The organism is Roseateles sp. NT4, from assembly GCF_051857475.1.
Classification (GTDB): Bacteria; Pseudomonadota; Gammaproteobacteria; order Burkholderiales; family Burkholderiaceae_C; genus Pelomonas.
This window is the reverse complement of sequence record NZ_JBPZGZ010000007.1, coordinates 1-55906: the sequence shown is the minus strand read 5'-3', so window position 1 is coordinate 55906 and position 55906 is coordinate 1. Positions and strand designations below refer to the sequence as shown.

Here is a 55906-nt window from a genome sequence, read left to right as displayed (position 1 = left end):
CCGCCTCGCCAATGAGGCCCGCATCCAGCACCTGGCCCACCATGATGTGCTGACCGGCCTGCTGAACCGCGCCGCCTTCATGGACCGCATGGCCTTGATGATGCGCCGCGCCGAGCGCAAGGGCGAGATGCTGGCCCTGCTCTTCATCGACCTGGACAACTTCAAGCGCGTCAACGACTCGCTGGGCCATCTCGAGGGCGACCAGGTGCTGACGACGGTGTCCGAACGCATCGTCGGCGCGCTGCGTGGCAGCGACCTGGTCGGCCGCTTCGGTGGCGACGAGTTCGTCGTGCTGTTGAGTGACCTCGAGAGCCGCGAGGACATCGTCGTCGTGCTGGAGGCCCTGCTGTCGGTCGTCGAGGTGCCCGTCAAGGCTGACGGCCGCGCGCTGTCGGTCACGCCCTCCATCGGCGTCGCGGTCTATCCCGACGACGGCCAGCAGGCCGACGAGCTCATCCAGCACGCCGACACCGCCATGTACCTGGCCAAGGCCCGTGGCCGTGCGAACTTCCAGTTCTTCAATGCGGCCCTGGCCGAGACGGCCTATGCCGACCTGGTGCTCGAGGACGAACTGGCCCAGGGCCTGACGCGCAACGAGTTCGAGCTGTTCTTCCAGCCCCAGGTCGAGGCCGCGACGGGCCAGCTGTCGGGGGCCGAGGCGCTGCTGCGCTGGCGTCATCCGAAGCGCGGCCTGCTGGCGCCGGATGCCTTCATCTTTGTCGCCGAGCGCCACCGCCTGATGCTCAACCTCGGCGAATGGGTGCTGCGCGAGGCCGCCGCCACGGCGCGGCGCTGGCGCGAGAACGGGCTGACCCAGGGCCACGGGGGCATGCGCATCGCCGTCAACCTGTCGCGCATGCAGTTCCATCTCGATGGCTTTGCCGACACCGTCAAGCAGGTGCTGCAGGAATCCGGCGCCGAAGGCCAGTGGCTGGAGCTGGAGCTGACCGAACGCATGCTGATCGACGACATCGAGCATGCGCCGGACACGCTGGCCCAGTTGCGCGCCCTCGGCCTGACCGTCTCGGTCGACGACTTCGGCACCGGCTACACCTCGCTGGCCCACCTGACCGAGCTGCCGCTGGACAAGCTCAAGATCGACCAGGGCTTCGTTGCCCGCCTGCCCGACGATGTCGGCGCCCAGGCCATCACGCGCGCCATCGTGCAGATGGCCGTCGGCCTGGGCTTGACGGTGACGGCCGAAGGCGTGCGCAGCGCCGCGCAATGGCAGCTGCTGGCCGGCTGGGGCTGCCAGCAGTTCCAGGGCGAGCTGGTCGGCGCGCCCATGCCGGTGCCCGAATTCGAAGCCTGGGTCAAAGCCCGATGAGCCTCGTCACGCGCATCCATGCCGAGATCGCGGCGGCGGGTGGCTGGTTGCCCTTCGACCGCTTCATGGCCATGGCCCTCTATGAGCCCGGCCTGGGCTATTACGCTGGTGGCCGGCGCAAGTTCGGCCAGATGCCCAGCGAAGGCTCGGACTTCGTCACCGCACCCGAGATGTCGCCGCTGTTCGGCCGCGCCCTGGCCCGCCAGCTGGCCCAGGCCATGATGGTGACCGGCTGCCGCGACGTCGTCGAGTTCGGCGCCGGTTCGGGCGCGCTGGCGGCGCAGCTGATCGCCGAGCTGGATGCGCTGGATGCCGGCCTGGCGCGCTACCGCATCGTCGACCTGTCGGCCGAGCTGCGCGAGCGCCAGCGCGAACGCCTTGCACATTGTGGCGACCGCGTCGACTGGCTGGACGCCCTGCCCGATGAGCTGGACGCCATCGTCATCGGCAACGAGGTGCTGGACGCCATGCCGGTGCAGCTCATCGCCTTCGACGGCCAGGTCTGGCGCGAGCGTGGCGTGGTCACGGTGGGCGAGAGCTTTGCCTTCGCGGACCGCGACAGCATGCTGCGGCCGCCGCTGCTGAGTTCGGAGCATGGGGGCTTCGTGCCCGGCACCGTCACCGAGATCCACCCCCAGGGTGAGGCCTTCGTCGCGACGCTGGCCCGCACACTGAAGCGCGGTGCGGCCTTCTTCATCGACTACGGCTTCCCCGAGGCCGAGTACTACCACCCGCAACGCCGCGGCGGCACGCTGATGTGCCACCAGGGCCATCTGGCCGATGCCGATCCGCTGGTGGCCGTGGGCGACAAGGACATCACGGCCCACGTCAACTTCACCGGCACGGCCCTGGCCGGCCAGGACGCCGGCCTCGTCGTGCTGGGCTACACCAGCCAGGCCAATTTCCTGCTCAACTGCGGTATCGCCGATCTGCTGGCCGGCACGAGCCTGGGCGAGCGCGCGATGGCCCACCGCCTGCTGGCCGAGCATGAGATGGGCGAGCTGTTCAAGGTGATCGGCTTTGCGCCGCTGAGTGCGCCTTTTGACGCACTGGGATTTGAACGCGGCGACCGCAGCCACAAACTCTGAAGCACATATGAACACAGCCACAGAGGCACGGAGACACAGAGGAATTGCCGCTCTGTCTCTGTGCCTCTGTGTCTCTGTGGCTGTGTTTTTTTGCGCACCCGTGCGAGCGCAGGATATGCAGATCGGCCGCAGCCTCGCGGCCACCTGTGCGAACTGCCATGGCACCAACGGCCGCCCGCGCGGCCAGGCCATGCCGCCGCTGGCCGGCATGAAGGCCGAGACGATGCTGGAGCTGCTGGCCGACTTCCGCAGCGGCCGCCAGCCCGGCACGGTGATGCCGCAGATCGCCAAAGGCTATACCGAGGAGCAGCTGCGCCTCGTGGCCACCTACTTCGCCGCGCAGGCCAAGCCGTGATCGCGCGGCGCCAACTGATCGCGGCGAGCGGCCTGGCCTTGGCCGGCTGCGCGACAACTTCCGCACCGGTTCTCGGCCGCGTCGTCGTCGTGGGCGGCGGCTTCGGTGGCGCGACGGCGGCCCGCTATCTGAAGCTCTGGGGCGGTGCGGCGGTCGAGGTGACCCTGGTCGAACGCAACGAGGGCTTCATCTCCTGCCCGATGTCCAACCTCGTCATCGCCGGCGCGCGTGAGCCTCTCAGCATCAGCCGTGGCTATGCGGGCCTGGAGGCCCAGGGCATCCGGCGGGTGCGCGGCGAGGTGGTCGACATCGACGTGGCCGGCAAGAAGCTGCGCCTGGCCGATGGCAGTGCGCTGGTCTGGGACCGCCTCGTGCTCGCGCCTGGCATCGACTTCATGCTCGATGGCATCCCCGGCCTGGCTGCCGCTTTGGACAGCGGCCGCGCCGTGCACGCCTGGAAGGCCGGCGCCCAGACGCTGGCGTTGCGCCGCCAGCTCGAGGCCCTGCCCGAGGGCGGCGTCGTGCTGATGAGCATTCCCAAGGCACCCTACCGCTGCCCGCCCGGGCCGTATGAGCGGGCCTGCCTGATCGCCTCGTATCTGCGGCGCGCCAAGCCGCGCGCCAAGCTGCTGGTGCTGGACGCCAACCCGGAGGTGCAGAGCAAGAAGGCGCTGTTCGAGCGCGCCTTTGCCCAACATCACGCCGGCGTGCTGGAGTACCGGCCGAATGCCGAGCTGAGGGAGGTGCTGGCCGACGGCACGGCGCGCTTCGAGTTCGAGGACGTCAAGGCCGATGTGCTCAACCTGATTCCGCCGCAGCGGGCCGGCGACCTGGCGCGCGACTTCGCCAATGTGAATCGCCGCTGGGTGGGTGTCGACTGGCTGAGCCTGCAGGCCCAGGCAGCGCCGGGCGTGCATGTCGTGGGCGACGCCATCCTGTCGCCCTCGGGCATGCCCAAGTCCGGCCACCTGGCCAACCAGCAGGCCAAGCTGGCGGCGGCGGCCGTGCTGCAACTGCTGAAGGGCGAGGCCGTGAACCCGGCGCCGGTGGTGATGAACACCTGCTACAGCTTCGTCACACCGACCGAGGCCATGCATGTGGCTTCCGTCCACCAGTACGACGCGGCCGAGAAGACCATGAAGGCGGTGCCGGGAGCCGGCGGCGTGTCGGCCGCCGCGAGCGCGGCCGAGGGGGCGATCGCGCTGGGTTGGGCCGAGAACATCTGGGCCGACACCCTGGCCCTGGGCTAGGGCAGCAGTCCGCCCAGATTGCCCAGCGTCGGCGCCGCGGCGCCGGGCCCGCGTGCGGCGGCCAGCGGTGCCCAGGCGGCGCGTACGGCGGGGTCGTCGTCGCGGCCCGCGGCCTGGCGGGCGTCCAGCCAGCGGTTGACCAAGTCCAGCGGCTGGCCTTCGGGCAGACCGGGCGGCCGGGCCCGATGGGCCTGGGCCAGCAAGGCCGGCGCCTCGGGCGAAGCCTGCAGCACGGCAGTCAGGGCCAGGTCCAGGCGTGAACCCCAGCTGTAGACGAGGCCGACGCCGCGCACCTGGGCCAGCAGTTCGGCGCTGCGGCCCAGGTCGCCCTGCACCCGCGCCAGCCGGCCCTCGGCCTTGGCGAGACGGCTGCCGGGCTGGGCCAGCGACGCGGGCAGGGGTTTGGCGCGAACGCGCTGTATGGCTTCGGCGGCCAGTTCGTTCTGGCCCGCGGCCAGGGCGGCATTGGCCACCGCCAGCAGGCAGCGGGCGCGCAGACCGCCACCATCGAGGGCGCCGGCTTGCGCCACCAGGGCGCGCATGGCGGCCAGGTCGGGCTGGCCGAGTCGGGCCTGGGCGAGCAGCAGGTCGGAGCGGTAGTCCAGCAGCGAGTCCGGCGTCAGGCCGTCGGCGCGGGCGCCGTCCAGCAGGGCCTGGCGGGTGCGCACCTCGTCGGCATGCCGGCCCTGCAGCTGCTGGGCATCGGCCCAGCCGCTGAGGACCTGCAGGCTGAGATCGTTGCCGGGGCCGAGCTTGCGGCGCACGTCGGCGAGCAGCGCGGCGGCGAGCGCGTCGATGCCATCGAACTGCGCGTTCTGCGTCATGCCGGCGATCTCGCTGTGGCGCAGCACCAGCAGCGGCAGGGTCAGGCGCGGGTCGGTGCTGGCCCACATCGGCCGGGTCTGGCGCACGATGTCCAGCGATTCGGCCAGGCGGCCCTGGCGCTGGCGCAGCACGCTGAGGTTCTGCAGATAGTCGGCGCGCTCGTAGTCGTCGCCGGGGTGCAGCCGCTCGGTCAGCACGCGCACGCGTTCCAGCGCGCGCTCGGCGTCGTCGAGGCGGCGCACATGCATGTAGTCGGCCGCCAGCACGAACTGCTGCTGGCGCACTTCCTCGCTGTCGGGGCCGAAGCGGCGGGCCAGCGGTGCGGCGATGGGCTCCAGCAGCGCGATGGCCTCGTCGTGGTTGCCCATGATCTGGTGCACCTGGCCCAGGCTGAGGCGTGCCTGCAGCACGGCGGCCTCGTTCTCGCCATGCCGATGGCGGGCCAGGGCCAGCCATTGCTCGCCGAGCGGCAGGGCATGGTCGAAGCGGTTCAGGGCCATATAGGTGCGCGACAGCACCTCCAGCAACTGCTGGCGCGTGGCCGGGTCGACGGCGAAGCGGTCGAGCTGGTCGCGGCTGTCGTCCAGCAGCTCCAGCACCGACGGGATGTGGTCTTCGTGCGGCCGGTTGCCCTGGGCGAGCAGCTGGGTGACGAACTGCGTGACGCTGTCGCTGCGTCGCCGCGCCGCTTCGGCTTCCCGCCATTGCCAGGTGCTGGCGGCAATGCCGGCCGTCAGGCTGGCCAGCAGGCCGACGCCGAGGCCGGCCATCAGCGTGTGGCGGCGCAGCAGCAACAGGCTGCGGTGGCGCCAGCCGCGGCCGCGCCGGGCCAGCACGGGGCGCTGCTGCTGCCAGCGCCGCAGGTCCTCGATGAAGGCGTGCACGCCGATATAGCGCTCGGCCGGCGCCTTGCTCAGGGCCTTGTTGGCGATGGCCTCCAGGTCGCCGCGGGCGCGTTGGGCGTCGCGCGGGCGGCCGGGCCCGGCTTCATCTTCAGGCGCCGCCAGCAGGGCGGAGAAGCGGCGCGGCGGGAGGTGCAGCACGGCATGTTCCATGGTCGCCCGGCTGTCGTCGCTGGCGCCAAAAGGCAGGCGGCCGGTCAGTAGCTCGACGAGCATGACGCCGAGGGCGAAGACGTCGACGGCGGTGCCGGTGGCATCGTCCTCGATGAGCTCGGGCGCGGCATAGGCCGGCGTCAGGCCACCCCGCGCGTCACCGAAGTCCTGGCCCGGCGAGGCCGCCTGGCCGAAGTCCAGCAGCTTGGGCACGCCCGCCGGCGTGACCCGCACATTGGCGGGCTTGAGGTCGCGGTGCACGACGAGGCGGGCATGGGCGTATTCCACCGCCTCGGCCACGCGCAGCAGCAGGGCCACGCGGTCCGCCACGGTCGGGCAATGGGCGCGTGCATGCGCGGCCAGCGGCAGGCCGTCGACCAGCTCGAGGACGAGATAGGCATGCGGGTGCTGGATGCCGGCGTCGAGCAGGGCGGCGATGCCGGTGTGGGTCAGCAGGCCCAGGGCCGCGCGCTCGCGCATGAAGCGGCGCGCGACGGCGGGCGTGGCGCTGTTGCCGTGCAGCAGCTTGATGGCGGCACTGGCCTGGTAGAGGCCGTCGTCGCGTTCGGCCTCCCAGACTTCGCCCAGGCCGCCGCTGCCGATGCGGCGCCACAGCACCCAGGCGCCAAGCCGGTGGCCGGCCAGCGCTTCGGTGTCGCCCGCTTCGGCCTGCATGGCGCCCGTGGGGGCTACCAGCTGCCGGTGTTGGGCATGGAGGCCCAGGGCTCGGCCGGTGCCAGCGAAGGGCCGTGCTGCAGCAGCTCGACGGAGATGCCGTCGGGCGAGCGCACGAAGGCCATGCGGCCATCGCGCGGCGGGCGGTTGATGGTCACGCCATGGTCGGCCAGCTGCTGGCAGGCGGCATAGATGTCGTCGACCGCATAGGCCAGGTGGCCGAAGTTGCGGCCGCCGGTGTAGGCCTCGGCCTTGCCATCGGCATCGGGCCAGTTGTAGGTCAGCTCGACCTGGGCGTCGTCGTCGCCGGGCGCAGCCAGGTAGATCAGGGTGAAGCGGCCGGCCTCGCTGTCGAAGCGCTTGACCTCGCGCAGGCCGAGGGCGTCGCAGTAGAAGCGCATTGACGCATCGACGTTCTCGACGCGGACCATGGTGTGCAGGTATTTCATGATGTGGGGCAGAGTGGGGCCGCGGCCATTTTCTTTTGCATCACTCCGGGTCGGCATAGCGCTCGGCAATGCCCTTGAATTCGACCTCGCAGGCGACGAAGGCGTCGACGACGTCGGGGTCGAAATGGCTGGCCCGCCCGCCCAGCAGGATGTCGCGCGCCTGCGAGTGGCTGAAGGCCGGCTTGTAGACGCGCTTGCTGATGAGGGCGTCGTAGACATCGGCCAGCGCCATCAGCCGCGCCGACAGCGGGATGGCGTCGCCGGCCAGGCCCTGGGGATAGCCGGAGCCGTCCCATTTCTCCTGGTGCGACAGCGCGATCTCCTTGGAGAAGCGCAGGAAGGGCATGTCCCGGCCCAGCGAGACCTCGGCGCGATGGATGGCCTCATGGCCCAGCGTCGTGTGCGTCTTCATGATCTCGAACTCGTCGGCGTCCAGCTTGCCGGGCTTGAGCAGGATGCGGTCCGGGATGCCGACCTTGCCGATGTCGTGCATGGGCGCCGACTTGTAGAGCAGCTCGATGTTCTGCGGCGTCAGCAGCGCCGCGAAGCGCGGGTGCTCCTGCAGCTGTTCGGCCAGGCAGCGCACATAGTGCTGGGTGCGGCGCAGGTGGTTGCCGGTCTCGTTGTCGCGCGTCTCGCCGAGCGACGCCATGGCCAGCACGGTGACGTCCTGCAGGGCCTCGATCTCGCGCGTGCGCCGCGCCACCTCGGTCGCCAGGTAGTCGCTGCGGTCGCGCAGGAAGTCGGCGGCGGACTTCAGCATCAGATGGGTGCGGATGCGCGCCATCACGATGGGCGGGCTGATGGGCTTGGTGATGTAGTCGACGGCGCCCAGTGCCAGGCCGAAGGTCTCGTCGGCGATCTCGGCCTTGGCCGTCAGGAAGATGATGGGGATGTCGCGTGTGCGTGCCTCAGCCTTCAGGCCGCGGCAGACCTCATAGCCGTCCATGCCGGGCATGGTGATGTCCAGCAGGATGAGGTCGGGCCGGTGCTCGCCCTTGGCCAGCCGCAGGGCGCGCTCGCCCGAGTTGGCGACGATGACCCGGTAGCTGTCGCTCAGCAGGCCGACCATCAGGTCCAGGTTCTCCGGCGTGTCGTCGACGACCAGGACGACCGGCGGGGCCAGGTGGGGGGTGTCGCTCATGGGGCTTTCCGCTTCAGGCTTGGATGTCGTGTTGCTGCAGGCATCGCTCGAGCACCTCCAGGGCGCCGTCGTAGTCGAACACCCGCACGGCTTCGGTGAAGGGCTTGTAGTCGGCGCCCATCGCCGCCTGCAGCAGGGCCGCGTGCCGGGCCGTGGCGCCGCGGACTTCGGGGAAGCCTTCGCTCAATTGCTGCCGGAGTGCCAGGCCCACTTCGCGCCACTCGGCCACGTCGCAGGCGGCAGCCGGCCCTGCCGCGGCGGTGGGCAGGCTGCGGCGCAGATTGGCGAGCAGGGCGTCCAGGCAGGCGGTGGTCTCCAGCACGAGGGCCGGCGTCTGCTCGGCCGAGCCCTGCTGCAGGCCCTGCTCGAGCCGCTCGGCGGCGGCCTGCAGCGCCACCGCGCCGAGGTTGCCGGCCGTGCCCTTTAGCGTGTGTGCCAGGCGCAGCGCATCTGTCGCGCGGCCCTCCTTCAGCGACGCCTCGAGCTGCTCGGCAAAGCTGCCCTGGCTGGCCAGGAACTGCTGCAGCACCGAGACATAGAGGGCGGGCTTGTAGCCGCTGCGGCGCAGGCCGGTGGCCACGTCCAGGCCCGGGGCCTGGCGCAGCGCTTCGAGGGCAGCCTGCAGGGCCGCGGCGTCTTCAGTGCCGGCTGCAGCGGCCTGCAGGCGCGGCGCGACGACGTGGGCTGGCCGCACCCAGGTCGTCACGAGTTCGTAGAGGCGGTCGGGCTCGATGGGCTTGTTGAGGAAGGCGTTCATGCCCGCGTCCAGGCAGAGCTTGCGGTCGGCCTGCATGACATTGGCCGTCATCGCGATGACGGGCAGCTCGGCCAGTTCGGGCCGGGCACGGATGGCGCGTGCCGCGGCGGGGCCGTCCATCACGGGCATGTGCATGTCCATCAGCACGACGTCGTAGGGCTGGTCGCGCAGGGCCTGCAGGGCCTGTTCGCCATCGACGCTCTCGTCGACGATCAGGCCGGCGTCGCGCAGCAGCTCGCCGACGATCTGGCGGTTGATGGCGTTGTCGTCGACGACCAGCACGCGTGTGCCGCGCAGCTTGCGCAGCGCCAGCAAGGCCGCCGAGGGGCTGTCGCTGGCGTCGTCAGGTTCGGCTGCCGGCAGGCCATCGACCAGCACGTGCATCAACCGGTCCAGCAGCGTCGACGGGTTGATGGGCTTGACGAGCACATCGTCGAACTGTCCGGGTGCGGCCAGGCGCAGCGCTTCGTCGCGGTCGAAGGCCGTGATCAGCAGCTGGCGCGGTGACGACAGCAGTGGCAGCCCATGCAGGCGGCGGCTGGTCTCGATGCCGTCCATGCCCGGCATATGCCAGTCGATCAGCAGCGCATCGAAGGGGTCGCCGGCCGCGTCGGCCAGGGCCACCGCCTCGACGGCGCCGGCGCCGTCACCGCGCGACTCGGCGCGGATGCTGAAGCCCTCCAGCGCACCGACGAGGACGGTGCGGGCGCTTTCGTTGTCGTCCACGACGAGCACGCGCCGGCCGCGCAGGTCGCGGGGGTGGGTGGTGGGCGCGACTTCACGGCCCAGGCCCAGGCGCGCGGTGAACCAGAACGTCGACCCCACACCGACGGCGCTGTGCACGCCGACCTCGCCGTCCATCAGGCCCGCCAGGCGCTTGGCGATGGCCAGGCCCAGCCCGGTGCCGCCGAACTGGCGGCTGGTGGAGGAGTCGGCCTGCTGGAAGCTCTGGAACAGCAGGGCGATCTGGGATTCGTTCAGGCCGATGCCGGTGTCGCTGACCTCGAAGCGCAGCTTGACGCCGTCGTCTGCGCTGTCGATCTTGCGCACCCGCACGACGACCTCGCCCTGGGCCGTGAACTTGACGGCATTGCTGCCGTAGTTGATGAGGATCTGGCCCAGGCGCACCGGGTCGCCCACCAGGTGGTTGGGCACGCCGCGGGCGACGTCGAAGATCAGCTCCAGGCCCTTGGTGGTCGCCTTCTCGGAGACGACGGTGGCGAAGTCGTCCAGCACCGAAGCCAGATCGAAGTCGATGTTTTCCAGTTCCAGCTTGTCGGCCTCGATCTTCGAGAAGTCGAGGATGTCGTTGATGATGCGCAGCAGGTGCTGGGAGGACTGCTTGATCTTGCGCAGATAGTCGAGGCGATGGCCCTCGCGCGCCGTGTTCAGGGCCAGATGGGTCATGCCGATGATGGCGTTCATCGGCGTGCGGATCTCGTGGCTGACCGTCGCCAGGAAGGCCGACTTGTGGGCGCTCGCCGCCTCCAGCACGGCGGTGCGCTCGCGCACGCGCTGCTCGGTCAGGGCCTCGTTGAGGCGCCGGTTCTCGAAGCGCATGCGCACCGATTCGAGTTGAGTGCGCGCGAACACATGGGCGTAGGCCATCATGAAGGCCAGCATCAGCAGCACGGCCAGGCCCATGACCTTGCCGATGGGCGCGGGGTCGAGCAGGCCGCGCACCACCAGGGGTAGCGCGCAGGGCAGCAGGTTGGCATAGGTCGCCAGCGTCAGCGGCGCCATGCTTGGGGCGACGCTGAGCATCATGCCCATCTGCAGCACCAGCAGCACCAGCAGGCGCACCGGGTCGGCGTCGAAGAACAGCAGGCCGCAGGAGCCCCAGGCCAAGCCGACGACGAAGTTGTAGCTCAGCAGCAGCCGCCACCACAGGTCCATTCGCCCGGCGGCCTGCCAGCGCAGACGCAGCGGCGCGATGGGGTAGTAGGCGAGCAGCACCCCCACCATGACGCCGACCCAGGACAGGACCAGGCTCCAATCCAACGGGCCGCGCAGGTTCAGGCCGGCGATGAACAGCGGCACGGCGAAGATGCCGGAAGCGACGCCGCTGCGCATGCCGCGTGCGACGGCACCGAAGTGGACTTCGGCCTCCTCCTCCTCAGCGATGCCGGTGTACGGCAGTCCCCGCTCCATTCAGGCCCCCCTGGCCGTCGTTCTGGGTCGGCGGCGGTGGTGGCCCGGGGCCATCTGCCGCAATCTGTTTCGAATGAATCAAGATGTTACGGCTATCAATCGCTCAGCGATCAGGCGGGCGCGGTCGGAAAACCCGAATAGGGACCCCTCAGATGCGGGCCGGCGCGGCCTCGGCGTGGGCCTTCATGGCCCGCAGGCCGGCTTCGATCATGGTGGCGATGGCGGGCGCCATCGCGTGGGGCAGCAGGTCGGCGATCCAGACGACGCGGCAGCGCGAATCGCCCTCAGGCAAGACCTGGGCCGACGCGTTGTGATGGGTCAGCCGGCCACCGGCGGCCGACCAGACGAGGCGGCGCGCCTGGGCGTCGACGCTGACGATGAGCTCGCGGGTTTCGACGCCATTGGCGAAGCGGATCTGGCGGGCCTCGTCGCCGTCCATCTCGCAATGGGTGACAAAGCCCGGGACGAGGCGGGTGTGCAGGGCGCCGACATCGCTCAGCGCGGCCCAGAGGGCGGCGGCGGGGGCGTCGATGAGGACGTCGCGGTGAATGGAGGCCATGGCCATCTCCTGAAGTGAGGGCCCATGGTCGCCGCGGATCTGGCCCGGCGCCCGCTGGATCCGGACATCTCCAACCGGCGCGCCTTCCGCGATCCGTTGCCGCCTGGGTCGCCTCATTTGTAAGCAGGCAAATTCTAGGGATCGGGGCAACGCCGCGATCTGGTGCGGCCTGGCGGCGGTTACCTCGCATTACATCGCCACACCTGCTTACGGCTGCGCCTGGGTGCTTACCGCTTCGAAACAGGGCGTGCAGACGATGGCAACGTTTCTTCATCTTCGACACACGCGCTCGCTGAAGCGCAGGAGGGATCCATTGTCTGAACCACAACGCTTCAACCCGCGCCGCTCCGTGCTGGCGGGGGCGCTGCTCGCCGCCGGCTGGGCCGGGCAGGCACACGCGGCCGCCCAGGTGTGCTTCTACGAGCACATCAACTACCAGGGCGCGAGCCTGTGCCTGCCCGCCAGCAGCGCCTGGATCGGCAATGCCTGGAACGACCGCATCTCGTCCGTCAAGGTGCCGGCCGGCGTGAAGGTGCGCCTGTACCAGCACGCCAACTACGGCGGTACGGTGCTAGCGCTGACGGCCGACGCGCCGAACCTGGTCAGCCGCGGCTTCAACGACGCCGCGTCGTCGGTGCAGATCGACCACCCGGCGCCACCGCCGCCTCCTCCCCCGCCGCCCCCACCGCCGCCGCCTCCTCCTCCCCCGCCGCCGCCGCCCCCGTCGGCAAGCATCGCAGGCGTGCAACTGGCCCAGTCCATGCTGTTCGACAGCAGTGACAGCGCGCTCGTGTTGGTCAGCGGCAAGCCGGCCGTGCTGAAGGTCAACGCGGTCACCACCAACAGTGCCGCGGCCAAGCCGACCGGCACGGTGCGGGTGGAAAACACCGTTGACGGTACGTCGCGCGACCTGCTGCTGACCACGCCGCCGTCGCCCATCCCCGGCAGCGTGCCGGCGGTGCCCAGCTTTGCCGACAGCTACACCGCCGCCATCCCTGCTGAGCTGGTGAAGCCCGGCCTGCGCCTGAGCGCGCGCCTGGGCAACGGCACCGCCACCACGGTGACGCCGCGCGTCGGTGGCGGCCTCAGCATGCGCTTCGTGCCCATCGCCGTGCGCATCGCCGACACCACGGGCCAGTTGCCGAAAGACCAGACGCCGCATATCCAGGCGCTGTTCCCGGTCAACAAGGTCACGCTGGGCTCGCACCCGGTCTACACGTCCGGCCGCGTGACCAGCGTGCCCAGCACCGACGATGGCTGGAGCGATGCCTTCGGCAAGATCCTGGGCGAGCTGGCCGACCTGCGCACGGTGGAAGGAGCGGCCGATCGCGACTACTACTTCGGCTACATCCCCAAGCGCACCTGGGGCCTGGCCGGCCTGGGCTATGTGCCGGGCAAGGCGGCCGTGGGCTTCGACATGCCGTCGGCGCCCGACTCGGTGCGCGACGTGACGGCGCACGAGCTGGGCCACAACTACTCGCTGCCGCACGCGGCTTGTGGTGGCGCCGGCTCTCCCGACCCCAACTACCCCTACCCCGACGCCAACCTGGGCAAGCCGGGCCGCTATGTGTGGTCCTACCTGGCCGACACCAACAGCTTCTACGACCCGCGCCCGACCGACCGCCACGACATCATGAGCTACTGCGGCGGCTTCGTGTTCTCGGACTACAACTACCGCAAGATGCAGGTCTTCCTGACGCCAGCCGACAAGTCGGTCATGGCGGCCAAGGTCACCAGCACGGCCGACGCCGAGCCGCGCGAGGTGCTGCTGGTCAGCGGCGAGGTGTTTGACGACGGCCGCGTGGAGCTGAACCCGGTGAAGTCCTTCGTGGGCCGCGTGTCCGTGCCGGCCACCGGCAGCCACACGCTGCGCGTGAAGGGTGCCGATGGCCGCACTGTCGAGTTCCCGTTCTCGCCGCAGGAGCTGGACCACGCCGCCAAGGTGAAGCACTTCAGCCTCGTCATCCCGAACGACGGCGCGCTGCAGGGCCTGACCGTGCTGAAGGCCGGCAAGGCGCTGAAGCAGCTGGAGGCCGCCAGCAACGCCGACGGCCGCCGCACGGTGCAATCCGCCACCGAGCCGGCCAGCGTGCGTGTGCAGAACGGCCAGGTTCTCGTGACCTGGAACGCGACTCGCCAGCACTTCGCCAGCGTCGTGTGGACCGGCGCCGACGGCCAGCGCCTGGTGCTGGGGCAGGATCTGCGCGGCGGCCAGGCCGCGGTGTCTGCCGCCGGGCTGCCGGCGGGTGGCCAGTTCGAGCTGATCCTGTCGGACGGCCTGAACGCGACGCGCCAGCAGTTCGCGCGCTGATCGCTCAGCGTCATCAGGAAAGCCCCGCGCAGCCGACGGCCGCGCGGGGCTTTTTCTCTTCAGCGCGTCAGTAGTCCAGCCACTCCATCGGGGCGACCAGGACATCGCCGCGGATGCGCTCCAGCGTGCCGGTCAGCACATCGATGTTGTTGTCGAAGCTGCCATGGCGGGCGGCGATCTGGTCGCCGCTCTTGGTGGTGCGGACCTTGGGCGTCGTGACGAGGTTCAGCAGCTCGCCCGCGGGCCAGAGCTGGAGCCAGGCGGCGACGTCGGCATTGGGCGCGCCGGTCCACTGGTCGTCGCTCCAGGCCGGGTCGGCCGCGCACAAGGCTCTCTCCATGCCGAGCAGGGGCTGCTTGCGGACATCGTCCAGGGCACGCGACACGAGGTAGAGCAGGGACTTGCCGTAGATGTCGCGCTCGGCGCTGGGCAGGCCGTCGGCGCGCTCGTTGCTGTCAGTCAGCACATGCAGGCGCAGCTTGTCGAGCGACAGTACGCCGGCCTGGGCCGCAGCGCCATAGTGCTGCACGGCAAAGGCGCTGGAGCAGGCCGCGGCGTAGAGCTCGCAGCTCGCGGCCTGCACGGGGTTGGCACCGCCGAGGCGGCCCAGCAGGTGGCCGATGAGGATGGATCCGGCCGAATGGCCGACGAGGTGCAACTCCAGCGCCTTGCCGCTCTTGGCCAGCGCGTCGCGCAGCTCGACCAGCATGCGGGCGGCGAGGTCCAGCGCATGGTCGGCCGTGGCGCCGCCCGCGGCGTTCTCGCGCATCTCGCTCCAGATGCCGCGCGCGAACTGGCGGCCGACGGCCTCGATGGCGCGGTCCTTGGCCTCGGCGGCGGCCTCGCGCAGTCGGTCCAGCCAGCCTGCGCTGAGGTCGCTGGTGTCGACGATGCGGTGTTTGAGGTCTTCCAGCATGTCCTTCAGCGTCTCGCCGGGGCCGGTCTTCCACGTGAAGAACAGCGGGTAGATGCCATTGGCGAGGAAGTAGGGCGCCATCACGCGAATGCGCTGGATGGAGTCGAGCTCGTTGTTCAGTCCGCCATGCGCGTAGATGGCGAGCTTGACGGTCTTGTCCTTGCTGGCCTTGAACCAGGCGCTGGGGCGCTCGACGACGATCTCGCGCGCCAGGCCCTCGCGGTCTTCTCGGTTGCGGGTGAAGTCGGTGGACATCAGCTGGCCGTCGTTGCCGGACACCAGGGTGTGGGTGTAGGCCTCGTCGGTGCGCAGCGGCTGGTAGGGCTTGTGCTCGAAGACATGGTTGATGGGCCAGGGGTCGTCGCGCGGGTTGTCGTCGACGCGCAGCGTGCCGGCCACGTCGGTCAGGCCGCGGCCGGCCATGGCGCGAAAACCGCCCGCGGCCGCAGGCCCCGCCTTGGCGCCGCCCTTGCCGGTCTTGCCGGCCGGCGGTTGACTGGGCTTGATGTCCGACAGGTCCTGGGGCACGCCCAGGGCCACGGCCCAGGCGTCGGTGCCGTTGGTGATCCAGTCCTCGTAGCTCAGGATGGCGAAGCCGCTGGCGCCCCAGTCCGTGCCCCAGCTGTTCTGCACGACGAAGCCGCGCTCGTTGAAGCCGACCAGCGCAAAGGCATGGGCGCCCGACTTCTCGGCCACGCGCTGGATGCGCGGCAACTGGTCGTGGCGGGTGGGTGCCGCGGTGGCGTCCAGCGTCCAGCCATCGTGCACGTCGGCCGACACATAGATGGCGCCGATCTCGTAGATGGCCGCCTGCATGTCGACGATGCTCTTCTTGTCGACGCGGTAATAGACGCCCAGGGGGCGCGTCGTGGCGTCCTCGTCCCAGCCCGCGCCGGGGCGCTCGAAGACGCCGTTGCCCTTCTTATCGATGGGGTAGGGCCAGAGGTCGAAGGCACAGACGCCGTGCTTGTGCCAGCCCTTCAGCGCGCCGCGGCAGGACGAGCCTTCGTAGTCCTGGCCGGGCCATTCGTCGTACAGCCGGGCCAGCTCGTAGAACATGCGCGGGCTGACCATCTCGGGCATGCGCGAGCGTGGCGTGTCGAGATGGCGCAGCCAGTAGAGGTAGTTGGTCACGCAGGCCAGGCCGAAGCCGGTGCAGGCCCCCTCGTTGCCCTGGTTGAGGATGCGGCCGGCCTTGACATAGGCGGGCAGCAGGCGCTTCAGGTCGGCGTCCTGCGGCCAGCGCGGCGGCAGGGATCGCAGCGGCGAGCGGTAGACCAGGTCGCGCAGGTCCAGGCGGTCGGGGCGGGCGTCGAGCTTGGGTGTGGGGACGGTGTTGGCGGCAGCCTTCTTGGTCTTGGTGGCCATGGCGGTTTCCTTGAGAGGAGGGCGATCATGGCCGCGGGTCATCTGGTCCACAAGCCCACGTGCGAGACTGGTCCCCATGTTTAAGGTCTGCATCGTCGGCCTGGGGGCCATCGGCGGCTGGATGGCCGCGCATCTGCAGCGCGTCGAGGGCCTGGAGGTCAGCGCGCTGGCCCGCGGTGAGACGCTGGCCGCCGTGCGCGCACGAGGCTTGCGCCTGGATATCGGCGAAGACTGCTGGACGGCGCCGCTGCGCGTCAGCGACGACGCGGCCGAGCTCGGTCCCCAGGACCTCGTCATCCTGGCCGTCAAGGGCCCTGCCATCGCCGCCGTCGCGGCTCAGGTCTCCCAGCTGTGCGGACCCGACACGCGGGTGCTGACGGCGTTGAACGGCCTGCCCTGGTGGTTCACGGCTGGCCTGGCCGTGCAGGGCCTGAGCTTGAAGTGCGTGGACCCCGAGGGCTATATCGCGATGCTGATCCCGCCGGAGCGCGTCATCGGCTGCGTTGTCCACGCCAGCTGCTTTGCCGAGGCGCCGGGCCATATCCGCCATGTGATGGGCAAGGGCCTGCTGATCGGCGAGGCCAAGGGCGGGGCGAGCGCGGCCGTCGACGCGTTGGCGACGCTGCTCGGCAATGCCGGCTTCGAGGCCAAGGCGGTGGAGAGCATCCAGCGCGACGCCTGGTACAAGCTGTGGGGCAATATGACGACCAACCCGGTCTCGGCCCTGACTCGCGCAACGACTGATCGCATCCTGGCCGATGACCTGGTGCGCGAGTTCACGACGGCCATCATGGGGGAGGCCGCCGAGGTCGGCGAACGCATGGGCTGCCCCATCTCGCAGACGCCCCAGGACCGCCACGCCATCACGCGCTCACTCGGGGCCTTCAAGACTTCGATGCTGCAGGACATCGAGGCCGGTCGCGCCCTCGAGGTAGATGCCCTGCTCGAAGCGCCGCGGGAGCTGGCGCAGCAGTTGGGGGTGGCGACGCCGATGCTGGATGCGTTGCTGGGGTTGACAAGGTTGATGGACAGCTGCCGGGCTAACTCTTGATGCGTGCCCAGCGCTCGTGGTCGCACCAGCGGCCACCGATCTTCAGATACTTGGGCGAATAGCCTTCCAGTTGGAAGCCGCAGCGCTTCACCAGCGCGATGGAAGCCGCGTTGCCCGGCTGGATGTTGGCTTCGACGCGGTGCAGGCCGAGGTTCCGGAACGCGTGCTTCACCACGGCGTCCAATCCCTTCGCCATCCACCCGCGCCCCTCGAAGCCGGCGAAGGCGTAATAGCCCAGATAGCCGCTGCGAAAAGCGCCCATGATGATGTTGGTCAGGTGGATGGCGCCGGCCAGCTCGCCGTCTGCCTCGACGATGAAGCCGTGGTGGGCCGAGGCGTCGAAGCGGGCTAGATAGCGCGCGAACGCGTCGGCATCGCAGGGCGGCTGCACCCAGGGCCGGTGCAGTTTGCGGCTGCCTTTTGCGGCCCTGACGAAGGCGGCCTCATCGGCCGCCGTGACGGGTCGGATCACCGGCAGCTCATCGGCCAAGAGGCGCGATGCCCAGCCAGGCCGCATGCGCCCAGAAGGCGAAGAAGGCCCACAGCGCAAATCCGGCCACGACGGTGGCCAGCGTGCCCGCGACGGTGCCCGGTGCAGCGGCCGGGGCGGGGCGACGGCGCGCGGCGCGGAAGACGAGGATGGACCAGACCAGGAAGCTGCCGAACAGCATCACGTCGGCCAGCGTGTTGTTGGCGATCAGATGGGCGAAGGCCCAGACCTTGACCGACAACGTCATCGGGTGCTGCAGCTTGGCCTTGAAGTGATTGCGCGGCACATAGGCCGCCGCCATCAGGATCATGGCGATCAGCATCAGCGCGGCCGCAGCGTGGTTCATGCCGTTGATGTGCGGCCACAGCACGACGGGTTGCAACCGCGCCTGAGAGAAGCCCCACAGGATCAGGCCGAAGCCGACGATGGAAACGCCTGTGTAGAGACCCTTCCAGCCCTTGTCGCCGAGGCGGGCCATCTGCGCCTCGCGCCATCGCGGCGCCAGCGCACGGGTCAGGTGGATGCCGAGGAAGAGGGCGAGGCCGAGAGCAAGCCAGGTCATCGAAGGTCTCCGGTTCAGGTCTGTCTGTCCACTCGCAGCGCCAGCACCACCGAGCTGTTGGTGCGCAGCACGCCGTCGATCTCGCCGATCTCGTCGAGCAGGGCGTCGAGCCGGGCCGTAGTGTCGGCGCGCAAGAGCGCCATGTAGTCGAACTCACCACTGACGGAGGCGAGCTGGCGCAGCTCCGGCAGTTCTGATAGGCGCTTGACGACTTCGCGTCCGGCCTTGGGGCTGACCGTGATGCCGACAAAGGCCTGCACGCTGCGCCCCGCTTCGTCGCCGCCCAGCCGCGCCGTGTAGCCCACGATGCGTCCGCTGGCCTCCAGCCGCGCCAGCCGCGCGACGACGGTGGTGCGCGCCACGCCCAGCTTGCGCGCCAGCGTCGCTGTGCTCTCCCGCGCATTGGCCTGCAGCAGCAGGATCAGGCGACGGTCCAGGTCGTCGGCTGAGGCGGGCGGGTTTACCCTTGAATCATCCATAACGACGAATCATCGCGACGAATCGTCGAAACAGCAATTGCTTTCGTCGGAGTGGTGCTTTCTTTCGTCATCGCCCCTGCCTAGAGTGCCGCCCAACGACAACCACCTTCGACGGAGCACCCTCATGAAGATCGCCCTGCTTGGCGCCGGACACATCGGCCAGACCATCGCCCGCCTGCTGCACGCCACCGGCGACTATCAAGTGACCGTGCTGGACAAGAACCCGGGCTATCTGAAGGTGCTGGCCGCCGAGGGTATCGCCACCGCCGAGGTCGACAGCGACAACCGCGCGGCCCTGGCCGCCCAGCTGCGCGGCAAGGACGCCGTCGTCAATGCGCTGCCCTATCACCTGGCCATCACCGCCGCCGAACTGGCGCTGGAATGCGGCTGCCACTACTTCGACCTGACCGAAGACGTGGCCGCCACCAAGGCCATCATGAAGATGGCCCAGGGCGCCAAGACTGCCTTCATGCCCCAGTGCGGCCTGGCCCCGGGTTTCATCGGCATCGTGGCCCACCACCTGGCCAGCGGCTTCGACTCGGTGCGCGACGTGCAGATGCGCGTCGGCGCCCTGCCGGCCTTCCCGACCAATGCGCTGAAGTACAACCTGACCTGGTCGGTCGACGGCCTCATCAACGAGTACTGCCACCCCTGCGAAGCCGTCCACGAGGGCGAGACCATCTCGGCCCTGCCGCTGGAAGGCCTGGAGCATTTCAGCCTGGACGGCACCGAGTACGAGGCCTTCAACACCTCCGGCGGCCTGGGCACCCTGTGCGAGACCTGGGCGGGAAAGGTGCGCAACCTCGACTACAAGACCGTGCGCTATCCCGGCCACCGCGACCTGATGCAGTTCCTGCTGGGCGACCTGGGCCTGAAGGGCGACCAGAACCTGCTGAAGGACATCATGCGCAAGAGCATGCCCGCCACCATGCAGGACGTCGTCCTGGTCTTCGTGACCGTGTCCGGCCAGAAGAACGGCGTGCTGCTGCAGGAAGTCTTCGCCCGCAAGATCTTCGCCACGCGTGACGGCGCCCAGCCGCTGTCGGCCATCCAGATCACGACCGCCGCCGGCATCTGCGCCGCCGTCGACCTGTTCCGCGAAGGCAAGCTGCCGCAGAAGGGCTTCATCCGCCAGGAAGAAGTCAAGCTGCCCGACTTCCTTGCCAACCGCTTCGGCTCCGCCTATCAACAAAGCCGTCAAGTCGAGTCCATTTCCTGATCGCGGGACAATGTTCGCCATGAAGCAACAGACCCTTTCCCTCCTCGACGCCCTGGGCGTCCACCTGCCCGGCAACGGCGACCTGACCGTGCGCTCGCCCATCGACGGCGGTGAGCTGGCCCAGATCCCGACGGCCAGCCGTGGCGACATGCAGGCCGCCATCGGCCGCGCGCATGAAGCCTTCAAGGCCTGGCGTGTCGTGCCGGCGCCCAAGCGTGGCGAACTGGTCCGCCTGTTCGGCGAAGAGCTGCGCGCCCACAAGGCTCAGCTGGCCCAGCTGGTTTCCATCGAAGCCGGCAAGGTCACCAGCGAAGGCCTGGGCGAAGTCCAGGAAATGATCGACATCTGCGAGTTCGCCGTCGGTCTGTCGCGCCAGCTGCATGGCCTGACCATCGCCAGCGAGCGCCCGGGCCATCGCATGATGGAGCAGTGGCTGCCCCTGGGGGTCGTCGGCATCATCTCGGCCTTCAACTTCCCCGTGGCCGTCTGGGCCTGGAACTCGGCCCTGGCCCTGGTCGCCGGCGACACCTGCGTGTGGAAGCCGTCCGAAAAGACGCCGCTGACGGCCCTGGCCACGCAGGCCCTGTTCGAGCGCGCGCTGAAGGCCTACCGCGCCGCCGGCAACGCCGCGCCCGACGGCCTGTCCGAGCTGATCATCGGCCGTGCCGATGTCGGCGAGGCCATGGTCGACGACGTCCGCGTCGCCCTCGTTTCCGCCACCGGGTCGACCCGCATGGGCCGCGCCGTCGGTCCGCGCGTGGCGGCCCGTTTCGGCCGCTCGCTGCTGGAGCTGGGTGGCAACAACGCCATCATCGTCACGCCCAGCGCCGACCTGGAACTGGCCGTGCGCGGCATCCTGTTCGGCGCCTACGGCACGGCCGGCCAGCGCTGCACGACGACGCGCCGCGTCATCGCCCACGAGAGCATCCATGACGCCCTGGTCGAGCGCCTGGACCGTGCCCGCGCCCAGCTGCCCATCGGTTCGCCGGTGGAGCAGGGCACGCTGATCGGTCCGCTGATCGACGCCCAGGCTTTCGACGCGATGCAGTTCGCGCTGAACGCCGCGCGCGAGCAGGGTGGCCAGGTCAGCGGTGGCGAACGTGCCCTGCTGGATCGCTTCCCCGAGGCTTATTACGCCGTGCCGGCCCTGGTGCGCATGCCCGCCCAGACCGAGGTCGTGTGCCACGAGACCTTTGCGCCCATCCTGTACACGCTGAAGTACAAGACGCTGGAAGAGGCCATCGAGCTGCAGAACGGCGTGCCGCAAGGCCTGTCGAGCGCCATCTTCACGACCGACATCCGCGAGGCCGAGCGCTTCATGAGTGCTTCGGGCAGTGACTGCGGCATTGCCAACGTCAACATCGGCACGTCCGGTGCGGAGATCGGCGGCGCCTTCGGTGGCGAGAAGGAAACCGGCGGTGGCCGCGAGAGCGGCTCGGACGCGTGGAAGGCGTACATGCGCCGCACCACCAACACCGTGAACTATTCGAGCGAGTTGCCTCTTGCTCAGGGAGTGAAGTTCGACATCTGAGTCGACTTCGTCGGGGAGGGCTGAAAACTGGGCTATAGTCCGGCCTCCCTGAAAGCCCAGGTGGCGGAATTGGTAGACGCACTAGTTTCAGGTACTAGCGGGTAACTCCGTGGAGGTTCGAGTCCTCTCCTGGGCACCAAACGAAAAAGGCCAGCACGAAAGTGCTGGCCTTTGCCGTTTGGGGACCAGGAAGCGATGTCCAGTGGACATCGCGTGAGGACTCGAAGGGTTCGCAGCTGCGCTGCGAACCGGGGTCGCGGGACGTGACCGAGTCCCCGCTGAGGCGCCCTAAATGGGCGCTTCAGCGAGTGGCGGCAGAAAACCAGCGCTCTTCAAACTCCCGCGCAGGAATTCCCTTCCCAAACCACCACCCCTGCCCCCAATCGCAGCCCATGTCGCGGAGCACGTGAGCCTGCGCCTCCGTCTCCACCCCCTCCGCCACCACCTCCATCCCCAGCTCATGCGCCATCGTCACGATGGCCCGGCACAGCGACAGCGACTTGCCGCCGCTTTCCAGCCCGGCGACAAAGCTGCGGTCGATCTTCAACGTGTCGATCTCGTGGTGCTGCAGATAGCTCAGTGAGGAATAGCCGGTCCCGAAGTCGTCCAGCGAGATTGCCATACCGGCCTCGCGCAAGGCGCGCAGCCTGTCGGCCACAGCCTCATCTCTTTCCAGCAGCAGACCTTCAGTGATCTCCACCGCCAGCGCGTCGCCGCTCAGCCCCAGCTCGCTCAGATGCGTGACCCAGTCCGGCTGCACGCGATGGCTGCGTTCGCTGAGGAACTGCACCGGCGACTTGTTGATGCTGATCTGGAAGCCCTCATGCCCCGCCTCCCGCCATGCCAGGGCCTGGGCCGCCGCCTCGCGGAACACCCAGTCGCCGATGTCGACGATGAGGCCGCTGGTCTCGGCCAGCGGGATGAATTGCGCCGGGCTGACGTCGCCCAGCGTCGGGTGCTTCCAGCGCAACAGGGCTTCAGCCTTGCGCGGCGCGGCGGCGGGGTCGCGCAGCGACAGGATGGGCTGGTAGACCAGGCTGAACTGCCCCAGCGCCAGGGCTTCGCGCAACTCGCCGGCCAGCCTGGCCCGTCTTTGTGCCGTTTCATGCAGGGCCGGTGTGAACAGGCTCATGCGGTTGCGGCCCGCGCCCTTGGCTTCGTACAGGGCCTGATCGGCATGCTTGAACAGGGCTTCGATCTCGACGCCGTCGCGCGGCGCCAGGCTGACGCCAATGCTGGCCGAGACATAGACGCGTTCGCCGCCGACGTCGAAGGTCGCCGACAGCGCTTCCAGCAGCTCGTGCCCGACCCGTTCGGCTGCCGCCGCCGCGTCCTGGGCCGCCAGCAGCACCGTGAACTCGTCGCCACCCATGCGCGCCACGACACCACCCGAGGGCATGCAGCCCTGCAGCCGGCCGGCCACCTGCACCAGCAGCGCGTCGCCGACGTCATGCCCCAGCGAGTCGTTGACCTCCTTGAAATGGTCGAGGTCGACGAACATGACGGCCAGCTCCTCGCCGCGCATCGCGCGCAGGGCCAGAGCGCGCTCGATGCGTTCGCGCAGCGAGCGGCGGTTGGGCAGACCGGTCAGCGTGTCGACGCGGGCCTGCTGCCAGACCATGGCTTCCTGGCGTTTGCGCTCGGTGATGTCGGTGTGCGTGCCCACCATGCGCAGCGGCTGGCCCGCGGCGTCGCGCGCGATGACCATGCCGCGGCTCAATATCCATTTCCAGGTGCCGTCCTTGGAAAGCACGCGGTGCTCGTTGCGGTACAGCGCGGTGCGGCCGGAGAAATGGTCGTCGCGGTCCTTGTCCATCTGCGTCAGGTCGTCGGGATGGGTGCGGGCGTCGAAGGCCTCGGGCGTCGCGTCGACATCGCCCGGCTCAAAACCATAGAGGCGCAGATAGCGCTCGGAGAAGTACTCGACGCCGGCCTGCACATGCCAGTCCCAGACGCCGTCGCCGCTGCACTCGAGCGCCAGCTTCCAGATCTCGTCGGACTCGCGCAGCCGCGCCTCCGCCGCGCGGCGGGCGGCGATGTCGGTATGTGTGCCCAGCCACAGCGGCGAGTCCGGCAGGCGCTGGGCCTGGGCCAGCACCCACTGCTGGCCGAGCCGGTATTCCATGTCGAAGCGGCCACTGCGCTGGGCTTCGGCCCAGCGGGCGTTGAAGGCGGCGCGGTCGTCCTCGTGCAGCCACTGCGTCAGCAGGACCGGCAGGGCCGGGCGGTTCAAGGCCTCTGCCAGCCGCGCGTTCATCCACAGCAATCGTCCTTGTGCATCCGCCTTCCAGACCTGTTGGGGCAGGGCGTCAAGCAAGGAGGCAAAGTGCACAGGCGAGGACATGTCGATGGATACGGGACTCTGCCGAGACTGTATGCCCCGCGCAATAAGCCACAATCGCGCCCGCCCGAGCCGTTCGGGCGCGTTTTTGGACGAGACCCCCCGCATGAACAAGACCGATCTGATCGAACACCTGGCCGCCAAGCACGAGCTGAGCAAGGCCGAAGCCGGCCGCGTCCTCGAGACCCTGCTGGACGCCATCGTCACCACCGTCAAAAAGGGTGGTGCCGTGTCGATCCCGGGCTTCGGCTCCTTCAAGCAGCACGCACGTGCCGCCCGCAACGGCGTGAACCCCAGCACCGGCGCGAAGATCAAGATCGCCGCCGCCAAGCTGCCCAAGTTCACCGCCGGCGCTGGCTTCAAGGCTGCCGTGGACCCCAAGGCCGCTGCCAAGAAGGCCGCAGCCAAGCCTGCAGCCAAGCCGGCCGCCAAGGCCAAGAAGAAGTAATTCTTCGCAACCGTGAGCTCACGCGGCGGTAGCCCCACCATCGTCGACGTCGCCCGCGAAGCGGGCGTGTCGATCAAGACCGTCTCGCGTGTGCTCAACCATGAGCCCGGCGTGCATGAAAGCACCCGGGATCAGGTGCTGAAGGTGGTGGAGGCGCTGCGCTACCGGCCCAAGCAGTCGGCACGCAGCCTCGCAGGCGGACGATCCTTCCTGATCGGCCTGCTCTATTATGACCCCAGCGCGATCTTCGTCGGCAGCGTGCAGCAAGGTGCCACGCTGCGATGCCGCGAGCTGGGTTATCACCTCGTTGTCGAGTCACTTCACAACGATGCGCCCGACCTGCGCCAGCAGATCGACCGCATGGTGCTGGCGCTGCGGCCCGACGGCATGATCCTGACGCCGCCGCTGTGCGACAACCCCGAGGTGCTCGCCGCCCTGCGCGAGAGCGGCACGCCCTGCGTGCTGATGTCGCCCGAGCGCGACCTGCGCGGCGTGCCGTCCGTGCGCATGGACGATGCGCATGCGGCCGAGGAGATCACCAATCTGCTGCTCAGCCTGGGCCATCAGCGCATCGCCTTCATCAAGGGACCGCCCGACCAGTCGGCCAGCGGCCTGCGCTATCAGGGCTTCGTCAATGCGCTGCGCGCGCATGGCCTGGAGCCCGACCCCGAGCTGATCCAGCCCGGCGCCTTCACCTTCGAGAGCGGCCGTGATGCCGCCCACCAGCTGTTGAGTCGCCGCCAGCGCCCGACAGCCGTCTTTGCCAGCAACGACGACATGGCCCTGGGCGTGCTCGCCGCGGCCCAGCGCCTGGGCCTGGCGGTGCCGAACGAGCTGTCGGTGGCCGGCTTCGACGATTCCCCGACAGCCGCCCTGGTCTGGCCGCCCCTGACCACCGTGCGCCAACCGGTTGCGGAGATGGCCCGCACGGCGGTGGAAATGCTGGTCACCGGCCAGCGCGGCGAAGCGCCGGACGAGGCCGATCTGCACAAGGTGCTGCCGCACGAACTCGTCGTGCGCGACTCCACGCGCGCCCGCTGAGCGGCGCGCTTTTCCACACTTCCTGAAGCGTCAGCGTTATCGCTATCAATGCGTATTGACAGCGTTGTCATGCCTCGGGCAAGATAAGAAGCAGACACGGTGCTCAGCCCGTCGTCCAACGACCCTGGCCCGCGGCGGGCCTATTCAAACAACACCGGAGACGCCACCCAACGCCGCCATCGCTTCGCGGGCGCCCGCCGTCCGCAGCCCTGAACCGTCTTCGTCCGCCGTCGCCGTCCGCGTCGACCTGCTTCTCTGCCCCCATGAGCCTCCCCCACCTCGACCGTATCGATCCCGCCGCCCTTGCGCCTTCATTTCCACCCGGCTTCCTGTGGGGTGTGGCCACCAGCGCCGCGCAGATCGAGGGCGCGGCCTTCGAGGACGGCAAGGGCGCGTCCATCTGGGACCACTTCTGCCGCCAGCCCGGTCGCATCAAGGATGGCTCCAACATCGATGTCGCCTGCGACCACTACCACCGCTTCCGCGACGACGTCGCACTGATGAAGGGCCTGGGCCTGGACTGCTACCGCTTCAGCTTCGCCTGGCCGCGCGTGCAACCACGGGGGCAGGGCGCTTGGAACGAGGCCGGCTTCGCTTTCTACGACAGCCTCATCGACGCCCTGCTTGAAGCGGGCATCCAGCCCCATGGCACGCTCTATCACTGGGACCTGCCGCAGGCCCTGGACGAGAGCATCGGCGGCTGGCTGTCGCGCGACGTCGTCGGCCGCTTTGCCGACTACGGCGCCGAGATCGCAAGGCGCTTCGGCGACCGGCTGGCCAGCATCGCGACCCACAACGAGCCCTGGTGCACGGCAACGCTGGGTTATGAGACTGCCCAGTTCGCTCCCGGCCATACCAGCCGCGCCGAGAGCCTGCAGGTGGCCCACCACCTGATGCTCTCCCACGGCGAGGCCATCGCGGCAATGCGGGCCGTCACCAAGACCAAGCTCGGCATCGTGCTCAACCACACGCCGTCCTTCCCGGCCACGCCCAACGAGGCCGACCGCCGCGCCGCTCGCATCGATGACGGGCTGAATGTGCGCTGGTACATGGACCCCATCTTCCGCGGCGCCTACCCGGCCGACGCGCTGGATTACGTCGGTGCCGACGCGCCCAAGATCGAGGCCGGCGACCTGGACCGCATCCACCAGCCGCTGGACTTCCTCGGCATCAATTTCTACACGCGCAGCCTGTTCGGCGCCGATGGCAAGACCGTCCCCGGCCCCGGCAAGCGCGGCTTCACCGACATGGGCTGGGAGATCGTGCCCGAGGTCTTCGCCCAGCACCTGGTGCGCCTGGCCCGCGAGTACAACCCGCCGCCGATGTTCATCACCGAGAACGGCATGGCCAATGCCGACCGCGTCGTCGATGGACGCGTGCCCGACAAGGAGCGCATTGCCTATCTGTCGGCGCATCTGCAGGCCCTGTCCACGGCCATGAGCCTGGGTGCCGACGTGCGAGGCTATTTCTATTGGAGCCTGCTCGATAACTTCGAGTGGAACTCCGGCTACGACAAACGCTTCGGTCTGGTCCACGTCGACTACGACAGCCAGCAGCGCCTGCTCAAGGACAGCGCCCACTGGTATCGCGACTTCATCGCCCTGCATCACGCTGGACGGTGAGCCCCTCGCCCAAGGAAATACCTTGGTCGGTCCCCCGAGGGGATGGCGATGCTTGCGGCTTTGAACCGCAAGCACATCGCCAGCGCGGGCCGGCTAGGGAGCGGCCCGTCGCTCAGCCCGCAAAACCGAGAGGGCGCATATGGCTTCGCGCAAGCCCTCGGGTATGCATTCCTCCGCGTTTGCCCCGACAAAGGGGCGGGAAATCGGTCACGTTCAGGCGCTAAGCTCCGAGTTGCGCCTCGCCCGGGATTTTTCCCAGGCAGGAACAGGCGCATTCGGCCGATTTGACGTATAGCAGGAGGCCGGTTCGAGGACTGCGGCAGGGTTGCCGGAGCTCGAGCCGAGTCGAGGGTGCCCGGCGCACGGGTTTTGAGCGAATGCAGGATAGAACAAACGATCCACTGATCGATGTCAGCCAGTTGACGGTCGGGATGTTCATTCATCTGGACCTCGGCTGGATGTCGCATCCCTTCCCGCTGTCGAGCTTCAAGATCGCGTCCAGCGATCAGTTGCTGATCCTGCGCCGTCTCGGCCTGACCCAGGTGCGTTGGAGCCCCGCCAAGAGCGACCTTTCGCTGCAGTCGTCCGAAGACGAATCGGCCGTTGCCGGCGCGGACGCCGCGGCTGCCGGCGATGACACCGCCGTTCCCGCCCAGCCCAGCCCCGAAGACCTGGCCCGCGAAGCCCACCGCCGCGCCCTGGCTGCCCAGCGGGAAGCCCTGCGCCTGTGCGAGGAACAGTACGGCGAGGCCGCCGACGGCTTCCGCGGCGTCATGGACCAGGTCCAGTCCGACCCCCATGCCGCCCGCACCCAGGCCGAAGCGCTGACCGCCGCCCTGCTCGACAAGATGCTGGTCGAGGGTGATCTCAATATGCGGCTGCTCAACGAGGCCGCCGGTGACCGCAGCACGGCGCATGCGCTGAACGTCTGCATCATTGCCCTGCTGCTCGGCCGCGCCTTTGGCCTGGGCCGTGACGAGATGATGGATCTCGGCGTCGGCTCCCTGCTGCACGACGTCGGCAAGCTCGAGGTCGCCGCCCGCCTGCGCCACCGCGACGAGAGCTTCACGGCTGCCGAGACCCAGGCCTACCAGCAACACGTCGTCAAGGGCGTGGCCATCGCCCAGACCATGGGCCTGCCGCCCGGCCCCCTGCTCATCGTCGCCCAGCACCACGAGCATGCCGACGGCAGCGGCTTCCCGCAGAAGATCAACATGGACCGCATGAGCACCGGCGCGCGCATCGTCGCCCTGGTGAACCGTTTCGACGGCCTGTGCAACCCGCTGATCACGTCCAAGGCGATGACGCCCCACGAGGCCCTGTCGCTGATGTTCGCCCAGGGGCGCAACCGCTTCGACGCGACCATGCTGAACGCCTTCATCCGCATGATGGGCGTCTATCCGCCGGGCTCCACGGTGCAGCTGACCGACGACCGCTATGCCCTGGTCGTGTCCGTCAACTCGGCCCGCCCGCTCAAGCCCCGCGTCATGGTCCATGACACCAAGGTGCCCAAGGAAGAGGCGCTGATCCTCAACCTCGAAGAAATGCCTGACCTGGGCATCCGCCGCAGCCTCAAGCCCCAGTTCCTGCCGAGAGCATCGCTGGACTACCTCAGCCCCCGTGCCCGCATCGCCTATTTCTTCGACGCCGCGAGCACCGGGCCAGGGGAGCTGACCACGTGAACGACGGCCGCGAGGCGAACCCAGCCTTGCCCCGCGTCCCGGAAGCGCCCTCCGTGATCGGCGTACTGCTGGAAGGCCTGCCCGAGCCGGCCTGGCTGGTGGATGGAGAAAGCCTGACGGTCAGCGTCGTCAATCGCGCGGCGTTGCGTCTGCTCGGCCTCAAGCCCGAAAAGGCCCTGGGTCAGCCGCCCGCGGTCCTGTGCGGTTCGCTGGAGGATGAAGCCTTCTGGCAGGGCGCGGCTCGTGATCCCCTGGCCCGCATCCGCTCCGACACCGTGCTGACCCACAGCGATGGTCAGCCGCGCTGGGTCAGCCGCTCCATCAGCCCCATCCACACGCCCGAAGGCGGCCGCTACTGGCTGGTGCTGCTGCACGACCAGACCCGCCGCCGCCGCGCCGAGGCCGAGCGCGAGACCCTGCTGGCCGAACTGCGCGCCACGCTGGAGTCCACCGCCGACGGCATCCTCGTCGTCGACCTGGGCGGCCGCGTGCGCAGCTTCAACCGCCGCTTCGCCAAGCTCTGGGGCCTGCCGGGCGGCCTGCTGCACGAACCCGGCGACGCCGGCCTGTGGCTGAGCCTGCAACGCGTCATGCGCGATGGCGAGCAATACCGCCTGCGCATCGAGGCCCTGCTGGATGCGCCGCTGATGCGCTCCAGCGACATGCTGCGCCTGGCCGACGGCCGGGTGCTGGAGCAGGTGTCGCTGCCGCAGATGAGCCGCGGCGAACCCATCGGCCGCGTCTTCTCCTTCCGCGACCTCAGCGAAAAGCTGGCCGCCCACCAACGCATCGAGGAGCTCGGCCGCTCCGACGCGTTGACCGGTGCGCCCAACCGCCGTGCGCTGGCCGATCGCATCGTGCAGCAGATGGGCGCCGCCAACACCGGCGAAGCCCCGCCGGCCTTCGCCCTGCTGCACCTGGACCTGGACCGCTTCAAGCAGATCAACGACACCCTGGGCCACAGCTATGGCGACCGGGTGCTGCGCGAGGTCGTCGAGCGCCTGCGCGGTGCCGTCGGTGCCAACGACACCCTGGCCCGTCTGGGTGGCGACGAGTTCGCCCTGCTCATCGACGGTGCCCAGATGTTCGAGGCCGAGGCCGCCGCCCGCCATGTGCAGCAGCTGCTGGCCCAGCCCTTCAGCTTTGACACGCTGAGCTTCACCGTCACCGCCAGCTGCGGCATCGCCCTGCACCCCAGCGATGGCGGCTCACCCGACGAGCTGATGGCCAGCGCCGAGCGCGCCATGCACTGGGTCAAGGAGAGCGGCCGCGCCGGTTTTCGCTTCCACGTGCCGCGCAAGGAGGTCGACCTGCTGTCGCGCATGCGCCTGGACCATGACATGCGCCAGGCCCTGGCCGAGGGGCGCTTCCGCCTGCACTACCAGCCCCAGGTCGAACTGGGCAGCGACCGCGTCATCGGCGCCGAGGCCCTGATCCGCTGGCGCGATCCGCAGCGTGGCGACATCTCGCCGGCCGAATTCATCCCGCTGGCCGAGGAGAGCGGCTTCGTCGTCGCCATCGGCGAATGGGTGCTGCGCGAGGCCGTCGGCCAGGCCGCCCATTGGCTGAGCCGCGGCCTGCGCATGCCGGTCGCCGTCAACGTGTCGGCCCTGCAGTTCCAGCAGTCCCATTTCGTCGAGACCGTGGCCGAAGTCCTGCGTGAAGCCATGCTGCCGGCCAGCCTGCTCGAGCTCGAATTGACCGAGGGCGTACTGCTGGGCGACGCCGAGGAGGCCCTCAAGCGCATGCAGGCGCTGGCGGCACTCGGCGTGACCCTGTCCATCGACGACTTCGGCACCGGTTATTCCTCGCTGGGCTATCTGAAGCGCTTCCCCATCCAGCGCCTGAAGATCGACCGCAGCTTCGTGCAAGGCCTGCCCAATGACGCGAGCGACGTGGGTATCGCCAACGCCATCGTGCAGATGGGCCGTGCCCTGGGCCTGCAGGTTATCGCCGAGGGTGTCGAAACCGAGGCCCAACGCGACTTCCTGGCCCAGGCCGGTTGCCATGAATTCCAGGGCTATCTGTTTGCCAGGCCGCTGCGGCCGGAGGAGTTCGAGCAGCGCGTGCGCCCGCGCCGCCACGTCGTCGACTCGCCGGTATCGGGCTGGTTGGGACTCGCGAGCGGCTGATCTCTCGCGGCGCACAATGGCGCCATGCTCTACCGCTTCAAATCCAAGGCTGGCGCCGACGTCATCATGATGGCCGACTCGGCCGATGCCGTGCTGCGCCTGATGGGGCGCGAGCCCGCCCCCCAAGGCATCCTGGAGCTGGCCGCCCTGCCGGGCTTGATCCAGGCGCTGGAGGCTGGCGTCGCGGACGACGAGGCGCAATTCCAGCGCACCGTCGACGAAGCCAAGGCGGCTGGCCAGGCCGTGCCGCGCCGCCAGGGCGTGTCCCTGCGCCAGCGCGCCTGGCCGCTGCATGAGCTGATGCAGCGCAGCGTCAAGGAAAAGACCGACGTCGTCTGGGGCGTCTAGTGCTGGAAGAAGCCACCCGCCTCATCCTGATCCGCCATGGCGAGACGGCCTGGAACCGCGCCACCCGCATCCAGGGCCATACCGACATCCCCTTGAGTCCGCTGGGCCTGGCCCAGGCCGAACGCCTGGCCGAGGCCCTGGCGGACGAGCCGCTCGCCGCCCTCTACTCCAGCGACCTGAGTCGCGCCCGCCAGACCGCCGAGGCCGTGGCCGGCGCCCAGGGCCTGGTCATCCGCTTCGATGCCGACCTGCGCGAGCGCGCATTCGGCCGTTTCGAGGGCTTGAGCTGGGAAGAGATTGATAGGGGTTATCCCGAGGATGCGGCCCGCTGGCGCAAGCGCGAACCGGACTTTCCGGTCGGCGGCGGCGAGAGCCTGACGGTCTTCAGCGCAAGGGTGCTGGCGGCTGCCCGACGTGCCGCTGCGGCCCATCTGGGCCAGAGCATTGCACTGGTCGCCCACGGTGGCGTGCTGGACTGCCTTTACAGGGCAGCAACACAGGTGGCGCTGGACGCGCCGCGCAGTTGGCAACTGGGCAATGCCACCATCAATCGGCTGCTCGCGACCCCGGAAGGTTTCACGTTGGTGGGCTGGAATGACGACCGTCATCTGGCCGGTTTGAGCGCCGACGACATCGCGGCCTGAGGCCTTCTGCCGGGCTTTTCAAGCTCCCTGGCGGCACTGTTGCATCCACGCGTCGCTGGGGTCGGGGAGGGCAAAAGCCGCTCCTATACTGGCCGCCACTTGTCCTTCTAGGCAGGGCTTCAGGCCCCGTCCAACCTCTCTGTAAAGGCAAACGATGAAGAAGATTGCACTCGTCGCCGCTCTGGCCGCCACCGCCGCCGCTCCGGCTTTCGCACAAAGCGTCACCCTGTGGGGCCGCCTCAATACCTCCGTGGAAAGCCAGAAGTTTGGCTCGGCGGACCGCAAGATCGTTGTGCAAAACAACTCCTCGCGCCTGGGCTTCAAGGGCAGCGAAGACCTCGGCGGTGGCCTGAAGGCTTCGTTCTCGCTCGAGCACGGCCTGAACAGCGACACCGGCGCTGCCACCGGCGGCACCACCTTCTGGAACCGCGCTTCGTGGGTCCAACTGGAAGGCAGCTTCGGCGGCATCCGTCTGGGCAAGTGGTTCCCGGGCTCGTACTTCGCCACCGCTGACTACGTGTCCATGCACAACCATGACACGGGTACTTCGGCCGACGCGCTGTACGCCACCCAGTTCTACACGAACAACAAGGTCTCCTACTTCACGCCTACCGCTGGTGGCCTGTCCGCCGAGCTGTCGGTTGCTGCCGGTGAAGGCGCGACGAGCCGCGCTGAAGACATCGCCGTCAACTACGACATGGGCCCCGCCCACGCTGGCTTCGGCTACGAGAAGAAGGGCGACTTCAACCAGTTCGCCGTGCGCGGTCTGTACGAATTCGGCCCCGTGGTCGTCGGTGGCTACATCCAGCGCGCCGAGAACATCTTCGGCGGCGTGAAGAAGAACTGGAACACCTTCCGCGTGTCCGGCATGTACGTGATGGGTCAGTCCGAGTTCCACCTGAACTTCGGCAAGGCCGACAACATCTTCGTCGACGACGGCGCCAAGCAGCTGACGGTTGGCTACAACTACAACCTGAGCAAGCGCACCAAGGTCTACGGTTTCTGGACCAAGGTCGACAACCAGACCAAGGGCACCTACCAGACCGGCGTCGCCGGCCAGGACTTCAGCTCGCTGGCTGCTGGTATCCGCCACAACTTCTGATCCTTCGGGACCGGAACGAAGAAAGCGCCCCTCGGGGCGCTTTTTTTATGGCCGCCTTTGATAGCCGCCTGGCGGTGAGCGGCAGCTCACTCGCCGAACAGGTCGGGCGCATTCCGGTTGCCGGGCGGTGTCAGGCCCAGGTGGCGGTAGGCCGCCAATGTCGCGACGCGGCCGCGCGGCGTGCGTTGCAGAAAGCCCTGCTGGATCAGGTAGGGCTCGATGACGTCTTCAATGGTGCCGGCTTCCTCGCCGATGGCGGCGGCCACGTTTTCCAGGCCGACCGGCCCGCCGTCAAAGCGATGCACGACGGCCTCCAGCAGCTTGCGGTCCATCAGGTCGAAGCCCTGAGGGTCGACGTCCAGCATGGCCAGGGCCTTGTCGGCGATGCCGGCGACGATGCGTCCGTCGGCCTTGACCTCGGCGTAGTCGCGCACGCGGCGCAGCAGGCGGTTGGCGATACGCGGCGTGCCGCGCGAGCGGCGGGCGATCTCCAGCGCGCCGTCGGCATCGATGGGGGCGCTCAGCAGGCCGGCCGAACGCGTCACGATGCGCTGCAGCTCGGTGGGCGTGTAGAACTCCAGCCGCGCGACGATGCCGAAGCGGTCGCGCAGCGGATTGGTCAGCATGCCGGCGCGCGTCGTGGCGCCGACCAGCGTGAAGGGCTGCAGGTCGAGCTTGATGGAGCGCGCGGCCGGGCCTTCGCCGATCATGATGTCGATCTGGTAGTCCTCCAGCGCTGGATAGAGGATTTCCTCGACGACCGGGCTGAGGCGGTGGATCTCGTCGATGAAGAGCACGTCGTTCTTCTCGAGATTGGTGAGTATTGCGGCCAGGTCCTTGGGCTTCTCCAGCACCGGGCCCGAAGTCTGGCGCAGGTTGACGCCCAGTTCGGCCGCGATGATGTGGGACAGCGTCGTCTTGCCCAGGCCCGGCGGACCGAACAGCAGCACATGGTCCAGGGCCTCGCGGCGCTTGCGGGCGGCGCCGATGAAGATTTCCAGCTGCTCACGGGCCTTGGCCTGGCCGACATACTCGTCGAGATGCTTGGGCCGCAGCGCGCGCTCCATCGCCTCCTCGCGGCTGGACTCGGGCGCGGCGCTGACGATGCGGGGCGCCGGGGCGAAGTCGTCAGTCTGGACGCTCATGTCAGCTTCTTCAGCGCGAGCTTGATGCCGTCACTGACGCCGACGTCGGGCGGCAGCACCTTCAGCGCGGCAGCGGCATCCTTCTCGCTGTAGCCCAGGGCAACCAGGGCCTGCAGGATGTCGGCCTGGGCGTCGTTGGCGACAGCGGCCGGCAGCGCGAGGTCGGCGCCGAGCTTGCCTTTCAACTCCAGCAACAGGCGCTCGGCTGTCTTCTTGCCGATGCCCGGTACCTTGGTCAGCCGGCCGATCTCCTGGTGGGACACCGCCTGGGCAAGCTCCGCAACAGACAGGCCGGAGAGCAGGCCAAGCGCCATCTTCGGCCCGATGCCAGTGATCTTGATGAGCTGGCGGAAGGTGGCGCGTTCCTCATGTGTGAGGAAGCCGAAGAGCTGGTGCGCGTCCTCGCGGATGGTCAGGTGGGTGAGCAGCACGGCCCGCTCGCCCAGGCCGCCGAGGTTGTAGAAGGTGCTCATCGGCACATCCACCTCGTAGCCCACGCCCGCCACGTCGATGACGACCTGCGGGGGTGATTTCTCGGCAATGACGCCGCTGAGTCTTCCAATCATCGGCCCATTATCCGGGCCGTCCTAAGTCAGTGAGGACGGAGCTGCACGCTGCGCGCACAGGTCCATCCCCAAGCCATTAGTTTCTGCCGAACAACCCGAGGCGCTGAGCCTCCAAGGCGGCTTCCGCACGCGAGCTCACGTTGAGCTTGCGGTAGATCTGCTTCACATAGTCGGCAATGGTGTGACGCGACAGGCCCAGCTGCACGCCGATCTCCGGCAGCGTGAAGCCCTTGGCCACGCGCAGCAGCACCTCGGTCTCGCGGTCCGTCAGCGAGACTTCGTGCAGCAGGGCCTGGGAGCTCGGCTTGACTTGGGCGGCGAAGTAGGCAATGACCTTGCGTGCGATGGACGGCGACAGCGGCGGTTCGCCTTGGCTCATGCGTTGCAGCTGCTCGACCAGCAGCTCGCGCGACTGCTCCTTCAGCAGATAGCCGAAGGCGCCGGCCTGCAGGGCAGGGAAGAGGTGCTCGTCGTCGTCGTGGATGGTGACGATGACGGACTGCACCTCGGGTTGCTTCTCGCGCAGCGCGGCAATCACCTCGACGCCGGAGCCATCGGGCAGGCCGAGGTCGAGCAGCGCCAGCGTGAAGCGCTGGCCGTTGACCAGGGCGAGGGCGTCCTGGACGCGCGAGCATTCGGTGATCTGGGCGTTGGCGAACACCTGCTTGACCAGGGCCTTGAGCCAGGCGCGGATCTCCGGGATGTCTTCGAGCAGCAGGATGTGGTTCATGGGGGACCTCGGATTCAGGGCGCTGTTCAGAGCGGAATGGTCAGACGGATCACAGTACCCCAGCCGGGGCCGGATTCAACCAGGCATTGGCCATGCATCTGCTTGGCGCGTGATTTCATGCTCGCCATGCCGTGGCCTCTGTCCAACCGTCCGTCGAGTTCGGTGGGAATGCCCTGGCCGTTGTCCTGGATGGTCAGGATGAAGTCGCCATCCTGCACCGCACTCGAAATCGTCGCATGGGTGGCGCCGCTGTGCTTGATGATGTTGGACACCGACTCGCGCAGGATGCGCGTCGTCTGCACATAGGAGCGGGCCTGGAAGGTGTGCTCGATGTCCTCGGCCGGCGACTTCCATTCGGCCAGGATGTTGGCCTGGCCCAGGCGCATCACGACTTCCGCCCGCCAGTCGCCCAGCGCGTCGATGAGGTGCACCGGCTTGCCCGTCAGGCCGCGCACCGACAGGCGCATCTCTTCCAGCGCCTCGCGGGCCAGCGTGGAGATGCGGTCGGACTCGCTGGTGTGGACGATGGTCAGCAGTTTGGCACCGAGGTCGTCGTGCAGGTCCGCGGCAATGCGCTTGCGCTCGCGCTCGGTGACCTGTTCGAGCTTCTGTTCGGCCAGCTGGCTGTGGCTGCGCTCGACCTCGGCGATGCGTTCGTTCATGCGCTGCTCGATCGCGGCGATGTGTCGCTCGGCTTCGACCCGCGCGTGGGCGACGCTGTTCACCAGCTGCAGGCCCAGGCCCAGCATCAGCATCGGCAGCATGAGGTTGAGCCAGGGCGCGGCCGTCGTCCACAGCGATTCGCTGGTGGCCGCCAGCAGCCGTTCGGCGAGCAGGGCGGCCATGGTCGGCAGCAGCAGCACCGCCATCAGCATGAACTCGCGCGACTGGGCCTCGTCGCCGCCGTCCTTCAGCCGTTGCCGGCGCAGCCACAGTGCCCAACCCATGGCGGCCACCAGCTCCAGGCTCAGCACCGCCTGCCAGATCGAGCCGAGGAGGCCGACCTGGCCGCCCGTCAGCAACAGGCTGGCCGGCACGACCAGGCACTGGATCAGCAAGGCATGGTCGATCCAGCTGCGTTTCCAGTTCATCTGGCGCAGCAGGTATTGCACGCCGCACAGCACCAGCAGGGTCAGCAGCAGCGGCCGCAAGCCAGCGGCGCTGGGGGCCGCGGCGGCGCGCAGCACCACCCAGCTCAGCATCATGCCGATCAGGAAGCTGGCCGGCCGCTCGCGGTGGTGCAGGCTGGAGACCAGGCCGATGACGGTGGCCATCAGGGCCAGCATGGCGGCCACCCAGCCGCGCACGGTGGCCGTCCAGTCCGGTCCGGCCAAAGCCTGGGCCTGGGCGGCGACCGGGCTGAGCAGGGCCGCGGACAGCAACAGAAAAAGGGGCAGGCGCCGAGCCCTGGAGGCCCTCGGCGCGATCGGTGACGTCATGGGGCGGCATTGTGCGTGAGCGCCCACGGGCCACGGGCCGGGAATGCACCAGCGGGGCGCTTCTTTGCACCGCAGGCGGCGACAATCCGCGACCACTTTCGTTTCAGCCCATCGTGATCCTGCGCTTTTCCCTAGAACCGGTCGACAACACGCGCCTGGCCCGTGTCTGCGGCAGCCTGGACGCCCATCTGCGCGAGATCGAGGCGGCCTTCGGCGTGAAGATCACGCGCCGCGACGGCGAGTTCCGCGTCAATGGCGCCAAGGTCGTTGCGGAGCGCGTCCAGGGGCTGCTGGAAGGGCTGTACGAGCGCGCCCGCCGACCGCTGTCGGCCGAGACGCTGCAGCTGGCCCTCGTCGAGGCCCAGGCGCCGGCGGCCGGGTCCGCGCCGGAACCCGGCGGTGACGGTCCCCTGGTGCTGCGCACCCGCCGTGCCGATCTGTCGGCCCGAACGCCGCGCCAGCACCAGTATCTGCAGCAGATCCTGTCCCACGACATCACCTTCGGCCTCGGCCCTGCGGGTACCGGCAAGACCTTCCTGGCAGTCGCCTGCGCGGTGGACGCGCTGGAGCGTGCCGCGGTGCAGCGCATCATCCTGACCCGCCCGGCGGTCGAAGCCGGCGAGCGCCTGGGCTTCCTGCCGGGCGACCTGACGCAGAAGGTCGACCCCTATCTGCGCCCGCTCTACGACGCCCTCTACGACCTGCTCGGCTTCGACCGGGTCACCAAGGCCTTCGAGAAGGGGCAGCTGGAGGTCGCGCCGCTGGCCTTCATGCGCGGCCGCACGCTGAACCATGCCTTCGTCATCCTCGACGAGGCCCAGAACACCACGCCCGAGCAGATGAAGATGTTCCTGACTCGCATTGGCTTCGGCAGCCGTTGCGTCGTCACCGGCGATACCAGCCAGATCGACCTGCCGCGCGGCACCCAGTCCGGACTCATCGACGCCGAGCATGTGCTGGCCAGGGTCAAGGGCATTGCGATGACGCGCTTCACCAGCACCGACGTCGTGCGCCACCCGCTGGTGGCGCGCATCGTCGAGGCCTACGAAGCGCGCGCCAAGCGTGAAGCGAGAGAAGCGTGAAGCCCCTCGTCCAGCCGCACACCGCTGAACGCGGTGCGTCTGACCGGTCCCCCAGGGGGACGGCGATGCTCGCGGCGTCGAGCCGCGAGCAGATCGCCAGCGCGGGCCGGCTCGGGAGCGGCCCAGCGCTCGGCCCGCAAGATGTTGGATTCACCCATCGCATCTGCCGCGAATGCGGAATGGAAAACTGAGATGTCCAAGCCTGAGCTGAGCCTTTCGCTCCAGTTTGCCGACCCGCGCCATCGCGCCCTGCTGCCGCGTCACAAGGTGCAGCGCTTCATCCGCGCCGCACTGGAGCTGCCGGGCGAGATCGCCGTGCGCATCGTCGACGCCGAGGAAGGGCGCACCTTGAACCGCGACTTCCGCGGCAAGGACTACGCGACCAATGTGCTGACCTTCGACTACGCCCACGAGCCCGTCGTCGGCGCCGACCTCGTCATCTGCGCCGAGGTGGTGGAGAAGGAGGCCGCCGAGATGGGCATCCCGCTGCTGGACCACTATGCCCACCTGCTGGTGCACGGCACCCTGCACGCCCAGGGCTATGACCATGAGGCCGACGACGAGGCCGAGTGCATGGAGGCGCGCGAGACCGAGATCCTGGCCGGCCTGGGCTTCGCCGATCCCTACATGAAGCGCTGAGCTGGCTAGCGGCTGCTGCTCAGATAGCGCTTGCGGCGGAACAGGAACCACAGCCCCAGCGCCACGGCCACCATCAACAGGGCCGCATCCCAGAAGCCGTTGGCGTTCTTGATCAGCGGCATCCACTCGAAGTTCATGCCGAAGATGCCGGTGATGAGGTTCAGTGGCAGGAAGATGGCCGTCAGCACCGTCAGCGTGCGCATGATGCTGTTGGTGCGGTGACCCAGGGCGCTGAAGTGCATCTGCACGGCCGATTCAGCCGACGACTCCAATCGGCGCACATGCGTCAGCACCCGCTCCACATGCTCCAACACGTCGCGTGAGCGCACCCGCAACAGCTCGCGCTCGCGGGTCGCATGCGGATCGCCATCGGCCGGCCATTCGTCCAGCGCGTCTATCCACTCCTGGATGGCGGCGCGCTGGTCTTCGCAGGTGTCTTCCAGCCGGTGCAGGGCATCGCGGCTTTCCAGCAGCAGCGGCCAGTCGTCGAACTCACTGCTCTGGTCCAGCAGCACGCGCTGCAGGGTGCCGAGCTGGCGGGTCAGCAGGCGGCGCAGCTCCAGATAGCTGTCCACCATGTGGTTGACCATGCGCAGCATCAGGTCGGCCGGGCTGGCCGGCAGGCGCGCGCTGCCGCGGGCCGGCGCCTTCTCGCGCCCTTCGATCAGGCGGTCCAGCTTCTGGGCGAAGAACTCGCGCACCTGGCAGTCGGTGGGGTGAACGGTGACCAGCACGCGGTCGAAGACGGCAAAGCCGACGGGGCTGGTGTCGATGGCGCGCAACGCGCGCTGGGCCGAGGCCAAGGTGCCGTGCTCGTCGTCGACGAAGAGGTCCTGGCTGCCCGGTGCCGCGGCCAGGCGGCGGAACACCAGCATGTCGTACCAGGACGTGTAGTCGAAGTGCGAGGGCAGCTGGTTGTTGATCAGGTCGGACACATGCAGGTCGACGATATTGCCGCAGCCCCAACGCGCCAGCGCTTGCTGGGCCGCCGCCTCGCCAACTTCGAACTCGCGCCGGCCATAGCCCAGCCACAGGAAGCCACGCTCGGGCAGGACTTCGGGCAGGGCGGTCAGCTCCTGGAAGCTGTCCTGCTGGATGTGGAAGACCCGCACGCGCTCAACCCTTCTTCAGCAGCCGGGCAGCGTCGAGTGCAAAATAACTCAGCACGCCATCGGCGCCGGCGCGCTTGAAGGCCAGCAGCGACTCCATCATGACGGCGTCATGGTCCAGCCAGCCGTTGGCGGCGGCGGCCTTGACCATGGCGTACTCGCCGCTGACCTGGTAGGCGAAGGTCGGCACGCGGAACTCGTCCTTCACGCGGCGCACGATGTCCAGATAAGGCATGCCTGGCTTGACCATGACCATGTCGGCCCCTTCGGCCAGGTCCAGGGCCACTTCACGCAGGGCTTCGTTGCTGTTGCCGGGGTCCATCTGGTAGGTCTTCTTGTCTGCCTTGCCGAGGTTGGCAGCCGAACCCACGGCGTCGCGGAAGGGGCCGTAGAAGCTGCTGGCGTATTTGGCGCTGTAAGCCATGATGCGCGTGTGAATATGGCCGGCGGCCTCGAGCGCCTGACGGATGGCGCCGATGCGGCCGTCCATCATGTCGCTGGGCGCGACGATGTCGACGCCGGCCTCGGCCTGCACCAAGGCCTGCTTCGCGAGGATCTCGACGGTCGGGTCATTCAGGATGTAGCCGCTCTCATCGATGACGCCGTCCTGGCCGTGGCTGGTGAAGGGATCCAGGGCGACGTCGGTCAGCAGGCCGAGCTGCGGGAAATGCTTTTTTACCTCGCGCACCGCGCGCGGCACCAGCCCGTTCGGGTTCAGCGCTTCGGCGCCGTCGGGCGTCTTCAGCGACGCCTCGATGACGGGGAAAAGGGCGATGACCGGCACGCCGAGTTCGACGCATTGCTCGGCCGTGCGCAGCAGGTGATCCAGGCTCTGGCGCGACACGCCGGGCATGGACGCGACGGCGTCCAGGCGGTTCTCGCCCTCATGGATGAAGACCGGCAGGATGAGGTCGTTGGCGCTCAGCGCATGCTCGCGAACCAGGGCACGCGTGAAGGCGTCGCGGCGCAGTCGGCGCGGGCGCGCCGCGGGGAAAACGGGGGCGGAAAAAACAGTGCGGGACACGTCGGATCCTCAGGCTGCGGGGGGTGCGGCCCGGCGCGTGATGGTTGACACATCCCGACGTCATTTATTCGTGACGTCACCGCTCAAGCGCGCTAAACTGGTCCGCGAATGATAGCCGCAAGGTGGTCGTTCCCTGCTTTTCCTCCCTGAGCAGGAGCCTTAGCGTGATGACAGCGATAAGGCTTTACCGGCCCCGGTCTTGAACCGGGGCTTTTTTTTGTTGGTCACGTGGCACATGCGCCTCGCCAAGCGAGCCGCTCGGCGCAGATGCGCCGGGGTCCTGCGGCCCATGCTACGAGGCCCATCCGCGTCACCTGGGGTGCCGCGAGGTCGACGGTTCGATGACGGCTGGTGCTGCCCATAATGGCCGCATGCTCTGGGTCAAAGCCTTTCACATCGTCTTCGTCGCCGCCTGGTTTGCCGGCCTGTTCTACCTGCCTCGCATCTTCGTGAACCTGGCCATGGTGCCGGCCGACAGCCATGCCGAACGTGAGCGCCTGCTGTTGATGGCGCACAAGCTGCACCGCTTCAGCAGCATCCTGATGGGCGTGGCCCTGGTGCTCGGCGTGTGGCTGCTGGTGGGCTGGGGCGCCAGCCGGTTTTCGGGCAGCTACTGGCTGCACGCCAAGATGCTGCTGGTCGTCGCCGTGATCGGCTACCACCATATGAACCGCCGCCTGCTGCGCTGCTTCGAGACGCTGTCCAACAAACGCAGTCATCGCTGGTTCCGTGTCTACAACGAGACCGCCGTCCTGCTCTTCGCCGCCATCGTCGTGCTCGTGACGGTCAAGCCCTTCTGAAGAGGCCGACCGTGCGTCGCCGCCAAAGTTCCGCCACCTGGCTGCTGCTGGCCCATATCGGCCTGGTCATCTACGCCAGCCTCTATCCGTTCTGGCCCTGGCGTTGGCCTCCCGGCATGGGGCTGCCCTGGCTGTTCGGCCTGCCCTGGCCGGCGCGCTTCTGGGCCTTCGACGTCGAGTCCAACCTGATTGGCTACATCCCGCTGGGCCTGCTCGGCTTCGCAGCCGCCATGCGCTCGGGCTGGGGCCTGCGCGGCGGCCTGTTGCTGGGGCTGCTGCCCGGCCCGCTGCTGTCGTTTGCGATGGAGACGCTGCAGTTCTTCGTGCCCGGCCGCGTGCCCTCGCTGTCGGACTGGGCCTTGAACACGACGGGCAGCACCCTGGGTGCCGCCTTCGGCCTGGTGCTCAGCGCCCTGGGTGGCCTGGAGCGCTGGGAGGATGTGCGCGACCACTGGTTTGGCGCCAGCAGCGCGCCGGCCCTGGCCCTGCTGCTGCTGTGGCCGCTGGCCCTGCTGTACCCGACGCCGCTGCCCTTTGGCCTGGGCCAGTGGCTGCCCTGGTGGCGCGAGATGCTGCTGGACGCCCTGACCGGCACGCCCTGGGCCCTGAACTGGGGCGACGCGGTCACCATCGAGCATGAACTGCCGCCGGGCCTGGAGGCGCTCGCGATCGCGCTGGGCCTGCTCGCACCGGTGCTGCTGATGATCACCGTGGCCCGCCCGGGCCTGCGCCGCCTCGCTCTGGCCGGTGGCGCCGTGCTGCTGGGGCTGCTGGGCACGGCGACGTCAACGGCCATGGCCTTCGGGCCCGACCATGCCTGGGCCTGGCTCAGCGAGGCGACGCGGCCCGGCGTGGGCCTGGGCGTCATGTTGGCCCTGCTGGCCTGCCTGCTGCCCTCGCGGGTCGCCGCGGCCTTGGGGCTGTTCGTGCTGTGCGCCCTCGTCGGCCTCATCAGCCTGGCGCCCAGTGACCCTTATCTGACGCTGAACATGCAGGCCTGGGAACATGGCCGCTTCGTCAACCTCTATGGGCTGACGCGCTGGGTGGCTTGGACGTGGCCTTTCGTTGCACTCGTCTGGCTGGCCGCCCGCCTCGTGCAAAAACCCCGGTGAGACAATCCACAGCGATGAGTTACTACGAGCGCCACGTCTTCTTCTGCCTGAACCAGCGCACCAATGGCGAGGCCAGCTGCGGCGACCATGACGCGCAAGGCGCCTTCGACCACTGCAAGTCCCGCGTCAAGCAGCTCGGCCTGGCCGGCAAGGGCGGCGTGCGGATCAACAAGGCGGGTTGCCTGGACCGCTGCGCCGGCGGCCCGGTCGCCGTCGTCTACCCCGAGGCCGTCTGGTACTCCTGGGTCGACAAGAGCGACATCGACGAGATCGTCGAGAGCCATCTGCGCGACGGCCAGGTGGTCGAGCGCCTGGTGCTGCCGGATTCCGTCGGCCGATGAACTCGCAAACCGAGAAGCGCCTCGTCCCCGGCCCCGCCGGCCAGATCGAGGTGGCCATCGACCTGCCACCCGACGGAGCGACGCCGGCCGGCACGGTGCTGATCTGCCATCCCAACCCGACCCAGGGCGGGACCATGGACAACAAGGTCGTCCAGACCCTGGCCCGGGCCTTCATCCACCTCGGCTGGCGCGCCGTGCGCTTCAACTTCCGCGGCATCGGTCAATCCGAAGGCGGCTGGGACGAAGGCCGCGGCGAAGTCGATGACGCCCTCGCGGTGCTCGACGCCGTGCTGCCGCCCGGTGAGGCGCTGATCCTGTCGGGTTTCTCCTTCGGCGGCTACGTCGCATCGCGTGCTGCCCAACGTGTGGCCACACCGGCACGCCGCCTCGTCCTGGTCGGCCCGGCCACCAGCCGCTTCGACACGGCCCCCGTGCCGGCCGACACCTTGGTCATCCATGGCGAGGTCGATGACGTTGTGCCCCTGCAGGCCGTGCTCGACTGGGCGCGGCCGCAGAGCCTGCCCGTCACCGTCGTGCCCGGCGTGGGCCATTTCTTCCACGGGCAGTTGCCGCTGCTCAAGTCTCTCGTGGTGCGCGCCTTCGATCCGGCGCGGGCCTGAACAGAATCGATGAAACGACTGATCGCTTCGCTCCTCGCTTCCCTCGCCCTGGCCGTCCAGGCCCAGACGCCCCAGCCGCCCGAGATCGCGGCGCGCAACTATGTGCTGATCGACCTGACGACGCACAAGACCCTGGCCGAGCGCGATGCCGACGTGGCCCTGGACCCGGCGTCGCTGACCAAGCTGATGACGGCCTATGTCGTCTTCGGCGCGCTGAAGGAAAAGAAGCTGACCTTGGAGCAGACCCTGACTGTGTCCAAGCGTGCCTGGGACGAGCGCAAGGGCGACCCTTCGCTGATGTTCATCGACACGACGATGACACCCAAGGTCGATGAACTGCTGCGCGGTCTCATCATCCAGAGCGGCAACGACGCCGCCGTGGCCCTGGCCGAAGGCGTCGGCGGCACGGTTGAGAGCTTCGTGCAGCTGATGAACCGCCAGGCCCAGGCCTGGGGCCTGAAGAACACCGAGTTCAAGAACGTGACCGGCATGTCCGAGCCCGGCCACAAGACCAGCGCCCGCGACATCGCCGTCGTCGCCGCCCACATCATCTCGGACTTCCCCGAGTACTACGGCTACTACTCGCAGCGCGACTACACCTTCAACAAGATCCGCCAGGACAACCGCAACCTGCTGCTGCGCCGCGACCCGACAGTGGATGGCATGAAGACCGGCTTCACCGAAGCCGCCGGCTACTGCCTCATCGCCAGCGCCAACCGCGACTTCCCCAATGGCAAGCGCCGGCTGTTGTCCGTCGTCATGGGCACGTCGTCCAAGGAAGCCCGCGCCAGCGAAAGCCAGAAGCTGCTGAATTGGGGCTACACGGCCTTCGATGCTGTCAAGATCTTCGATGCCGGCAAGGCCATCGCCACCGTGCCGGTCTGGAAGGGCGAGTCCAAGGAAGCCAAGCTCGGTGCTGCCGACGCCATCTATGTCGCCGTGCCCCATGGCGACGCCACCAAGCTGCAGACCCAGGTCGAGCGCACCGACCCGCTGGTCGCGCCGCTGAACAAGGGCCAGCGCGTCGGCATCCTGCGCGTGACGACGGCCGCCGGTGCACCGGTGGCCGAGGTGCCGCTGATCGTGCAGGAAGCCGTGCCCGGCGCCGGCCTGCTCGGCCGCGCCTGGGACTCGCTGCGCCTTTGGATCAAATGAACGAGCCCCTCGCCCAGTCGCGCAGCGCTGAACGCGCGCGCACCTGGTCGGTCCCCCTGGGGGACGGCGATGCTTGCGGCATCGCCCAAGCGGGCCGGCTCGGGAGCGGCCCAGCGCTCGGCCCGGAATGCCTTGGGATCACTGAAGAGACGTTGCCATGAACCTGCCACCCGACATCCCGCCTGAACAGTCGCTGATCGAGTACCCCTCGCAGTTCCCGATCAAGGTCATGGGCGCCCACGTCGAGGGCTTTGTCGACGCCATCGCCCATGTGGCGCGCCAGTTCGACCCGGCTTTCGACGCCTCGACCATCGAGCAGCGCCCCAGCAAGGGCGGCAACTACCTGGGCCTGACCATCACCGTCACGGCTACCAGCCGCGAGCAGCTCGACGAGCTCTACCGCACCCTGACCACGCATCCCATGGTCAAGGTCGTGCTCTGATCAGCTGGCCGCCTCGGCGTCCCGCAGCGCCTTGAGCTTGGCCTTGGCGGCGTCGTCACCGTTCTTCGCGGCCACGTCGTACCAGTAGCGCGCCAGCCGCGCATCGGCCTCCACGCCCGAGCCGGTCTCGAACATCGAGGCCACGATGTACTGGGCGCCGACGTCGCCAGACTTGGCGGCCTCCAGATACCAGCGGTGCGCCTGGGCCAGGTCCTGGGCCCGGCCGCGGCCGAGGAAGTAGCAGGTGGCCGTGGCCAGGGCGCCGTCGCCATTGCCCTGTTCGGCAGCGCGTTCGAACCAGCCGCAGGCGGCTTTCGCGTCGAGCCTGCCGTGGCGGCCCTGCTCGATCATCTCGCCCAGCGCGTTCTCGGCCAGGGCCAGCTTCTGCGCCGCCGCGCGCTGCAGCAGCTGCCAGGCCTTGGCGTCGCTGGCGCCGGGCAACTCCCTGCGCAGATTCATCATCGCCAGGTTGAACTGGCCCAGGGCCTCGCCGCGCTTCGCCGAATCGGCAAAGCCCTTGGCGGCGACTTTCAGGTCGCCCTCGTCATAGGCGGTCAGGGCCTCGGACAAGGTGGCGGCCTGCGCCAGCGAGGCGGCGAGGAGCAAGGTGGCAATCAGTGGCGTCTTCATCGGGTCGAGTCGTCTTGGATAAGCGAAGGCTTACAGCGCCTGCCTATGATGCCCGCATGATCGTCAAGACTCTCGGGCGGGTGGATTACCTGCCCACGCTGGAGGCCATGCGCACCTTCACGGCGGCACGGGACGCGGACACGCCCGACGAACTCTGGCTGTGTGAGCATCCGCCCACTTTCACGCAAGGCCTGGCCGGCAAACCCGAGCATCTGCTGGGGCCGGGCGACATCCCCGTCGTCGCCACCGAGCGCGGCGGCCAGGTGACCTATCACGGCCCGGGCCAGGTGACGGCTTACCCGCTGGTGGACATGCGGCGCCTGGGCATCTTCGTCAAGGAATACGTCTTCCGCCTGGAGACGGCCCTGATCCAGACCCTGGACAGCTATGGCGTGACCGGCCTGCGCGTCGGCGGCGCGCCGGGCATCTATGTGCGCCCGGCCGACCCCGGCGGCCACGCGGCGCTCAGCGGCCCGATGCAGGGTTTCGCGGGCCTGGCCAAGGTCGCTGCCCTGGGCATCAAGGTCAGCCGCCACTGCACTTATCACGGCCTCGCGCTCAATGTTGCGATGGACCTGGAACCCTTTCTTCGCATCAACCCGTGCGGATACGAAGGGCTGGAAACCACGTCTCTCGATAAACTCGGGGTTTTCACCGACTGGTCGACCGCGGCCGGCCGGCTCGCCGAGCGACTCTCGGCTCAATTCGAAGTCAAGACGCCCTGACCATGTCCGACACGACGACCTACGACCCGACGATCAAGCAAAAGGCCGAGGCCAAGACCTCCCGTATTCCGATCAAGATCGTGCCGGCCGAGGTGCTGAAGAAGCCCGACTGGATCCGCGTCAAGGCCGGCTCGCCGAGCACCCGCTTCTACGAGATCAAGCAGATCCTGCGCGAGCACAAGCTGCACACCGTCTGCGAGGAAGCCAGCTGCCCCAACATCGGCGAATGCTTCGGCAAGGGCACAGCCACCTTCATGATCATGGGTGACAAGTGCACCCGCCGCTGCCCCTTCTGCGACGTCGGTCATGGCCGGCCGGACCCGCTGGATGTCGACGAGCCGCTGAACCTGGCCAAGACCATCGCGGCGCTCAAGCTCAAGTACGTCGTCATCACCAGCGTCGACCGCGACGACCTGAAGGACGGCGGCGCTGGTCACTTCGCCGAGTGCATCACCAAGGTCCGCGAACTGAGCCCCACGACGCAGATCGAGGTTCTGGTGCCCGACTTCCGCGGCCGCGCCGACCGCGCGCTGAACATCCTGAAGGCCGCGCCGCCGGACGTGATGAACCACAACCTCGAGACCGCGCCGCGCCTGTACAAGGAAGCGCGCCCGGGCTCGGACTACGAGTTCAGCCTCAACCTGCTCAAGCGCTTCAAGGAAGAAGTGCCGGGCGTGCCGACCAAGAGCGGCATCATGGTGGGCCTGGGTGAGACCGACGACGAGATCCGCCAGGTCATGCGCGACATGCGCGTGCACAACATCGACATGATCACCATCGGCCAGTACCTGGCGCCTTCGGGCCACCATCTGCCGGTGCGCCGCTATGTGACGCCGGATGCCTTCAAGCAGTTCGAGAAGGAAGCCTACGAGCTGGGCTTCACGCACGCGGCCGTCGGCGCCATGGTGCGCTCCAGCTACCACGCGGACGAGCAGGCCCACGCGGCACTGAACCCGACCGCCGCCTGATCAGGAGCGCTTGGGCCGGGGCTGCGGCGCCATCGGCGGCGGCTCCGGCGCGTCGTTCAGGCGCAGGAACTTGAAGCCCGCCAGCTGGGCCTTGTTCTGCCCGGCCTGGCGCGCATCGCGCTCGGCCATGCGGGCGATGAAGCCCTGCAGCGTCTCCTCGCGCACCTGCGGTTCGGCCGAATGCAGCAGGTGGCGCGAGCCGTCGGCGCCGGTGACGATCAGCCCGACATGCGAGGCCCAGGATTCGCCGCCGCGGCTGGAGATGATGTTGACGAAGTCGCCGTCCTGCAGCTGGGCTTCGATGGCCGCGACGTCCTGCTTGGCGACATAGACGTCGTCGAAGTTCTGCACCGCGATGTCGCGCTGGACCTTGAACTGCTTCTTCAGAAAGGCCTGGCGGTCGATGCGCTGGCGGTAGGCCTGGGTCGGCGCGCCCAGAGAGGCCGTGACGTCGGTGACCAGCCAGCGGTTGGCCAGATTCCAGTCGGCCTCGGTGTAGTGGTTGCGCGTGGCCACGCCGATGACACCGTCGCGGTAGCGGATGCGCTGCAGCACCCAGAAGAACTCCGCCCAGGACGCGCTGAGCGCCATCGCATAGGTGTGCTCGGCAAAGACGACGCAGTCGCTCTTGCCCAGGTCGAACAGCGGCTGGGCGTCATCGATCTCGTAGGGAAACTCGCCCAGCAGGAAGAGCTCGTAGGGCTGGCCGAGGTTCTTGCGCGCTAGGGCTGCGATGCGCTGGCGCAGCTTCGGTTGATCCAGCTGCTCGAAGGCCAGGAAGCGGCCGACTTCGGCGGGCTGCATCTTGTAGAGCGGTTTGTTCAGCAGGCTGCCCAACTCGGTGGCGTCCATGCCGACCTTGCGGGCTGATTCCAGCTGGGCGGCCGTAGGCGCGACGCGCGGCGGCTCAGGCGGCGGCGGGGGCTGATGGGCGCAGGCGGCGAGCAGCAGCGAGAGGGCGAGGAGGCCGAGCTTCTTGTGCATCGCCCCAGTGTCAGCCAAGCCGCGCCGCATCGGGCATGACACATCGTCAGGCACCCATAACGGGCGCTCTGCGGGCTCAGCTTTCAGCCAGCAGCTGTTCGATGAGGCCGTGCAGGGCGGCGAAATCAGGTTCGCCGACAAAGCGCTTGACGATCTCGCCGCGCTTGTTGATGAGGAAGGTGGTCGGCGTCATCTGCACCGAGCCGAAGGCCTGGGCGACGGTGCCGGTGTTGTCGATGGCGACGCCGAAGGGCAGCTTGCGCGTCTCGGCGTATTTGGCGACAAAGGCCGGCGGGTCGTAGCTCATGGCCACGGCCACGGTGTCCAGGCCTCGGGCCTTGAACTTGTCGTGGGTGGCGATGATCTGCGGCATCTCTTTCACGCAGGTCGCGCAGCTGGTGGCCCAGAAGTTGACCAGCATGACCTTGCCGCTCCAGTCCCGCGAGCTGGCCTTCTGGCCATTCAGCAGCACGTAGTCGACGGCGGGCGCCTGTTCACGGGCACAGCCCGTCAGGGCGGCGACGCAAACCAGGGCAGCGGCAAGGACGCGACGGGACAGCATGGCGCGGATTCTAGAGAAACCGCTAAACCCTCTTGGCCAGCTCGAACATCAGCAGCGAGGGCAGGGCGTCGGGCAGGTGGCGGCGCGAGATGCGGGCCACGCCGTCGCCGGTGGCCGTGGACAGCTGGGTGCGGTGCTCGCCGTCGAACATCTCGACGAAAGCGAAGTCCGGCGCGTCGCGCATGACGCCGGCGATGAGCTGCAGCAGGGGCTCGCTCATCTGGGCCTCATCGAACAGCATGGCATGGGGCAGGCCTTCGCGGCAGAACTGCTCGGCCTCGGCCACGCTGCCGACCACGTCGACCAGCATGCCCATGTGGCGCACGGCAGCCTGGGCCTCGGCGCGCAGCTCGCGGTGGGCCGACACGATCAGCAGCTGGCAGCCGGCCAGCGGGCGGGAATTGCCGCCCAGGCGCTCGGCCTCGGCTTCCAGCTTGGCGTGGGTGCTGTCCGGCGGCGGCGCTTCGTCGGGGGCGAGCTGGGTGAACTCCAGCGTCAGCAGGGTGATGCCAGCCTCCTGCTCGCGCAGCGGCAGCACGCCCAGGGTGATGGCGGTTTGCTCCAGCAGGCGCCAGGCGAGGGAATCCAGCCCCGGCGTGGGCGCGTGCGGGTCGGCGTCTTCGCTGAGCAGTTCCAGCGAGCGGTGGGCGAAACGGCAGCTCAGGCGGGCCTTGACCGGCCAGGGCGTCAGGTCCAGGCGCAGGTCCACCGAGGAATGCGTGTTGGCCAGAGCCCAGTCCATCAACGCGTTGATGAGGCCAAAGAGGAGGGCGCCGTCCGCCCAGATCTCGACCGGCTTGAGCGACTGGCGCACCTGCACGCCGCGGGCCTGCGTCTCGCGGCTGCGCTGGGCGAGCACGCCGCGCAGCATCTGCGTCAGGTGCTGGCGTTCGCGGTTCAGGCGCAGGCGCCCCGAAGCCAGGCGGGATAGCTGTTGGCCCAGCATGCCGGCCGTGCGGGCGTCCTCAACGCTGCGGCGCAGCATGCGCAGGCCTCGGCGGTCGATCTGGCCGGTGGTGGCGAGGTTCTGGATCTGCTCGAGCGCCGCACTCAGCGGCCCGGCGATCTCGGCGCCCAATTGCTGGACGATGTCCGCCCACTGGACCGGCGTCGGCTCAGGCGTGACATCGTTGGCGGCATTGACTGGCGCTGAAGAAGGCGGTGTAGACATGACCCCGTGGCTGCGGATCCGAGGCGGATGGTTCTAGGTGCTTGGCCCGTCTCGGTACGTGAGCGCATGCTGCGGACAGCGCTCCGCCATCTCCATCCCCCACGCAGGGGGAAACCCTGAGATTGGGGGTGGGTTAGTCCTCACGCAATGACACCGCTGTTACGCCAGTTCGTGATTTCTTCCGCAGAACAGCCGGCTTCTCGCAGCAACTCGTCGCTGTGTTGACCCAACAGCGGCGGCGCGTGACGGTAGGCCACGGGCGTGGCCGACAGCTTCATCGGGCTGGCGATGAGGCGCAGATCGGGCGTCAGGGGATGGGGCATGGGCACCACGGCGCCGCGAGCCTGCGCTTGCGGGTCGGCAAGCGCCTCACCAATGGAGTTGATCGAGCCACAGGGCACCTTGGCGGCTTCCAGAGCAGCCAGCCAGGTGTCGCGCGGGCGCTGGCGGACGGCTTCTTCCAGTTGGGGCACGAGGATGGCGCGGTTGCGCACCCGCTCCGAGTTGGTGGCAAAGCGCGGGTCGGTCGCCCAGTCCGGCCGGCCGGCAATGTCGCAGAACTTGGCGAACTGGCGGTCGTTGCCAACGGCGAGGATCAGATGGCCGTCGCTGGCCTCGAAGACCTGGTAGGGCACGATGTTCTGGTGAGCATTGCCCATGCGGCCGGGCGCCTTGCCGCTGCAGAGGTAGTTGCTGCCCAGGTTGGCCAGCATGGCGAGCTGGGTGTCGAGCAGGGCCATGTCGATGAGCTGGCCCTGGCCGGTGGCGTCGCGGTGCCGCAGGGCGGCCAGGATGGCGACGGTGGCATACATGCCGGTGAAGAGGTCGGAGACGGCCACGCCGACCTTCTGCGGGCCGCCGCCGGGCAGGTCGTCGCGCTCACCGGTCACGCTCATCAGGCCGCCCATGCCCTGCACGGCGTAGTCGTAGCCGGCGCGCTCGGCGTAGGGGCCGGTCTGGCCGAAGCCGGTGATGGAGCAGATGACGAGGCCGGGGTGCTCGGCCAGCAGGCTTTGGGCGTCCAGGCCGTAGCGGGCCAGGTCGCCGACCTTGAAGTTCTCCACCAGCACGTCGACCTGGCCGGCCAGCTTGCGCACGATGGCCTGGCCCTCGGGCTTGGCCAGGTCCACGGCCAGGGAGCGCTTGTTGCGGTTGGCACCGAGGAAATAGGCGGCTTCGGTGGTGTCCTGGCCGTCGGCGTCCTTCAGATAGGGCGGACCCCAGGCGCGGGTGTCGTCACCGCTGACGGGACGTTCGATCTTGATGACGTCGGCGCCGAGGTCGGCCAGGGTCTGGGTGCACCAGGGGCCTGCCAGCACGCGGGACAGGTCCAGCACGCGCACGCCGGAAAGCGCCAGAGGCGCTTGGGAAGAGGGCATTTGTTGCATTGCGGAATTGTCCTCGGGACGCTGCCGATAATTCAGACATGCCTTCCCGCACAACCGCCGGATTTGCCCTAATGCTGATGCTGCTGGCGGCCTGCCAGCCGGCGTTGAACTGGCGAGAGGTCCGGCCGCCCGGGTCCGGCGCCGTGGCGCTCTTTCCCTGCAAGCCCGAGGTCGACCAGCGCCAGGACAAGGGACTGGCCCAATGCGAGGCTGGCGGTGGGCGCTTTGCGCTGTCCTGGGCCGACACACCCGAGCCCACCCAGGTCGGCCCTGCATTGAAGGCCATGCCCCAGGCTTTGGCCGGCAAACTCGGCCAGGCATTGCCGCCTGGTCAGGCTTTGCAGGTGGCTGGCATGACGCCCATGCCGGAGGCCGCCGAATACCGGCTGGCCGGTACAGGCGGCGTCACCCGCGTGGCGGTCTTTGCCCATGGCGGGCGCGTCTACCAGGCGCTGATGACCCTGCCTCAGGACGACGTGGCCGTGTGGGAAAGCTTCCGCGCCGGGCTGGCCATCGAGGCCGCCCGCTAACATGCCACCATGCCCAACCTGCTCGTGATCGCCCACGCGCCGCTGGCCTCTGCGCTGCGGCAGGTGGCCGAGCACACCTTTCCCGACTGTGCGCCGACGCTCACGGTGCTGGATGTCGACACCGGCATGTGTGCCGAAGACGTCGAGAAGGCAGCCCGCGCGCTGATGGCCCAGGCCGACCAGCCCGAATGGCTGGTGCTGACCGATGTGTTCGGTGCCACGCCCAGCAATGGCGCCCAGCGCCTGGCGGGTGAGCAGGTGCAGGTGTTGACCGGCGTCAGTGTGCCCATGTTGTGGCGCACCCTCTGCTATGCCGGCCAGAAGCCTTTGGCCGAGCTGGCGCGGCGCGCCATGCAGGGCTCCATCACCGGCATCGTCGCCACGCCTCCCTTGCCCCCCGACGAATGATCAAGTCCACCCTCACCATCAGCAACAAGCTCGGCCTTCACGCGCGCGCCTCGGCCAAGCTGACCAAGCTGGCCGGCAGTTTCAAGTGCGAGGTCTACATGAGCCGCAACGGCCGGCGCGTGAACGCCAAGAGCATCATGGGCGTCATGATGCTGGCCGCCGGCATCGGCGCGACGGTCGAGCTGGAGACCGACGGCGAGGACGAGCAGGCCGCCCAGGACCAGATCACCGCCCTCGTCAACGACAAGTTCGGCGAAGGTCAGTGAGCTGATCAGTTGCCGGTCAGGCGGCGAAAGCGCGCCGGCAGGTCGGCCGTGCGCAGCAGCAGCGGCAGATCGGCCGTGTTGAAGTCGGGGTCCCAGGCGGGCTCGCCCATCAGCTTGGCGCCGCAGCGCAGATAGCCGCGGATCAGGGCCGGCGGCTCGACGACGAGGTCCTGGCGCAGATGCTCGATGGGCAGCGGCAGGCGCGGGCGCACCTGGCAGTCGATGGGCGCGAGATGGCTCATCGCGATCTGTTTCCACAGGCTGGCCGCGAAATGGCCGCCGTCCCGCATGCTGACGCTGGCGCAACCGATGACGGTGTCCAGGCCGTTGCGGGCCATGAACTCGGCCAGGGCGCCCCACAGCGCAATGATGGCGCCGCCACTGCGGTGGTCGGCATGCACGCAGGAACGGCCGATCTCGGCGACGCGGGAGCGCATATTGCGCAGGCGGGTCAGGTCGAACTCGGTGTCGCTGTACAGGCCGCCGGCGCGCTTGGCGGCGGAAGGTGTCAGCACGCGGTAGGTGCCGATGACGGGACCCGGTTCGCCATCCTCGCCGTCGGCGCGTACCAGCACGTGTTCGCAATAGGCGTCGAAGAGGTCGACATCCAGACCGGCCGGCGCGCCCTTGGGCGTGGGCAGGCGGGCTCCCATCTCGATGGCGAAGACCTGGTAGCGCAGGGCCTGGGCTTCGCGCACCTCGGCCTCGCTGCGTGCCCAGCTCACGCTGAGGCGGGTGGAAGAGGTGCGGCGCTCCGGACGCTGCAGAGTGGGTGCATGCGGCAATGCATGCGTGATGATCAGACTGCGGTTCATGACCCGTCATGCTGGACGGGCGGTTTGACGCTGAGGTGAAGCCCTTATGAAAAAACCATGACGCGGGGGTCTTGCGGCTCAGGCTACATTGGGGATTGATCTGCGGAGGTGCTGATGAGTTTTCAGGTGTTCGGCATTGCGGTCTCGCGTGGCGTGGCGATTGGTCGGGCCGTGCTGATTGCCTCCAGTCGCGTCGACGTCGCCCACTATTTCGTGGCGCCGAATGAAGTCCAGCCCGAGATTGCGCGCCTGCTGCGTGGGCGTGACGCCGTCGTGCTGGAGCTGGAGACGCTGAGGGACGAATTGCCGGCCGACGCGCCTCACGAACTGGCCGCCCTGCTGGACGTGCACCTGATGCTGCTGCACGACGAGGCGCTGACCGGCAGCGCCAGCCAGTGGATCGTCGAACGCCACTACAACGCCGAATGGGCCCTGTCCGCCCAGCTCGAGGTGCTGGCCCGCCAGTTCGACGAGATGGAGGATGACTACCTGCGCGAACGCAAGGCCGACCTGGAGCAGGTCGTCGAGCGCGTGCTGCGGGCCCTGGCCCAGGAGCAGGGCGACACCCCGACACCGGTCACGCCGCGAGATTTCGGTGGCGAGGACCCGCTGCTGCTGGTGGCTGCCGACATTGCGCCGGCCGACATGATCCAGTTCAAGCGCAGCGTCTTCCGCGGCTTCATCACCGATATCGGCGGCAAGACCTCGCACACCGCCATCGTTGCGCGCAGCATGGACATCCCCGCCGTGGTCGGCACGCGTGAGGCCTCGCGCCTCATCATGCAGGACGACTGGGTCATCATCGATGGCGATGCTGGGACGGTCATCGTCAACCCCTCGCCCATCGTGCTGGAGGAGTACCGCTTCCGCCAGCGCCAGAGTGAGTTGGAACGTGCGCGGCTGGCCCGGCTGCGGCACACGCCGGCGGTCACGCTGGATGGTGAACACATCGAACTGCACGCCAATATAGAGATGCCGGCCGATGCCGAGTCCGCTGTCGATTCGGGTGCCACCGGCGTTGGGCTGTTCCGCAGCGAATTCCTCTTCATGAATCGCGACGGCGAACTGCCGAGCGAGGAAGAGCAGTTTGTCGCGTACAGGGCTGCTGTCGAGGCAATGAAGGGCATGCCCGTCACCATCCGCACAGTGGACGTCGGCGCCGACAAGCCGCTGGATCGCCTCACTGTCAATGAGCTGCGCCATGAGCATGTGCTTAACCCGGCCATGGGGCTGCGTGCCATCCGCTGGAGCCTGGCCGAGCCCAGCATGTTCCGCCAGCAGCTGCGCGCCATCTATAGGGCGAGTGCCTACGGCAAGGTCAGGTTGCTGATTCCGATGGTGGCCCATCTCAGTGAGGTCAAGGCGATTCTGGAGATGGTCAAGAAGGTTCAGCAGCAGTTGACCGACGCTGGGCATGCGTACACGCGCGTCGAACTGGGCGTGATGATCGAGATTCCTGCGGCGGCCGTCATGCTGCCGCTGCTGCTGCGCCATGTGGACTTCGTCTCCATCGGCACCAATGACCTCATCCAGTACACGCTGGCCATCGACCGCGCTGATGAGGCGGTTGCGCACCTCTATGACCCTTGGCATCCGGCGGTGTTGCAACTGATCGGCCAGTCCATTGCCCAGGCGCGGGCAGCGGGCAAGGGCGTCAGCGTCTGCGGCGAGATGGCGGGCGACCCTGTCTTCACCGAGCTGCTTCTGGCCATGGGCTTGCGCAGCTTCTCCATGCATCCCTCACAGATCCCGGCGGTCAAGCAGCGCATCCTGCGCGCCGACGCCCAGCGGCTTGCGGCGGCACTGCCCTCCATCATGGACAGCGAGGACCCGCAGGCCACTGCCGAGAAAGAACTGCTGGGCGCCAGGGGTGCCAGCGCCGTTCACTAGGCTGCATATAGGCACCATCGCAGCCATTGGAGCCTCGTGCGGCTCACATATATAAGAATAAGAGCCCAGACACCCGCGTACTTGGTTTGCCTTGCGCGCAGCCTGGGAAGGGCGCCGCAGCAAAGCCGCGTGGCCTTGAATGGCCGGTGAAGACATTAATTCGCCGGAAGTCTTGCGAGAGCCGAAAAACCTGTGCTACAGTCGTGGGCTTCGCTGATCACAACGCAGCGCTTGTCGGGAACGGCAGCTAGCGGTGGAGTGGTTGGAGAAGACGGGTTCTGAGTTGGCGCAAGTTGATTTGGAACCTGGGCGAGCTTGAGAGAGTCGCCGAGTGCTTCGAGAGGTTCTAAAAAGAATTTTTCAAAAGTACTTGACGGCGCTGCGAAAGCAGATCAAAATCTCGCCTCTTTGCTGCTGACGAATGAATCGGAAACGAATCAAAC

General features: G+C 68.4%; 52 protein-coding genes and 1 tRNA gene (1 of these 53 cut by a window edge). 31 read left to right on the top strand and 22 right to left on the bottom strand.

Annotated elements, in window-relative coordinates; all coding sequences use genetic code 11:
• The 4 genes from ACS5PN_RS28930 to ACS5PN_RS28915 all read left to right on the top strand — a co-directional run.
• Positions 1-1327 carry the 3' portion of a putative bifunctional diguanylate cyclase/phosphodiesterase gene (locus ACS5PN_RS28930; RefSeq protein ID WP_439467477.1) on the top strand. The gene continues 749 nt to the left of window position 1, outside the view, so only the last 1327 of its 2076 coding nucleotides appear in the window; its start codon lies off the left edge, out of view; it ends in the stop codon at positions 1325-1327.
• Positions 1324-2415 (top strand): class I SAM-dependent methyltransferase, encoded by a 1092-nt coding sequence (locus ACS5PN_RS28925; RefSeq protein WP_439467476.1) that lies wholly within the window; start codon positions 1324-1326, stop codon positions 2413-2415. Before ACS5PN_RS28930 ends, ACS5PN_RS28925 begins: the two co-directional genes overlap by 4 nt.
• Positions 2416-2530: 115 nt before the next feature.
• Positions 2531-2770: a c-type cytochrome gene (locus tag ACS5PN_RS28920; protein ID WP_439467475.1), complete on the top strand. Its 240-nt coding sequence runs from the start codon at positions 2531-2533 to the stop codon at positions 2768-2770.
• Positions 2767-4020: an FCSD flavin-binding domain-containing protein gene (locus ACS5PN_RS28915; protein ID WP_439467474.1), complete on the top strand. Its 1254-nt coding sequence runs from the start codon at positions 2767-2769 to the stop codon at positions 4018-4020. The genes ACS5PN_RS28920 and ACS5PN_RS28915 overlap by 4 nt, the downstream gene beginning before the upstream one ends.
• Here the strand turns inward: ACS5PN_RS28915 and ACS5PN_RS28910 are convergent.
• The 5 genes from ACS5PN_RS28910 to ACS5PN_RS28890 all read right to left on the bottom strand — a co-directional run bounded on the left by ACS5PN_RS28910 (position 4017) and on the right by ACS5PN_RS28890 (position 11635).
• A complete protein-coding gene (locus ACS5PN_RS28910; RefSeq protein ID WP_439467473.1) occupies positions 4017-6575 on the bottom strand; it encodes a serine/threonine-protein kinase in 2559 nt (852 codons plus the stop codon). The genes ACS5PN_RS28915 and ACS5PN_RS28910 overlap by 4 nt on opposite strands.
• A 14-nt stretch (positions 6576-6589) precedes the next feature.
• A complete protein-coding gene (locus ACS5PN_RS28905; RefSeq protein WP_439467472.1) occupies positions 6590-7024 on the bottom strand; it encodes a VOC family protein in 435 nt (144 codons plus the stop codon).
• 40 nt (positions 7025-7064) lie between these two features.
• A complete protein-coding gene (locus ACS5PN_RS28900; RefSeq protein WP_439467471.1) occupies positions 7065-8168 on the bottom strand; it encodes a response regulator in 1104 nt (367 codons plus the stop codon).
• A gap of 13 nt (positions 8169-8181) precedes the next feature.
• A complete protein-coding gene (locus ACS5PN_RS28895) occupies positions 8182-11076 on the bottom strand; it encodes a response regulator (protein WP_439467470.1) in 2895 nt (964 codons plus the stop codon).
• Between the two features lie 148 nt (positions 11077-11224).
• The gene (locus ACS5PN_RS28890; RefSeq protein ID WP_439467469.1) at positions 11225-11635 is read right to left on the bottom strand and encodes an SRPBCC family protein; all 411 of its coding nucleotides are present in this window, start codon (positions 11633-11635) and stop codon (positions 11225-11227) included.
• A 313-nt stretch (positions 11636-11948) separates the two neighbouring features.
• On the opposite strand from ACS5PN_RS28890, the gene ACS5PN_RS28885 reads away from it, so the two are divergent.
• Positions 11949-13946 (top strand): peptidase inhibitor family I36 protein, encoded by a 1998-nt coding sequence (locus tag ACS5PN_RS28885; RefSeq protein ID WP_439467468.1) that lies wholly within the window; start codon positions 11949-11951, stop codon positions 13944-13946.
• Positions 13947-14013: 67 nt separating this feature from the next.
• Here the strand turns inward: ACS5PN_RS28885 and ACS5PN_RS28880 are convergent, their stop codons facing one another.
• Positions 14014-16230: a C1 family peptidase gene (locus tag ACS5PN_RS28880; protein WP_439467467.1), complete on the bottom strand. Its 2217-nt coding sequence runs from the start codon at positions 16228-16230 to the stop codon at positions 14014-14016.
• 76 nt (positions 16231-16306) lie between these two features.
• Between ACS5PN_RS28880 and ACS5PN_RS28875 the strand changes: the two genes are divergently transcribed.
• Entirely contained in the window at positions 16307-17281 is a 975-nt protein-coding gene (locus tag ACS5PN_RS28875; RefSeq protein WP_439467466.1) for a 2-dehydropantoate 2-reductase, read from the top strand.
• Here ACS5PN_RS28875 and ACS5PN_RS28870 read toward each other — a convergent pair.
• From ACS5PN_RS28870 to ACS5PN_RS28860, 3 genes are read right to left on the bottom strand one after another with little or no spacing between them, the layout of a single operon-like run.
• Entirely contained in the window at positions 17271-17753 is a 483-nt protein-coding gene (locus ACS5PN_RS28870) for a GNAT family N-acetyltransferase (protein ID WP_439467465.1), read from the bottom strand. The genes ACS5PN_RS28875 and ACS5PN_RS28870 overlap by 11 nt on opposite strands.
• A gap of 7 nt (positions 17754-17760) precedes the next feature.
• Complete coding sequence (locus tag ACS5PN_RS28865) at positions 17761-18333, bottom strand: NnrU family protein (protein WP_439467464.1); 573 nt, start codon at positions 18331-18333, stop codon at positions 17761-17763.
• A 14-nt stretch (positions 18334-18347) separates the two neighbouring features.
• Positions 18348-18812 (bottom strand): Lrp/AsnC family transcriptional regulator, encoded by a 465-nt coding sequence (locus tag ACS5PN_RS28860; RefSeq protein WP_439467463.1) that lies wholly within the window; start codon positions 18810-18812, stop codon positions 18348-18350.
• 124 nt (positions 18813-18936) lie between these two features.
• Here ACS5PN_RS28860 and ACS5PN_RS28855 point away from each other — a divergent pair, with 124 nt between their 5' ends.
• The 3 genes from ACS5PN_RS28855 (at position 18937) to ACS5PN_RS28845 (ending at position 21701) form a co-directional block, all read left to right on the top strand.
• Positions 18937-20031: a saccharopine dehydrogenase NADP-binding domain-containing protein gene (locus tag ACS5PN_RS28855; protein WP_439467462.1), complete on the top strand. Its 1095-nt coding sequence runs from the start codon at positions 18937-18939 to the stop codon at positions 20029-20031.
• A 19-nt stretch (positions 20032-20050) separates the two neighbouring features.
• Positions 20051-21562 (top strand): L-piperidine-6-carboxylate dehydrogenase, encoded by a 1512-nt coding sequence (gene amaB / locus ACS5PN_RS28850; RefSeq protein WP_439467461.1) that lies wholly within the window; start codon positions 20051-20053, stop codon positions 21560-21562.
• 54 nt (positions 21563-21616) lie between these two features.
• A tRNA-Leu gene (locus tag ACS5PN_RS28845) sits at positions 21617-21701 on the top strand.
• A gap of 162 nt (positions 21702-21863) precedes the next feature.
• Here ACS5PN_RS28845 and ACS5PN_RS28840 read toward each other — a convergent pair.
• Positions 21864-23879 carry a putative bifunctional diguanylate cyclase/phosphodiesterase gene (locus ACS5PN_RS28840; protein WP_439467460.1) on the bottom strand — a complete coding sequence of 672 codons (2016 nt, stop codon included), beginning with the start codon at positions 23877-23879 and terminating at the stop codon, positions 21864-21866.
• A gap of 130 nt (positions 23880-24009) precedes the next feature.
• On the opposite strand from ACS5PN_RS28840, the gene ACS5PN_RS28835 reads away from it, so the two are divergent.
• The 8 genes from ACS5PN_RS28835 to ACS5PN_RS28800 all read left to right on the top strand — a co-directional run bounded on the left by ACS5PN_RS28835 (position 24010) and on the right by ACS5PN_RS28800 (position 32922).
• On the top strand, positions 24010-24351 hold the full coding sequence (locus ACS5PN_RS28835) for an HU family DNA-binding protein (protein ID WP_056194383.1): 342 nt from the start codon (positions 24010-24012) through the stop codon (positions 24349-24351).
• 12 nt (positions 24352-24363) lie between these two features.
• Positions 24364-25392 (top strand): LacI family DNA-binding transcriptional regulator, encoded by a 1029-nt coding sequence (locus tag ACS5PN_RS28830; RefSeq protein WP_439467459.1) that lies wholly within the window; start codon positions 24364-24366, stop codon positions 25390-25392.
• Positions 25393-25655: 263 nt separating this feature from the next.
• Positions 25656-27014 (top strand): GH1 family beta-glucosidase, encoded by a 1359-nt coding sequence (locus ACS5PN_RS28825; RefSeq protein WP_439467458.1) that lies wholly within the window; start codon positions 25656-25658, stop codon positions 27012-27014.
• Positions 27015-27391: 377 nt separating this feature from the next.
• Positions 27392-28696, top strand: coding sequence for an HD-GYP domain-containing protein (locus ACS5PN_RS28820; protein WP_439467457.1), 1305 nt, complete (start codon positions 27392-27394; stop codon positions 28694-28696).
• Between the two features lie 53 nt (positions 28697-28749).
• Entirely contained in the window at positions 28750-30828 is a 2079-nt protein-coding gene (locus ACS5PN_RS28815; protein WP_439467456.1) for a putative bifunctional diguanylate cyclase/phosphodiesterase, read from the top strand.
• Positions 30829-30852: 24 nt separating this feature from the next.
• Entirely contained in the window at positions 30853-31176 is a 324-nt protein-coding gene (locus ACS5PN_RS28810) for a DUF1840 domain-containing protein (RefSeq protein ID WP_439467455.1), read from the top strand.
• 2 nt (positions 31177-31178) lie between these two features.
• Complete coding sequence (locus tag ACS5PN_RS28805) at positions 31179-31820, top strand: histidine phosphatase family protein (RefSeq protein ID WP_439467694.1); 642 nt, start codon at positions 31179-31181, stop codon at positions 31818-31820.
• Positions 31821-31974: 154 nt separating this feature from the next.
• A complete protein-coding gene (locus ACS5PN_RS28800; RefSeq protein WP_439467454.1) occupies positions 31975-32922 on the top strand; it encodes a porin in 948 nt (315 codons plus the stop codon).
• 86 nt (positions 32923-33008) lie between these two features.
• Here the strand turns inward: ACS5PN_RS28800 and ruvB are convergent, their stop codons facing one another.
• From ruvB to ACS5PN_RS28780, 4 genes are all read right to left on the bottom strand, one after another.
• Positions 33009-34067 carry a Holliday junction branch migration DNA helicase RuvB gene (gene ruvB, locus ACS5PN_RS28795; RefSeq protein WP_439467453.1) on the bottom strand — a complete coding sequence of 353 codons (1059 nt, stop codon included), beginning with the start codon at positions 34065-34067 and terminating at the stop codon, positions 33009-33011.
• Entirely contained in the window at positions 34064-34633 is a 570-nt protein-coding gene (gene ruvA / locus ACS5PN_RS28790) for a Holliday junction branch migration protein RuvA (protein ID WP_439467452.1), read from the bottom strand. Before ruvA ends, ruvB begins: the two co-directional genes overlap by 4 nt.
• A 76-nt stretch (positions 34634-34709) precedes the next feature.
• Positions 34710-35363 (bottom strand): response regulator transcription factor, encoded by a 654-nt coding sequence (locus ACS5PN_RS28785; RefSeq protein ID WP_119041643.1) that lies wholly within the window; start codon positions 35361-35363, stop codon positions 34710-34712.
• 26 nt (positions 35364-35389) lie between these two features.
• Complete coding sequence (locus ACS5PN_RS28780; RefSeq protein WP_439467451.1) at positions 35390-36802, bottom strand: sensor histidine kinase; 1413 nt, start codon at positions 36800-36802, stop codon at positions 35390-35392.
• 113 nt (positions 36803-36915) lie between these two features.
• Here ACS5PN_RS28780 and ACS5PN_RS28775 point away from each other — a divergent pair, with 113 nt between their 5' ends.
• Both ACS5PN_RS28775 and ybeY read left to right on the top strand, forming a co-directional pair.
• Complete coding sequence (locus ACS5PN_RS28775) at positions 36916-37884, top strand: PhoH family protein (protein WP_439467450.1); 969 nt, start codon at positions 36916-36918, stop codon at positions 37882-37884.
• A 192-nt stretch (positions 37885-38076) separates the two neighbouring features.
• Complete coding sequence (gene ybeY / locus ACS5PN_RS28770; RefSeq protein ID WP_439467449.1) at positions 38077-38523, top strand: rRNA maturation RNase YbeY; 447 nt, start codon at positions 38077-38079, stop codon at positions 38521-38523.
• A gap of 5 nt (positions 38524-38528) precedes the next feature.
• Here ybeY and ACS5PN_RS28765 read toward each other — a convergent pair whose 3' ends face one another.
• Both ACS5PN_RS28765 and hemB read right to left on the bottom strand, forming a co-directional pair.
• Positions 38529-39635, bottom strand: coding sequence for a magnesium transporter CorA family protein (locus ACS5PN_RS28765; protein ID WP_439467448.1), 1107 nt, complete (start codon positions 39633-39635; stop codon positions 38529-38531).
• Between the two features lie 4 nt (positions 39636-39639).
• A complete protein-coding gene (hemB, locus tag ACS5PN_RS28760) occupies positions 39640-40656 on the bottom strand; it encodes a porphobilinogen synthase (protein ID WP_439467447.1) in 1017 nt (338 codons plus the stop codon).
• 371 nt (positions 40657-41027) lie between these two features.
• Between hemB and ACS5PN_RS28755 the strand changes: the two genes are divergently transcribed.
• The 6 genes from ACS5PN_RS28755 to ACS5PN_RS28730 all read left to right on the top strand — a co-directional run bounded on the left by ACS5PN_RS28755 (position 41028) and on the right by ACS5PN_RS28730 (position 45126).
• Positions 41028-41456: a CopD family protein gene (locus ACS5PN_RS28755; protein WP_439467446.1), complete on the top strand. Its 429-nt coding sequence runs from the start codon at positions 41028-41030 to the stop codon at positions 41454-41456.
• Between the two features lie 11 nt (positions 41457-41467).
• Positions 41468-42568: a VanZ family protein gene (locus ACS5PN_RS28750; RefSeq protein WP_439467445.1), complete on the top strand. Its 1101-nt coding sequence runs from the start codon at positions 41468-41470 to the stop codon at positions 42566-42568.
• 14 nt (positions 42569-42582) lie between these two features.
• Entirely contained in the window at positions 42583-42909 is a 327-nt protein-coding gene (locus ACS5PN_RS28745; RefSeq protein ID WP_439467444.1) for a (2Fe-2S) ferredoxin domain-containing protein, read from the top strand.
• Positions 42906-43529, top strand: a complete 624-nt coding sequence (locus ACS5PN_RS28740) for an alpha/beta hydrolase (protein WP_439467443.1) — start codon at positions 42906-42908, stop codon at positions 43527-43529. Before ACS5PN_RS28745 ends, ACS5PN_RS28740 begins: the two co-directional genes overlap by 4 nt.
• A gap of 9 nt (positions 43530-43538) precedes the next feature.
• Positions 43539-44684 (top strand): D-alanyl-D-alanine carboxypeptidase family protein, encoded by a 1146-nt coding sequence (locus ACS5PN_RS28735; RefSeq protein WP_439467442.1) that lies wholly within the window; start codon positions 43539-43541, stop codon positions 44682-44684.
• A 157-nt stretch (positions 44685-44841) separates the two neighbouring features.
• Positions 44842-45126, top strand: coding sequence for a DUF493 family protein (locus tag ACS5PN_RS28730; protein WP_439467441.1), 285 nt, complete (start codon positions 44842-44844; stop codon positions 45124-45126).
• Here the strand turns inward: ACS5PN_RS28730 and ACS5PN_RS28725 are convergent, their stop codons facing one another.
• A complete protein-coding gene (locus ACS5PN_RS28725) occupies positions 45127-45756 on the bottom strand; it encodes a tetratricopeptide repeat protein (RefSeq protein WP_439467440.1) in 630 nt (209 codons plus the stop codon). It abuts the gene before it with no gap.
• Between the two features lie 56 nt (positions 45757-45812).
• Between ACS5PN_RS28725 and lipB the strand changes: the two genes are divergently transcribed.
• Both lipB and lipA read left to right on the top strand, forming a co-directional pair.
• Entirely contained in the window at positions 45813-46481 is a 669-nt protein-coding gene (gene lipB / locus ACS5PN_RS28720) for a lipoyl(octanoyl) transferase LipB (protein WP_439467439.1), read from the top strand.
• Positions 46482-46483: 2 nt separating this feature from the next.
• Entirely contained in the window at positions 46484-47449 is a 966-nt protein-coding gene (gene lipA / locus ACS5PN_RS28715) for a lipoyl synthase (RefSeq protein ID WP_439467438.1), read from the top strand.
• Here lipA and ACS5PN_RS28710 read toward each other — a convergent pair whose 3' ends face one another.
• From ACS5PN_RS28710 to ACS5PN_RS28695, 4 genes are all read right to left on the bottom strand, one after another.
• On the bottom strand, positions 47450-48433 hold the full coding sequence (locus ACS5PN_RS28710) for an N-acetylmuramoyl-L-alanine amidase-like domain-containing protein (RefSeq protein WP_439467437.1): 984 nt from the start codon (positions 48431-48433) through the stop codon (positions 47450-47452). It abuts the gene before it with no gap.
• A 76-nt stretch (positions 48434-48509) separates the two neighbouring features.
• A complete protein-coding gene (locus ACS5PN_RS28705) occupies positions 48510-48995 on the bottom strand; it encodes a TlpA family protein disulfide reductase (RefSeq protein ID WP_439467436.1) in 486 nt (161 codons plus the stop codon).
• Positions 48996-49017: 22 nt separating this feature from the next.
• Positions 49018-50166: a hypothetical protein gene (locus ACS5PN_RS28700; RefSeq protein WP_439467435.1), complete on the bottom strand. Its 1149-nt coding sequence runs from the start codon at positions 50164-50166 to the stop codon at positions 49018-49020.
• A gap of 140 nt (positions 50167-50306) precedes the next feature.
• Positions 50307-51545, bottom strand: coding sequence for a CaiB/BaiF CoA transferase family protein (locus ACS5PN_RS28695; protein WP_439467434.1), 1239 nt, complete (start codon positions 51543-51545; stop codon positions 50307-50309).
• Between the two features lie 47 nt (positions 51546-51592).
• Here ACS5PN_RS28695 and ACS5PN_RS28690 point away from each other — a divergent pair, with 47 nt between their 5' ends.
• The 3 genes from ACS5PN_RS28690 to ACS5PN_RS28680 are packed head-to-tail and all read left to right on the top strand — an operon-like array spanning position 51593 to position 52758.
• The gene (locus tag ACS5PN_RS28690) at positions 51593-52084 is read left to right on the top strand and encodes a hypothetical protein (RefSeq protein WP_439467433.1); all 492 of its coding nucleotides are present in this window, start codon (positions 51593-51595) and stop codon (positions 52082-52084) included.
• A gap of 9 nt (positions 52085-52093) precedes the next feature.
• Entirely contained in the window at positions 52094-52492 is a 399-nt protein-coding gene (locus ACS5PN_RS28685; protein ID WP_439467432.1) for a PTS sugar transporter subunit IIA, read from the top strand.
• Entirely contained in the window at positions 52489-52758 is a 270-nt protein-coding gene (locus tag ACS5PN_RS28680) for an HPr family phosphocarrier protein (RefSeq protein ID WP_056194300.1), read from the top strand. Before ACS5PN_RS28685 ends, ACS5PN_RS28680 begins: the two co-directional genes overlap by 4 nt.
• 5 nt (positions 52759-52763) lie before the next feature.
• Here the strand turns inward: ACS5PN_RS28680 and ACS5PN_RS28675 are convergent, their stop codons facing one another.
• Positions 52764-53573, bottom strand: a complete 810-nt coding sequence (locus ACS5PN_RS28675) for a GNAT family N-acetyltransferase (protein WP_439467431.1) — start codon at positions 53571-53573, stop codon at positions 52764-52766.
• Positions 53574-53687: 114 nt separating this feature from the next.
• Here ACS5PN_RS28675 and ptsP point away from each other — a divergent pair, with 114 nt between their 5' ends.
• Complete coding sequence (ptsP, locus tag ACS5PN_RS28670; RefSeq protein WP_439467430.1) at positions 53688-55463, top strand: phosphoenolpyruvate--protein phosphotransferase; 1776 nt, start codon at positions 53688-53690, stop codon at positions 55461-55463.
• Positions 55464-55906: the final 443 nt, after the last annotated feature.

Coding starts and splice junctions, on each gene's coding strand:
- ACS5PN_RS28925 (WP_439467476.1), top strand. CDS start 1,324: ATGAGCCTCGTCACGCGCATCCATGCCGAGATCGCGGCGGCGGGTGGC.
- ACS5PN_RS28920 (WP_439467475.1), top strand. CDS start 2,531: ATGCAGATCGGCCGCAGCCTCGCGGCCACCTGTGCGAACTGCCATGGC.
- ACS5PN_RS28910 (WP_439467473.1), bottom strand. CDS start 6,575: ATGCAGGCCGAAGCGGGCGACACCGAAGCGCTGGCCGGCCACCGGCTT.
- ACS5PN_RS28905 (WP_439467472.1), bottom strand. CDS start 7,024: ATGAAATACCTGCACACCATGGTCCGCGTCGAGAACGTCGATGCGTCA.
- ACS5PN_RS28900 (WP_439467471.1), bottom strand. CDS start 8,168: ATGAGCGACACCCCCCACCTGGCCCCGCCGGTCGTCCTGGTCGTCGAC.
- ACS5PN_RS28895 (WP_439467470.1), bottom strand. CDS start 11,076: ATGGAGCGGGGACTGCCGTACACCGGCATCGCTGAGGAGGAGGAGGCC.
- ACS5PN_RS28890 (WP_439467469.1), bottom strand. CDS start 11,635: ATGGCCTCCATTCACCGCGACGTCCTCATCGACGCCCCCGCCGCCGCC.
- ACS5PN_RS28880 (WP_439467467.1), bottom strand. CDS start 16,230: ATGGCCACCAAGACCAAGAAGGCTGCCGCCAACACCGTCCCCACACCC.
- ACS5PN_RS28875 (WP_439467466.1), top strand. CDS start 16,307: ATGTTTAAGGTCTGCATCGTCGGCCTGGGGGCCATCGGCGGCTGGATG.
- ACS5PN_RS28865 (WP_439467464.1), bottom strand. CDS start 18,333: ATGACCTGGCTTGCTCTCGGCCTCGCCCTCTTCCTCGGCATCCACCTG.
- ACS5PN_RS28860 (WP_439467463.1), bottom strand. CDS start 18,812: ATGGATGATTCAAGGGTAAACCCGCCCGCCTCAGCCGACGACCTGGAC.
- ACS5PN_RS28855 (WP_439467462.1), top strand. CDS start 18,937: ATGAAGATCGCCCTGCTTGGCGCCGGACACATCGGCCAGACCATCGCC.
- amaB (WP_439467461.1), top strand. CDS start 20,051: ATGAAGCAACAGACCCTTTCCCTCCTCGACGCCCTGGGCGTCCACCTG.
- ACS5PN_RS28835 (WP_056194383.1), top strand. CDS start 24,010: ATGAACAAGACCGATCTGATCGAACACCTGGCCGCCAAGCACGAGCTG.
- ACS5PN_RS28825 (WP_439467458.1), top strand. CDS start 25,656: ATGAGCCTCCCCCACCTCGACCGTATCGATCCCGCCGCCCTTGCGCCT.
- ACS5PN_RS28820 (WP_439467457.1), top strand. CDS start 27,392: ATGCAGGATAGAACAAACGATCCACTGATCGATGTCAGCCAGTTGACG.
- ACS5PN_RS28810 (WP_439467455.1), top strand. CDS start 30,853: ATGCTCTACCGCTTCAAATCCAAGGCTGGCGCCGACGTCATCATGATG.
- ACS5PN_RS28800 (WP_439467454.1), top strand. CDS start 31,975: ATGAAGAAGATTGCACTCGTCGCCGCTCTGGCCGCCACCGCCGCCGCT.
- ruvB (WP_439467453.1), bottom strand. CDS start 34,067: ATGAGCGTCCAGACTGACGACTTCGCCCCGGCGCCCCGCATCGTCAGC.
- ruvA (WP_439467452.1), bottom strand. CDS start 34,633: ATGATTGGAAGACTCAGCGGCGTCATTGCCGAGAAATCACCCCCGCAG.
- ACS5PN_RS28785 (WP_119041643.1), bottom strand. CDS start 35,363: ATGAACCACATCCTGCTGCTCGAAGACATCCCGGAGATCCGCGCCTGG.
- ACS5PN_RS28780 (WP_439467451.1), bottom strand. CDS start 36,802: ATGACGTCACCGATCGCGCCGAGGGCCTCCAGGGCTCGGCGCCTGCCC.
- ybeY (WP_439467449.1), top strand. CDS start 38,077: ATGTCCAAGCCTGAGCTGAGCCTTTCGCTCCAGTTTGCCGACCCGCGC.
- ACS5PN_RS28755 (WP_439467446.1), top strand. CDS start 41,028: ATGCTCTGGGTCAAAGCCTTTCACATCGTCTTCGTCGCCGCCTGGTTT.
- ACS5PN_RS28745 (WP_439467444.1), top strand. CDS start 42,583: ATGAGTTACTACGAGCGCCACGTCTTCTTCTGCCTGAACCAGCGCACC.
- ACS5PN_RS28740 (WP_439467443.1), top strand. CDS start 42,906: ATGAACTCGCAAACCGAGAAGCGCCTCGTCCCCGGCCCCGCCGGCCAG.
- ACS5PN_RS28735 (WP_439467442.1), top strand. CDS start 43,539: ATGAAACGACTGATCGCTTCGCTCCTCGCTTCCCTCGCCCTGGCCGTC.
- ACS5PN_RS28730 (WP_439467441.1), top strand. CDS start 44,842: ATGAACCTGCCACCCGACATCCCGCCTGAACAGTCGCTGATCGAGTAC.
- ACS5PN_RS28725 (WP_439467440.1), bottom strand. CDS start 45,756: ATGAAGACGCCACTGATTGCCACCTTGCTCCTCGCCGCCTCGCTGGCG.
- lipB (WP_439467439.1), top strand. CDS start 45,813: ATGATCGTCAAGACTCTCGGGCGGGTGGATTACCTGCCCACGCTGGAG.
- lipA (WP_439467438.1), top strand. CDS start 46,484: ATGTCCGACACGACGACCTACGACCCGACGATCAAGCAAAAGGCCGAG.
- ACS5PN_RS28710 (WP_439467437.1), bottom strand. CDS start 48,433: ATGCACAAGAAGCTCGGCCTCCTCGCCCTCTCGCTGCTGCTCGCCGCC.
- ACS5PN_RS28705 (WP_439467436.1), bottom strand. CDS start 48,995: ATGCTGTCCCGTCGCGTCCTTGCCGCTGCCCTGGTTTGCGTCGCCGCC.
- ACS5PN_RS28700 (WP_439467435.1), bottom strand. CDS start 50,166: ATGTCTACACCGCCTTCTTCAGCGCCAGTCAATGCCGCCAACGATGTC.
- ACS5PN_RS28695 (WP_439467434.1), bottom strand. CDS start 51,545: ATGCCCTCTTCCCAAGCGCCTCTGGCGCTTTCCGGCGTGCGCGTGCTG.
- ACS5PN_RS28690 (WP_439467433.1), top strand. CDS start 51,593: ATGCCTTCCCGCACAACCGCCGGATTTGCCCTAATGCTGATGCTGCTG.
- ACS5PN_RS28685 (WP_439467432.1), top strand. CDS start 52,094: ATGCCCAACCTGCTCGTGATCGCCCACGCGCCGCTGGCCTCTGCGCTG.
- ACS5PN_RS28680 (WP_056194300.1), top strand. CDS start 52,489: ATGATCAAGTCCACCCTCACCATCAGCAACAAGCTCGGCCTTCACGCG.
- ACS5PN_RS28675 (WP_439467431.1), bottom strand. CDS start 53,573: ATGAACCGCAGTCTGATCATCACGCATGCATTGCCGCATGCACCCACT.
- ptsP (WP_439467430.1), top strand. CDS start 53,688: ATGAGTTTTCAGGTGTTCGGCATTGCGGTCTCGCGTGGCGTGGCGATT.